At 67.9% G+C, this 50342-nt stretch carries 53 protein-coding genes and 1 pseudogene (1 of these 54 only partly in view); 31 read left to right on the top strand and 23 right to left on the bottom strand.

The genetic code is table 11. From position 1 onward, the window contains the following. Nucleotides 1–123: 123 nt before the first annotated feature. Together J0J01_RS11335 and J0J01_RS11330 are read right to left on the bottom strand one after the other, a co-directional pair. Nucleotides 124–252, bottom strand: a complete 129-nt coding sequence (locus J0J01_RS11335; protein WP_296380551.1) for a hypothetical protein — start codon at nt 250–252, stop codon at nt 124–126. 76 nt (nt 253–328) lie between these two features. Beyond that, the gene (locus J0J01_RS11330; RefSeq protein ID WP_296380550.1) at nt 329–808 is read right to left on the bottom strand and encodes a DUF2269 domain-containing protein; all 480 of its coding nucleotides are present in this window, start codon (nt 806–808) and stop codon (nt 329–331) included. Nucleotides 809–899: 91 nt separating this feature from the next. On the opposite strand from J0J01_RS11330, the gene purH reads away from it, so the two are divergent. Beyond that, the gene (purH, locus tag J0J01_RS11325; RefSeq protein ID WP_296380548.1) at nt 900–2513 is read left to right on the top strand and encodes a bifunctional phosphoribosylaminoimidazolecarboxamide formyltransferase/IMP cyclohydrolase; all 1614 of its coding nucleotides are present in this window, start codon (nt 900–902) and stop codon (nt 2511–2513) included. Between the two features lie 66 nt (nt 2514–2579). Here the strand turns inward: purH and J0J01_RS11320 are convergent, their stop codons facing one another. After that, nucleotides 2580–2969: a hypothetical protein gene (locus J0J01_RS11320; RefSeq protein ID WP_296380547.1), complete on the bottom strand. Its 390-nt coding sequence runs from the start codon at nt 2967–2969 to the stop codon at nt 2580–2582. Between the two features lie 164 nt (nt 2970–3133). On the opposite strand from J0J01_RS11320, the gene J0J01_RS11315 reads away from it, so the two are divergent. Beyond that, nucleotides 3134–3457 (top strand): cupin domain-containing protein, encoded by a 324-nt coding sequence (locus J0J01_RS11315; protein WP_296380545.1) that lies wholly within the window; start codon nt 3134–3136, stop codon nt 3455–3457. On the opposite strand, the gene J0J01_RS11310 is transcribed toward J0J01_RS11315, so the two are convergent. After that, nucleotides 3454–4248 carry an SDR family oxidoreductase gene (locus J0J01_RS11310; RefSeq protein ID WP_296380543.1) on the bottom strand — a complete coding sequence of 265 codons (795 nt, stop codon included), beginning with the start codon at nt 4246–4248 and terminating at the stop codon, nt 3454–3456. The genes J0J01_RS11315 and J0J01_RS11310 overlap by 4 nt on opposite strands. Beyond that, the gene (locus J0J01_RS11305) at nt 4245–5138 is read right to left on the bottom strand and encodes a DMT family transporter (protein ID WP_296380541.1); all 894 of its coding nucleotides are present in this window, start codon (nt 5136–5138) and stop codon (nt 4245–4247) included. The genes J0J01_RS11310 and J0J01_RS11305 overlap by 4 nt, the downstream gene beginning before the upstream one ends. 81 nt (nt 5139–5219) lie before the next feature. On the opposite strand from J0J01_RS11305, the gene J0J01_RS11300 reads away from it, so the two are divergent. Next, nucleotides 5220–6020 (top strand): helix-turn-helix domain-containing protein, encoded by an 801-nt coding sequence (locus tag J0J01_RS11300; protein WP_296380539.1) that lies wholly within the window; start codon nt 5220–5222, stop codon nt 6018–6020. 150 nt (nt 6021–6170) lie between these two features. Here J0J01_RS11300 and J0J01_RS11295 read toward each other — a convergent pair whose 3' ends face one another. The 6 genes from J0J01_RS11295 to J0J01_RS11270 are packed head-to-tail and all read right to left on the bottom strand — an operon-like array spanning nt 6171 to nt 12493. Continuing rightward, the gene (locus J0J01_RS11295) at nt 6171–7163 is read right to left on the bottom strand and encodes an LLM class flavin-dependent oxidoreductase (protein WP_296380537.1); all 993 of its coding nucleotides are present in this window, start codon (nt 7161–7163) and stop codon (nt 6171–6173) included. Continuing rightward, the gene (locus J0J01_RS11290) at nt 7160–8134 is read right to left on the bottom strand and encodes a tripartite tricarboxylate transporter substrate-binding protein (RefSeq protein WP_296380535.1); all 975 of its coding nucleotides are present in this window, start codon (nt 8132–8134) and stop codon (nt 7160–7162) included. The genes J0J01_RS11295 and J0J01_RS11290 overlap by 4 nt, the downstream gene beginning before the upstream one ends. A gap of 27 nt (nt 8135–8161) precedes the next feature. Continuing rightward, nucleotides 8162–9484, bottom strand: coding sequence for an aspartate aminotransferase family protein (locus J0J01_RS11285; RefSeq protein ID WP_296380533.1), 1323 nt, complete (start codon nt 9482–9484; stop codon nt 8162–8164). Further along, nucleotides 9481–10344 (bottom strand): MurR/RpiR family transcriptional regulator, encoded by an 864-nt coding sequence (locus tag J0J01_RS11280; protein ID WP_296380531.1) that lies wholly within the window; start codon nt 10342–10344, stop codon nt 9481–9483. Before J0J01_RS11280 ends, J0J01_RS11285 begins: the two co-directional genes overlap by 4 nt. A gap of 16 nt (nt 10345–10360) precedes the next feature. Beyond that, nucleotides 10361–11398 (bottom strand): amino acid ABC transporter substrate-binding protein, encoded by a 1038-nt coding sequence (locus J0J01_RS11275; RefSeq protein ID WP_296380528.1) that lies wholly within the window; start codon nt 11396–11398, stop codon nt 10361–10363. A gap of 60 nt (nt 11399–11458) precedes the next feature. Further along, a complete protein-coding gene (locus J0J01_RS11270) occupies nt 11459–12493 on the bottom strand; it encodes an amino acid ABC transporter substrate-binding protein (RefSeq protein ID WP_296380527.1) in 1035 nt (344 codons plus the stop codon). A 242-nt stretch (nt 12494–12735) separates the two neighbouring features. Here J0J01_RS11270 and J0J01_RS11265 point away from each other — a divergent pair, with 242 nt between their 5' ends. The 3 genes from J0J01_RS11265 to msrA all read left to right on the top strand — a co-directional run bounded on the left by J0J01_RS11265 (nt 12736) and on the right by msrA (nt 17919). After that, the gene (locus tag J0J01_RS11265) at nt 12736–13872 is read left to right on the top strand and encodes an efflux RND transporter periplasmic adaptor subunit (RefSeq protein WP_296380526.1); all 1137 of its coding nucleotides are present in this window, start codon (nt 12736–12738) and stop codon (nt 13870–13872) included. A gap of 25 nt (nt 13873–13897) precedes the next feature. Next, complete coding sequence (locus tag J0J01_RS11260; RefSeq protein WP_296380525.1) at nt 13898–17089, top strand: multidrug efflux RND transporter permease subunit; 3192 nt, start codon at nt 13898–13900, stop codon at nt 17087–17089. Nucleotides 17090–17277: 188 nt separating this feature from the next. Beyond that, nucleotides 17278–17919, top strand: coding sequence for a peptide-methionine (S)-S-oxide reductase MsrA (gene msrA / locus J0J01_RS11255; protein WP_296380560.1), 642 nt, complete (start codon nt 17278–17280; stop codon nt 17917–17919). Here msrA and J0J01_RS11250 read toward each other — a convergent pair. Beyond that, nucleotides 17877–18422 carry a DinB family protein gene (locus J0J01_RS11250; RefSeq protein ID WP_296380523.1) on the bottom strand — a complete coding sequence of 182 codons (546 nt, stop codon included), beginning with the start codon at nt 18420–18422 and terminating at the stop codon, nt 17877–17879. The two genes, msrA and J0J01_RS11250, sit on opposite strands and share 43 nt — an antisense overlap. Before the next feature lie 19 nt (nt 18423–18441). Beyond that, a complete protein-coding gene (locus tag J0J01_RS11245; RefSeq protein WP_296380522.1) occupies nt 18442–18573 on the bottom strand; it encodes a hypothetical protein in 132 nt (43 codons plus the stop codon). A 101-nt stretch (nt 18574–18674) separates the two neighbouring features. On the opposite strand from J0J01_RS11245, the gene J0J01_RS11240 reads away from it, so the two are divergent. From J0J01_RS11240 to J0J01_RS11205, 8 genes are all read left to right on the top strand, one after another. After that, nucleotides 18675–19580, top strand: coding sequence for a LysR family transcriptional regulator (locus J0J01_RS11240; RefSeq protein WP_296380520.1), 906 nt, complete (start codon nt 18675–18677; stop codon nt 19578–19580). Between the two features lie 123 nt (nt 19581–19703). After that, nucleotides 19704–20039 carry an H-NS histone family protein gene (locus J0J01_RS11235; RefSeq protein ID WP_296380518.1) on the top strand — a complete coding sequence of 112 codons (336 nt, stop codon included), beginning with the start codon at nt 19704–19706 and terminating at the stop codon, nt 20037–20039. Nucleotides 20040–20078: 39 nt separating this feature from the next. Further along, entirely contained in the window at nt 20079–20456 is a 378-nt protein-coding gene (locus tag J0J01_RS11230) for a hypothetical protein (RefSeq protein WP_296380516.1), read from the top strand. An 11-nt stretch (nt 20457–20467) separates the two neighbouring features. After that, a complete protein-coding gene (locus J0J01_RS11225; RefSeq protein ID WP_296380514.1) occupies nt 20468–20836 on the top strand; it encodes a nuclear transport factor 2 family protein in 369 nt (122 codons plus the stop codon). 1 nt (nt 20837) lies between these two features. Then, complete coding sequence (locus J0J01_RS11220) at nt 20838–21632, top strand: enoyl-CoA hydratase-related protein (protein WP_296380512.1); 795 nt, start codon at nt 20838–20840, stop codon at nt 21630–21632. A gap of 72 nt (nt 21633–21704) precedes the next feature. Beyond that, nucleotides 21705–23114 carry a hypothetical protein gene (locus tag J0J01_RS11215; protein WP_296380511.1) on the top strand — a complete coding sequence of 470 codons (1410 nt, stop codon included), beginning with the start codon at nt 21705–21707 and terminating at the stop codon, nt 23112–23114. Nucleotides 23115–23122: 8 nt separating this feature from the next. Beyond that, on the top strand, nt 23123–24070 hold the full coding sequence (locus J0J01_RS11210) for a glycosyltransferase (RefSeq protein ID WP_296380509.1): 948 nt from the start codon (nt 23123–23125) through the stop codon (nt 24068–24070). Then, complete coding sequence (locus J0J01_RS11205; protein ID WP_296380507.1) at nt 24070–25056, top strand: WxcM-like domain-containing protein; 987 nt, start codon at nt 24070–24072, stop codon at nt 25054–25056. Before J0J01_RS11210 ends, J0J01_RS11205 begins: the two co-directional genes overlap by 1 nt. Here J0J01_RS11205 and J0J01_RS11200 read toward each other — a convergent pair. Genes J0J01_RS11200 through hemE form a run of 7 tightly spaced genes read right to left on the bottom strand, consistent with a single transcriptional unit; the run spans nt 24995 to nt 31231 of the window. After that, nucleotides 24995–26476, bottom strand: a complete 1482-nt coding sequence (locus J0J01_RS11200) for a hypothetical protein (RefSeq protein WP_296380505.1) — start codon at nt 26474–26476, stop codon at nt 24995–24997. The genes J0J01_RS11205 and J0J01_RS11200 overlap by 62 nt on opposite strands. 8 nt (nt 26477–26484) lie before the next feature. Then, entirely contained in the window at nt 26485–27633 is a 1149-nt protein-coding gene (locus J0J01_RS11195) for a C45 family peptidase (protein ID WP_296380503.1), read from the bottom strand. An 8-nt stretch (nt 27634–27641) separates the two neighbouring features. Then, nucleotides 27642–28259, bottom strand: coding sequence for a thiamine pyrophosphate-dependent enzyme (locus J0J01_RS11190; RefSeq protein WP_296380502.1), 618 nt, complete (start codon nt 28257–28259; stop codon nt 27642–27644). Next, on the bottom strand, nt 28256–28783 hold the full coding sequence (locus J0J01_RS11185) for a thiamine pyrophosphate-binding protein (protein ID WP_296380501.1): 528 nt from the start codon (nt 28781–28783) through the stop codon (nt 28256–28258). The genes J0J01_RS11190 and J0J01_RS11185 overlap by 4 nt, the downstream gene beginning before the upstream one ends. An 11-nt stretch (nt 28784–28794) precedes the next feature. Then, complete coding sequence (gene hemJ, locus J0J01_RS11180; RefSeq protein ID WP_296380500.1) at nt 28795–29220, bottom strand: protoporphyrinogen oxidase HemJ; 426 nt, start codon at nt 29218–29220, stop codon at nt 28795–28797. Beyond that, a complete protein-coding gene (hemH, locus tag J0J01_RS11175; protein WP_296380498.1) occupies nt 29202–30161 on the bottom strand; it encodes a ferrochelatase in 960 nt (319 codons plus the stop codon). Before hemH ends, hemJ begins: the two co-directional genes overlap by 19 nt. 32 nt (nt 30162–30193) lie before the next feature. Continuing rightward, nucleotides 30194–31231 carry a uroporphyrinogen decarboxylase gene (gene hemE / locus J0J01_RS11170; protein WP_296380497.1) on the bottom strand — a complete coding sequence of 346 codons (1038 nt, stop codon included), beginning with the start codon at nt 31229–31231 and terminating at the stop codon, nt 30194–30196. 323 nt (nt 31232–31554) lie between these two features. On the opposite strand from hemE, the gene J0J01_RS11165 reads away from it, so the two are divergent. The 6 genes and pseudogenes from J0J01_RS11165 to J0J01_RS11145 all read left to right on the top strand — a co-directional run bounded on the left by J0J01_RS11165 (nt 31555) and on the right by J0J01_RS11145 (nt 35093). Then, on the top strand, nt 31555–32388 hold the full coding sequence (locus J0J01_RS11165) for a pyruvate, water dikinase regulatory protein (RefSeq protein WP_296380496.1): 834 nt from the start codon (nt 31555–31557) through the stop codon (nt 32386–32388). 36 nt (nt 32389–32424) lie between these two features. After that, nucleotides 32425–32841 carry a hypothetical protein gene (locus tag J0J01_RS11160; protein ID WP_296380495.1) on the top strand — a complete coding sequence of 139 codons (417 nt, stop codon included), beginning with the start codon at nt 32425–32427 and terminating at the stop codon, nt 32839–32841. A gap of 94 nt (nt 32842–32935) precedes the next feature. Beyond that, on the top strand, nt 32936–33901 hold the full coding sequence (locus J0J01_RS11155; protein ID WP_296380494.1) for a tripartite tricarboxylate transporter substrate binding protein: 966 nt from the start codon (nt 32936–32938) through the stop codon (nt 33899–33901). 30 nt (nt 33902–33931) lie between these two features. Beyond that, nucleotides 33932–34015, top strand: a pseudogene (locus J0J01_RS32700) (Fic family protein); the annotation flags it as partial. 6 nt (nt 34016–34021) lie between these two features. Next, nucleotides 34022–34519 (top strand): hypothetical protein, encoded by a 498-nt coding sequence (locus J0J01_RS11150; RefSeq protein WP_365736677.1) that lies wholly within the window; start codon nt 34022–34024, stop codon nt 34517–34519. Between the two features lie 73 nt (nt 34520–34592). Beyond that, the gene (locus J0J01_RS11145; RefSeq protein ID WP_296380493.1) at nt 34593–35093 is read left to right on the top strand and encodes an L-2-amino-thiazoline-4-carboxylic acid hydrolase; all 501 of its coding nucleotides are present in this window, start codon (nt 34593–34595) and stop codon (nt 35091–35093) included. 16 nt (nt 35094–35109) lie between these two features. Here J0J01_RS11145 and J0J01_RS11140 read toward each other — a convergent pair whose 3' ends face one another. Together J0J01_RS11140 and J0J01_RS11135 are read right to left on the bottom strand one after the other, a co-directional pair. Next, nucleotides 35110–35319, bottom strand: coding sequence for a hypothetical protein (locus J0J01_RS11140; protein ID WP_296380492.1), 210 nt, complete (start codon nt 35317–35319; stop codon nt 35110–35112). Between the two features lie 68 nt (nt 35320–35387). After that, on the bottom strand, nt 35388–38180 hold the full coding sequence (locus J0J01_RS11135) for a [protein-PII] uridylyltransferase (RefSeq protein ID WP_296380491.1): 2793 nt from the start codon (nt 38178–38180) through the stop codon (nt 35388–35390). A gap of 43 nt (nt 38181–38223) precedes the next feature. Here J0J01_RS11135 and J0J01_RS11130 point away from each other — a divergent pair, with 43 nt between their 5' ends. From J0J01_RS11130 to J0J01_RS11080, 11 genes are all read left to right on the top strand, one after another. Continuing rightward, a complete protein-coding gene (locus tag J0J01_RS11130; protein WP_296380490.1) occupies nt 38224–39135 on the top strand; it encodes a sugar ABC transporter substrate-binding protein in 912 nt (303 codons plus the stop codon). A gap of 85 nt (nt 39136–39220) precedes the next feature. Continuing rightward, a complete protein-coding gene (locus tag J0J01_RS11125) occupies nt 39221–39562 on the top strand; it encodes a helix-hairpin-helix domain-containing protein (protein ID WP_296380489.1) in 342 nt (113 codons plus the stop codon). A 2-nt stretch (nt 39563–39564) separates the two neighbouring features. Next, complete coding sequence (mnmE, locus tag J0J01_RS11120) at nt 39565–40947, top strand: tRNA uridine-5-carboxymethylaminomethyl(34) synthesis GTPase MnmE (protein ID WP_296380487.1); 1383 nt, start codon at nt 39565–39567, stop codon at nt 40945–40947. A 37-nt stretch (nt 40948–40984) separates the two neighbouring features. Next, nucleotides 40985–43708, top strand: a complete 2724-nt coding sequence (gene ligD, locus J0J01_RS11115; protein ID WP_296380486.1) for a DNA ligase D — start codon at nt 40985–40987, stop codon at nt 43706–43708. A gap of 129 nt (nt 43709–43837) precedes the next feature. Then, entirely contained in the window at nt 43838–44446 is a 609-nt protein-coding gene (locus tag J0J01_RS11110; protein WP_296380484.1) for a histidine phosphatase family protein, read from the top strand. A 48-nt stretch (nt 44447–44494) separates the two neighbouring features. After that, a complete protein-coding gene (locus tag J0J01_RS11105; protein ID WP_296380482.1) occupies nt 44495–44710 on the top strand; it encodes a hypothetical protein in 216 nt (71 codons plus the stop codon). A 5-nt stretch (nt 44711–44715) separates the two neighbouring features. Beyond that, complete coding sequence (locus J0J01_RS11100) at nt 44716–45129, top strand: PIN domain-containing protein (protein WP_296380480.1); 414 nt, start codon at nt 44716–44718, stop codon at nt 45127–45129. A 53-nt stretch (nt 45130–45182) separates the two neighbouring features. After that, nucleotides 45183–47096 (top strand): tRNA uridine-5-carboxymethylaminomethyl(34) synthesis enzyme MnmG, encoded by a 1914-nt coding sequence (gene mnmG, locus J0J01_RS11095; RefSeq protein WP_296380479.1) that lies wholly within the window; start codon nt 45183–45185, stop codon nt 47094–47096. Nucleotides 47097–47226: 130 nt separating this feature from the next. Then, a complete protein-coding gene (rsmG, locus tag J0J01_RS11090) occupies nt 47227–47886 on the top strand; it encodes a 16S rRNA (guanine(527)-N(7))-methyltransferase RsmG (RefSeq protein WP_296380477.1) in 660 nt (219 codons plus the stop codon). Continuing rightward, nucleotides 47828–48688 carry an AAA family ATPase gene (locus J0J01_RS11085; RefSeq protein WP_296380475.1) on the top strand — a complete coding sequence of 287 codons (861 nt, stop codon included), beginning with the start codon at nt 47828–47830 and terminating at the stop codon, nt 48686–48688. The genes rsmG and J0J01_RS11085 overlap by 59 nt, the downstream gene beginning before the upstream one ends. Then, the gene (locus J0J01_RS11080) at nt 48685–49599 is read left to right on the top strand and encodes a ParB/RepB/Spo0J family partition protein (protein WP_296380473.1); all 915 of its coding nucleotides are present in this window, start codon (nt 48685–48687) and stop codon (nt 49597–49599) included. Before J0J01_RS11085 ends, J0J01_RS11080 begins: the two co-directional genes overlap by 4 nt. A gap of 501 nt (nt 49600–50100) precedes the next feature. Here the strand turns inward: J0J01_RS11080 and J0J01_RS11075 are convergent. Then, nucleotides 50101–50342, bottom strand: partial view of a hypothetical protein gene (locus J0J01_RS11075; protein ID WP_296380471.1) — the final stretch only. It continues 274 nt past the right edge of the window; 242 of the gene's 516 nt are visible here — the last part of the coding sequence; its start codon lies off the right edge, out of view; the stop codon is at nt 50101–50103.

Below are 50342 nucleotides of genomic sequence, written 5' to 3'. Positions count from 1 at the left end.
GTCGCCGACAGCTCCAGCCGCGTCACCTCGATCTTGAGCCCCATGCTGTCCTCCGCCGCAATACGCCGACCGGAGACACAGAATCGAACATTGCAGCGAAGGGAAACTCAAATCTCGCAAGAGTCAGGATTTTCGTCGGCTGGTATTACCGTCCGCCAATTCGATCACCGTGGCAGTCATGCTCTTGCCCAGGAGACGGGAAACACGCCTCAGCTTACGCTCGGCCTCGGCACTCTTGATGCTGACGCCCATGGCCTTCTCCGCATTCTAGAATGCGTCCGCATAGTCTAGAAAGGCACCGCCTACAATGCGTGCCGTCGCGGCCTGATCACCAGAACTGCGGCTTGGCGGTCATCAGCAGGAAGACCAGGACCAGCGCGCCGAAGCCGGGCCAGGCGAGCACGAACCAGCGCCTCATGGCCAGATGGTACTCGTAGCGCAGCGGCGCGCCGGAGACGACGGATTCCTCCGCGAGGTCGCGCGCCCGCATCTGCAGCACGACCGCCGGCACCCAGCAGGCGAACGCCACGAGGTAGAGGACATAGCTCGCGACCAGCCACGGCGCGTTGACCGGCGTGCCCGTGACGATCGCCAGGCCGAGGCCGGTGGCCGGCTGGACGATGCCGGCCGGCAGGATGAAGCACCAATCCGCCCGGACGACACCGCGCGCGACGATGAGGATGGCGCGCGCCTTGCGGCTGCGATGGACCGACCAGAGCTGGTAGGCGGTGCCGAGGCCGGTGCCGAACAGGACGGTGCTGCTCAGCACGTGCAGCCATTTCAGCCAGACATAGGGTTCAAAACTCAAAATCGACGTTCCTCAAGCCTTACGCACCCCGCGTGAGTCTAGCAGGGTCTTGGCGATGGCGGTCCACGGGGCTGCGGGCTAAAACCCCGCCATGTCCGCCTCCCCCAAATACGTGCCCTCGCCCACGCCCGACCTCGCGAAGATCGAGCGGGCGCTGATCTCGGTATCCGACAAGGCTGGGCTGGTCGAGCTCGGCAAGGCGCTGGCGGCGCACGGCGTGGCGATCCTGTCGACCGGCGGCTCGGCCAAGACCCTGCGCGATGCCGGCGTCGAGGTGATCGAGGTCAGCGACCACACCGGCTTCCCCGAGATCATGGACGGACGGGTGAAGACGCTGCAGCCGGCGATCCACGGCGGCATCCTCGCCCGCCGCACCGACAAGGGCCACGCCAAGGCGATGAGCGACCACAAGATCGCAGCGATCGACCTCGTCGTGGTGAATCTCTACCCCTTCGAGGCGACGGTGGCGCGCGGCGCCGACTTCGCGACCTGCGTCGAGAACATCGACATCGGCGGCCCGGCGCTGATCCGCGCCTCGGCCAAGAACCACGACTTCGTCACGGTCGTCGTCGATCCCGCCGATTATAAAGCCGTGCTCGACGAAATAGGCGCGCACCAGGGCGCGACCACGCTGGCGCTGCGCCGCCGGCTCGCGGCCAAGGCCTATGCGCGCACCGCTTCCTACGATGCCGCGATCGCCAACTGGTTCGCCGCGCAGCAGGGCGAGACCTTCCCCGAGCGGCTGACGCTGTCGGCCGCGCGCGTGCAGACGCTGCGCTACGGCGAGAACCCGCATCAGAAGGCCGCTTTCTATGCCGACGGCAGCAAGCGCCCGGGCGTCGCGACCGCGCGCATCGTCCAGGGCAAGGAGCTTTCCTACAACAACATCGGCGACACCGAGGCGGCCTATGAATGCGTCGCCGAGTTCAAGGAGCCGGCGGTCGTCGTCATCAAGCACGCCAATCCCTGCGGCGTCGCGGTCGCGAAGGACCAGTTCACCGCCTATCGCAAGGCCTACGAGTGCGATCCGGTGTCGATCTTCGGCGGCATCGTCGCGGTCAACACCGCGCTCGAAGCGAAGACGGCCGAGGAGCTGGCCAAGCTGTTCCTCGAGGTCGTGATCGCGCCGGACGCGACGCCCGAGGCGCTGGAGATCTTCGCCAGAAGGAAGAACGTGCGCGTGCTGCTCGCCGGCACGCTGCCCGATCCGAACACGGCCGGCATGACCCTGCGCAGCGTCGCCGGCGGCTATCTCTTCCAGACGCGCGACAACGGCCATATCGCGCGCGCCGATCTCAAGGTGGTGACAAAACGTGCACCGACGCCGAAGGAGATCGACGACATGCTGTTTGCCTTCACGGTGTGCAAGCACGTGAAGAGCAACGCCATCGTCTACGCCAAGGACGGCGCCACGGTCGGCATCGGCGCGGGCCAGATGAACCGCCGCGATTCCTCGCGCATCGCCGCGATCCGTGCCGCCGAATCAGGCGAAGCGGCGGGCCTGAAGCAGAGCCCGGCGATCGGCAGCGTCGTGGCGTCGGATGCCTTCTTCCCGTTCGCCGACGGCCTGCTGGCCGCGGCCGAGGCCGGTGCCACCGCGGTCATCCAGCCCGGCGGCTCGATGCGCGACAAGGAAGTGATCGAGGCCGCCGACGCCCAGGGCCTCGCCATGGTCTTCACCGGGATGCGTCACTTCCGCCACTGAGATGCGGCTGACGAAGCGGGGCTCGCTTGGCGGGCCCCGCCCGTCACGGTCATTCAGCTCAGCCGGTCAGCCCACCAGCTCGGGCTCGCGCGCCGGTGCGGTCGGAGCCGCCTCGGCTTGCTCGGCGCCGTAGGTCATCACCACCGCGCTGAGCCCGATGTCCAGACGCTGCAGCAGCACCACGGTGCCGTTGGAGAAGCGCACGGCGTCCTTGTAGAGGCCGGTTTCGAGGCGGGTCATGGCGACCTCCTCCACCGCGCCGACGCCGTGCTCCTTCTGCGTGCCTTCGCCGATGCCCTCCAGGAGCAGCTTGGACTCGGCGGGGATGCATACGGCCGTGTCGCACACGGTGCCGCCGGCAAATCCCATGGAACCGCTCGCGAAACGCCCGAGGGTGAGCTTCTCGCCGACGGCGGCAGGTCGTGACTGATAGGCCTCGAGTGAATAATCACACATATCGATCTCCTACTTGGGTCTCGACTCTCACGTGATGGGCGAGGCACGGGACAGTCCGCGTCTGCCCTGCGGAATTGTAACGCAAAAGCCATACCGAATCCGGGTCAATGCTGTGGGTAGTAGGGTCACTATCCTTGACCTACTTCATGAGCGGAGGAGGACCTATGGACCGCACACCCGATCCCATCGCGCTCGCCGCGGCGCGGCAGTTGCCGTGGAGGCCGGGGCGCTCGGCCGAGGCGTTCGTCGACGGCGATCTCGAGATCCGTTTCACGCCCAGGCCGACCGACGGGCCGCAGACGCCGCACACGCGCGACGAGGTCTATGTCGTGGCAGCAGGCAGCGGCTTCTATCGCGTCGACGGCAAGCGCACGGCCGTGAGCGCGGGCGACATGTGCTTTGCCGCCGCGCAGGCGCCGCACGGCTTCGAGGACTTCACCGACGACTTCGCGATCTGGGTGATCTTCTACGGCCCGGTCAAAGTCTAGAGGCGCTCGACCTGCAGGGTGTAAAGCCTGCGGCGTGCGATTTCCGCCGCCTCTCCGAGCAGCCGGTCGAGGTCGTCCGCCGGATTGACGTAGCGCCCCGACAAGGCGTCGTAGCGGCCCGAGGCCAGCGCGCACAACAGCGCGGCCGGACGCTCGGGCGGCAGGTCGCGGCCTTCGGCGAAGATGTCGGCGAACCACGGCAGCCAGCGGCGACCCTCGGGCGAGTTCAGCGAATGCTCGCTCATCGCCGTGCGCACCGTGCCCGGCCCCATGGCGAAGACCGCGATGCCGCGGTCCCGTACCTCGTGAGCCAGGCATTCGGAAAAGCGGATCAGCGCGGTCTTGGCGGTCACGTAGGCCGAGAAGTAGGGGAACATGGTGGCGCCGCCGCCGCTGGCGACATTGACGATGCGGCCCTGGCGGCGCGCCAGCATCGACGGCAGCGCGCGATGGGCGCAGATCGCCGGCCCGAGCAGGTCGACCTCCAGGGTGCGCCACCAGCCGGCAACGCCGGCATCGGCGAACGGCCCGAGCGGGCCGACGATGCCGGCATTGTTGACCAGCAGGTCGATCGGTCCCAGCGCGGTTTCGATCGCCGAGAAGGCCGCGTCGACGGCGGCGGCGTCGGTGACATCGGCCACGAACGCCCGGATGCGGCCGCTGCCCGAGGCGACCGTCTCCTCGAGCTCGGCCTGCGAGCGCGCGACGACGGCAACGGTACGGTCGGCCGCCAGCGCCCTCGCGAAGGCCCGGCCGAGGCCGCGCCCGCCGCCGGTGACGACGGCGGTCACGTGGCGCGCGGCGCGGCCTTCGCGCCTTCGGCGGTGGCGATCCAGATGCCGGCGAACACCGCGACCAGGCCGAGCAGCAGATCGAGCGTCAGCGGCTCGCCGACCAGCTGCTGCGCCAGCAGCGCGGCGGCGATCGGGTTGACCGTCATGGTGTTGGCGACGCGCGTCGGCGAAGCGCGCTGCAAGGCCAGCACCCAGAGGATGAAGGCGAGCGCGCCGCCCGCGACCCCGAGATAGAGTCCGGCCAGCCACTGCGCCTGGCCGAAGCTTGCGAGCACCGCAACGCGGCCGGTGAGCAGGCCCGCGACCACCAGCGCCAGCGCGCCGCTGCCCATGCCGACGGCGAGGAAGCCCAGCGCGCTCGAACGCTGGATGAACGGCCGCGAGAGCACGTTGTAGAACGACATGCAGAGCACCGCGCCGACCATGATCAGCTCGCCGCGCCAGGCGCCTTGCGGCGCGCCGGCGAGCCCCGACGCCAGCGCGGCGCACACGCCGATCACCGCGATCAGCACGCCGGTGGTCTTGCGCCAGCTCAGACGCTCGATGCCGAGCAGGGCGGCGACGATCATGGTCTGCAGCGGCAGGGTCGAGAGCGCGAGGCTGGCGCGCGCCGCCGTCGTGTAGCCGATCGCGAGATTGTAGAAGATGAAGAACAGGCCGTAGAAGGCGAAGCCCAGCAGCGCCACGCCCGGCCAGTCGGCACGCGTCGGCCAGCGCACGCGCAGGGCGAGCGCCACCGGAGCCACGCAGACGAAGCCGATACCCCAGCGCAGGATCGCCAGGGTCAGCGGATCGGCGCTGCCGACCAGATAGCGCGTGACCGCCGCCGCGGTGCCGCCGAGCGAGCTCGACACGATGGCGATCAACACGCCGAACCACTCGCCCACGTCTCGCCTCCTGTCACCGCGCCGAACGCCGTGCAATGTTCGCGAGAGGCCGCAGGGCCGCAACTACCCGGCAGGTACAGGATGGCGCACGACAATGGATTCGCCTCGAAGCTTCGCGAATGGCGGCAGCGGCGCGGCTGGTCGCAGCTCGAGCTGGCGGGGCGGACCGAGATCTCGCAACGGCATCTCAGCTTCCTCGAGCTCGGCCGCGCCGCGCCCTCGCGCGACATGGTGGTGCGGTTGGCGACGGCGCTCGACATCCCGCTGCGCCAGCACAATGCGCTGCTGATCGCCGCTGGCTTCGCACCGGTGTGGCGCGAGACCGATATCGACGCGCCGGAATGGGGCGAGGTGCGCGCGGCGATCGATCTCATCCTGGCGCAGCAGGAGCCATACCCCGCGGTCGCCATCGACCGTCAGTGGAACCTGCGCAAGGCCAATGGCGGCGCGGTCAAGCTGGTCGAGTTCCTGGTCGGGCCGATCGCACCGGGCACCGCGATCAATCTCGCCGATGCGCTGGTCGGGCCCGACGTGCTGCGGCCGTATCTGCTCAACTGGGCCGAGGTCGTGCGTTACTTCCTGCGCAGCGTCGAGGCCGATGCCGCGGCCGACGGCTGGCCCGAGACGGCGGCGCTGCTCGAGCGGCTGCTGGCCTATGACGGCGTGCGCGCGGTGCGGACGGCAACCGCGGCCGATCCCGCGGCGGGCCCCGTGGTGCTGCCGATGCATTTCCGCAAAGGCGACGTCTCGCTGCGCCTGTTCACCACCATCGCCACGCTCGGCACGCCGCAGGACATCACGGCGCAGGAGCTGCGCATCGAAAGCTTCTTCCCGATGGATCGCGAGACCGCCGCGGTGATGCGCGGCTGGGCGTCGGGCTAGAGCACAGCCCTGAATCCGGCCCGCGGCCGGACACCTCCGATGCCGATTCCATAAGGGTTTTCTCAAGAATCCGGGATCCGGCACCACCCCCCAGGCCGGACGCGTCCGGACGCCCCGGACGCGGCGGACGAGAGACTGCAATCAGTTTCGTCAGATCAGGCGCGGCACGACCTTGTCGGCGAGCAGGCGGAAGCTGTCGCGGCTGAGCGGGGCGCACATCAGGTAATTGAGGCCGATCGTCTCCTGGAGCTCGGCGACCTTGTCGACCAGCATCTCGGGCGTGCCGTGCAGGATGACGCTGTCGACATAGTGCTGCGCCGGCTCCTTGCCGTCGTAGGTGCGCGGCGGCATGTTCTTGCGATGGCTGTGCTGCGGGCCGGCATAGGCATCGACCAGCCATTGCGCGCCGCGCCGCGCGATCGTCTCGGCCTCGCCGGCGCTGCCCGCCAGCGCCACCAGCCGCGCCATCGGGATGTCGCGGCCGTGATCGGAGAAGCCCGCCTCGGCCATCTTGTCGGCATAGCGCCGGCGCTTGGCACCCAGTTCCGTCATCGAGGCGTGCGGGTCCATCAGGATCGAGAAGCCGCGGCCGGCCGCCCAGTCGATCGCCGATTCCGAGGTCGCCGCCATCCAGGTCGGCAGCGGCTTCTGCAAGGGCTTGGGCAGCAGCTCGATATCGTCGAAGGCAAAATGCGTGCCGCGATAGCTGAAGCGTTCCTCGCTCCAGGCCTTGAGCACGATCTCGACGGCCTCGCGGAAGCGGTCGGCCGATTCCTCGACCGGCACGCCGAAGGCGTTGAACTCGGAGTGCGCGAAGCCACGACCGGCACCCCAGTTGACCCGGCCGCCCGACAGCACGTCGAGCAGCGCCACTTCCTCGGCGAGCCGCAGCGGATGGTAAAGCGCGGCCAGCGACACCGCGGTGCCGATGCGCAGCCGCCCGGTGCGCGCCGCCGCCAGCACGCCCAGCATGTGCACCGACGGGCAGACGCTGAAGGTGGTGAAATGGTGCTCGGCCAGCCAGACGGCGTCGAAGCCCACCTTGTCCATGATCTCGATGCGCTCGAGGGCGCGGGCATAGACCTCTTCCAGCGGGCCATGGCGGCCGGGCCAGCTGAAGAACTGCAGGACGCCGACTTTCATTCGCCCTTGATGCCCGCTGCCTTGACGATCGGCCACCATTTTTCGATCTCGGCCTTCTGGAACGCCGCCAGCGCCTGCGGGTTCTGTTGGCCGGGGGGCGGCACTTCCTGGCCCAGCGCAGCCAGTTTCTCGCGCGTCTTCGGATCGGCGAGGGAGGCTGCGGCCGCCGCATTCACCTTGGCGATCACATCGGCCGGCACCGCGCGCGGCGCCCACAGGCCGTGCCACACCGAGAGGAAGCCCGCAAGCCCCGCCTCGTCGACCGTCGGCACGTTGGGCGTCGAGGCGAGGCGCTGAGGCGACAGCACGGCGAAGGCCTTGATGGTGCCGGCCTGGATCTGCGGCACGACGTTGGAGGCCTGGTCGATCATCAGGTCGATCTGCCCCGCCATCAGGTCGCGCAGCGCCGGGCCGGTGCCGCGATAGGGCACGAAGGCGAAGCTGGTGCCGGTCTGCTTCTGGAAGAAGATGCCGGAGATGTGGCCGGGCGCGCCGACGCCGCCGGTGCCGGCCGAGGCCTTGTCGGCATTGGCCTTGAGCCAGGCGATCAGCGACTTGAGGTCATCGGCCGGCAGGGTCTTGCGCGCCACCAGGAGCAGCGGGCCGTTGGTCAGCAGCTGTATCGGCGCGAAGTCCTTCAGCAGGTCGTACTGCAGCGTGTAGGTGGCACCGTTCAGCACATAGTGCGACCACTGGCCGATGCCTAGCGTATAGCCGTCGGGCGTCGCGCGCGCGAGCTTGCCGACGCCGATCGTGCCGCCGGCGCCGGCGACATTGTCGATCACCACGGTCTGGCCGAGCCTGGCCGCCATCGGCTCGGCGAGCACGCGGGCGATGGCATCGGTCGGCCCGCCCGCCGAGGCGGGCACGATCATGCTGACGGGCCGGGTGGGCCAGGTCTCGGCGGAGGCGGCCGGCGCGAGGAACGCTACGCACGTGATGGCGCCCAGAAACAGGCGACGCGGGTTCATTGTCTCCTCCCGCGCGCAGTCTATGGCTCAGGCCAGAGCGTCGTCTACCGCGGCGCCCAGGCGATCGACGATCTCGTCGATCTGCCGCTCATCGACGATGAAGGGCGGCGCCAGCAGCACATGGTCGCCGTGCTGGCCGTCGATCGTGCCGCCCATGGGATAGACCATCAGGCCGCGCGCCATCGCCGCCTTCTTGACCTTCGCATGCAGCTTGCGCGCCGGATCGAACGGCGCCTTGGTCAGACGATCCTCGACCAGCTCGATCGCCTGGAACAGGCCGCGGCCGCGGATGTCGCCGACATGCGCGTGGTTGCCGAAGCGCTCGCCGAGGCGGCGGCGCAGATGCGCGCCCATCGCCTGGACGTTGGCCAACAGCTTGTCGCGCTTGATCGTCTGCTGCACGGCGAGGCCCGCGGCGCAGGCCAGCGGATGGCCGATATAGGTGTGGCCGTGCTGGAAGAAGCCGCTGCCCTCGGCGAAGGCTTTGAACAGGTGCTCGCCCAGCAGCACGGCGCCGATCGGCTCGTAGCCGCCGCCGAGGCCCTTGGCGACGGTCATCAGGTCGGGCGCGATGCCTTCCTGCTCGCAGGCATGGAGCGTGCCGGTGCGGCCCATGCCGCACATCACCTCGTCGAGGATCAGCAGCACGCCGTACTTGCCGCAGATCTCCCGGACGCGCTTGAAGTAGCCCTTCACCGGCGGCACCGCGCCGGCGGTCGCGCCGACCACCGTTTCGGCGACGAAGGCCATCACCGTGTCGCCACCCAGCTCGAGGATCTTGGCCTCGAGCGCGTCGGCGGCGCGTTGGCCGTAGGCCTCCTCCGATTCGCCCGGCTGCTGGAAGCGGTACGCGAAGCAGGGATCAATATGGTGGGTCTCGATCAATAACGGCGAGAAGGGCGCGCGGCGCCATTCGTTGCCGCCGGTGGCGAGCGCACCCAGCGTGTTGCCGTGATAGCTCTGGCGACGCGCGATGATGTGGCGGCGCTGCGTCTCGCCGCGCTCGGCGAAGTATTGCCGCGCCATCTTGAGCGCAGCCTCGATCGCCTCCGAGCCGCCGCTCACCAGGTAGACATGGCCGATCCCCGGGGGCGCGTCGGCAATCAGCGCGTCGGCCAGCCGCTCCGCCACCTCCGTGGTGAAGAACGAGGTGTGCGCATAGGCCAATTTGTCGAGCTGCTCGTGTAACGCCGCCGTGACCGCGGGATGGCCGTGCCCCAGGCACGACACTGCGGCACCGCCGGACGCGTCGAGATAGCGCTTGCCGGCGGTGTCGACGATCTCGATTCCGTGGCCGGAGGCGGCGACCGGTAAGCTGCCGCCGATGGTGCGATGAAGGATGTGGGTCATGGCAAATGGACTCCGAAGGCGGCGAGTTGGGCCTCGGCGCGGGCGAGCGCGTCGAGCGCCTTCTGGCCGGAGCGGCCGGCCACCAGCGCCGCCAGGATCTCGGCCACGGCCAGCAGCGGCGTCATGGTGTGGAAGAAGGACGGGCTCTCGGTCGCGACCGGGATGATCGCCGACGCGACCTGCGCCAACGGCGAGACTTCGGAATCGGTCAGCGCGACGACCGGCACGCCTTCGGTCGCGGCGTAGCGCGCGGCCTCGATCGTCGCCCGCGCATAGGGCTTCACGCTGGCCGCCAGCACGACGTCGCCGGCGCCGGCGTCGCGCAGCGCGTCGAGGCCGGTGCCGCCGGCATCGTCCAGCATCACCGTCTTGTCGCCCAAGAGCGACAGCATGTAGTGGAAATGCCAGGCGGCGCCGTGGCAGGCGCGCAGGCCGAGGCAATAGATGCGCCGCGCCTGGTGCAGGCGGCCGGCCGCATCGGCCAGCCGCTCGAGCGTCGCCGGCTCGGCGAGGCGGGCGATCTCGCGGCTGAGGCTGAGCGCCATGTCGGCGGCCAGCGCCCGCTCGCCGCGCAGCTTCTGCGCTTCGACCTGGACGCCCGCCTTGCCGGCGAAGCCCAGGGTGCCGGCGCGCACCGCACCGGCATAGAGCGCGCGCACCTCGTCATAGCCTTCGAGGCCGAGCCGTTTGGCCAGCCGCGTCATGGTGGCGGGCGGCACACCGGCGCGCCGCGCCTGCTCGCGCATCGACAACAATGCCACGTCGTCGGGCCGGTCGAGCACGTAGCGCGCCGCGGTCTGAAGCTGCGGCGACAGCGCCTCGAAGGCCTCGACGATCGGCTGGGTGAGGGGGCCGCTCATCTTCGGCCCCCTGAACTCAACGCAGCGGCAGCGGATACATCTGCCCGCCCTTGGTCCACAGCGCGTTGACGCCGCGCGCGAACTTCAGCGCCGAGCCCTGGCCGACATTGCGGTCGTAGATCTCGCCGTAATTGCCGACCTGCTTGATGACGTTGTAGGCCCAGTCCTCCGACAGCCCGAGCGCCTTGCCGTTGCCCGGATCGACGCCTAGGAAGATGCGCAGATAGGGATCGCCGAGCTCGCGCTTCAGCTGATCGATGTTCTTCGGGCTGATGCCGCGCTCCTCCGCCTCGAGCATCGCGTAGTGCGTCCAGCGCACGATATCGAGCCATTGCGAATCGCCCTCGCGGACATAGGGGCCGAGCGGCTCCTTGGAGATCACGCCCGGCAGCATCATGAACTCGACCACCCGGCCGCTGCGCACGATGGCGCCGGCCAGCGCCGCCGCGTCCGCCGTCACCGCCGAGCACTTGCTGGCGAAGAAGGCGTTGTACATCGCCTCGGTCGTGTCGTAGGCCGCCGGCACGACGGTGAGCCGCCGCGCCTTGAACCAGCCCGCCATGTTGAATTCGTGGGTCGTGCCCTTCTGCAGGCAGACCGTACTGCCGCTGAGGTTGGCGAGCTGCTCGACCTTGAGCTTCTTCGGCACCACGAAGGCCTGGCCGTCGATGTAGTTGATGACGGCGAAACGCACCTTCATGCCGGCCGAGCGCTGCAGGGTCACCGTCGAGTTGCGCGCCAGCACGTCGAAGTCGCCGGCGGCCAGCCGGTCGAAGCGGTCCTTGGCCGAGACCGGAACGAACTTCACCTTGGTCGCGTCGCCCAGCACCGCGGCGGCGATGCCGCGGCAGAGATCGACGTCGAGGCCTTCCCATTCCTTCACCGCATTGAACAGCGAGAAGCCCGGCAGCGCGCCGTCGACGCCGCACACCAGCTCGCCCCGCTTCTTCACCTGCTCCAGCGTCGACAATGTCGACATTGTCGACTGGGCCGACGCCGGCATCTGCAGCAGCACCACACCCAATGCCGCCAATACGCACCGCAACAATCGCATGGTCCCTCCCAAAGAGCCCATGCTCCGAGGGTAGGCCGAGGCGGCGGTGCATGACCAGCGCTAACGCAACGGCAGCGGGTACATCAATCCGCCTTTGGTCCAGAGAGCGTTGATTCCCCGCTGCAATTTGAGCGGCGAGGCCATGCCGACGTTGCGCTCGAAGCTCTCGCCGTAATTTCCGATCTGCTTGACGATGGCGTAGGCCCACTTCTCGTCGAGCCCGAGCGCCTTGCCGTTGCCGGCGGTGACGCCGAGCAGGCGCTTCACCAGCGGGTCGTTCGACTTGAGCTGCTCGTCGACGTTGGCCTGGGTGATCTCCTTCTCCTCGGCCTCGAGCAGGGCGAACAGCGACCAGCGCACCACCGCCAGCCACTGATCGTCGCCGCGGCGGGTGAACGGGCCGAGCGGCTCCTTGGAGATCAGCTCGGGCAGGGTCTCGTAGTCGGCCTGCTTGCCGCGGGTCGCCAGCGCCGAAGCCAGCGCCGAGGAATCCTGGGTCATGGCATCGCAGCGGCCGCCGAAGAACGCCTCGTACATCAGGTCCTGGCTCTCGAAGACCACCGGCTTGATGGTGAGGTTGCGGCTGCGGAAGTAGCCGGCCATGTTGAATTCGTGGGTCGTGCCCTGCGCGACGCAGATGGTGGCGCCGCCGAGCTCCGCGAGCTTCTTCACGCCGAGCTTCTTGGACACCATGAAGCCCTGGCCGTCGTAGAAGTTGACGCCGGCATACTGGATGCCGAGCGAGGCGTCGCGCTCCAGCGTGATCGTCGAGTTGCGCACCAGCATGTCGATCTCGCCCGACTGCAGCGCCAGGAAGCGCTGCTGCGCCGACAGCGGCACGAACTTGGTCTTGGTCGAATCGCCCAGCACGGCGGCGGCGACGGCGCCGCACATGTCGACGTCGAGGCCCTTCCACTTGCCCTGGCTGTCGGGCAGTGAGAAGCCGCCCAGGCCGACATTGACGCCACAGATCACCTGGCCGCGCTTCTTCACGACCTCCAGGGTCGATGGGGTTTGCGCCGCCACGGGTATCGCCAAGGGCAGCGCCAGGAACGCGAAAGCGGCGGCCCACAGGCCGCGTGCAATGGATTGCATGTCTCCTCCCGGAATTGGCAGGGATACGCTACCTCTTCGGGCTCCCTATCTGCAACAAATGAATCTCCCTAGGTTATATTTGATCCGACTGTTTCATATCCCGAGAAAAGCTCAGTCCTCCCTTGGTCTTAGATCGCCTTGGGGAATTGACACATTGCTGCGCTGCAACCACATCACCGCTTCGCGCCGCAGAAGTCGCAGAACCGGGCAGGGGGTCCATCGTGTACGCATGCCGCCGTTTGTTGTTGGCCGCCGGTCTGCTGTTGGCCGCCGATTCGCTTTTGGCTGCAAGCCCCGTGCTGGCGCAGGGCGGACCGCCGGCCCCGCCGGTGTCGGTGTCCGAGCCGATCGCCAAGCGAGTCGTGCAATGGGACGAGTATTCCGGCCGCTTCGAGGCGCGCGCCATCGTCGAGATTCGCGCGCGCGTCTCGGGGTTCGTCGAGAAGCTGCATTTCAAGGACGGCCAGTGGGTGAAGGAGGGTGACAGGCTCTTCACCATCGACAAGCGCCCCTACGAGATCGCCGTCGAATCGGCGACCGCCGATGTCGCGCGCAACAAGGCGACGGTCGATCTGGCCGAGCTGCAGGTACAGCGCGGCGCCGCCCTGGTCGCCTCGCGCAACATTCCCGAGGCCGAGAACGACACCCGCAAGTCGAACCTCGCAGTGGCCAAGGCACAGCTCAAGGCGGCCGAGGCCTCGCTGCACAACGCCCAGCTCAACCTCGAATGGACCGAGGTCACCGCGCCGCTCGCCGGCCGCATCTCGGACCGCAAGGTCGATCCCGGCAACCTGATCCAGGGCGGCCAGCAGGGCGCCACGCTGCTCGCCACCATCGTCAGCACCGATCCGGTCTATTTCCTGTTCGACGTCTCGGAAGCCGATCACCTGCGCTATCAGCGCCTTCAGTTGATGGGCGTCCGCACCCAGGCCAACAGCACGAGCATCCCGGTCCGCATCAAGCTCGCCGACGAGACCGAATGGAAGCGCCTCGGCGCGATCGACTTCGTCGACAACGTGCTGAGCCCGCGCTCCGGTACGATCCGGACCCGCGCGCTGGTCGACAACCGGGACCATCTGCTGACCCCCGGCGTGTTCGCCCGCGTCCAGCTCTATGGCGGCGAATACGATGCGCTGCTGATCCCCGATTCGGCGGTGGTCTCCGACCAGGCGCACAAGATCGTATTCGTGGTCAACAAGGACAACGTCGTCGAGGGCCGGCCGGTCACCCTTGGCCCGATCTATGAAGGCCTGCGCGTCGTGCGCGACGGCCTGAAGTCCGAGGACAGGGTCGTGCTCGACGGCCTCGCCAACCCGATGGTCCGGCCCAAGGCCAAGGTCAATCCGGAACCGGGCAAGATCACCGCCAACGCCGAATAAATCGTCCGCCCCGAGTCCCCCTCCGATGCGTTTTTCCCATTTCTTCATCGACCGGCCGATCTTCGCGTCGGTGCTGTCGCTGATCATCCTGATCGTCGGCGGCATCGCGCAGTTCCGCCTGCCCGTCTCGGAGTATCCCGAGATCGCGCCGCCGACCGTCACCATCCAGGCGACCTATCCCGGCGCCTCGGCCGAGGTGCTCGCCGCGACCGTCGCCACGCCGATCGAGCAGGAGGTGAACGGCGTCGACGACATGCTGTACATCTCCTCGCAGTCGACCGGCGACGGCCTGCTGACGGTGAGCGTCACCTTCCGTCCCGGCGTCGACATCGACCAGGCGCAGGTGCTGGTGCAGAACCGCGTCGCGGTGGCGCAGCCGCGCCTGCCCGAGGACGTGCAGCGGCTCGGCCTCGTCGTACGCAAGGCCTCGCCCGACCTGATGATGGTCGTGCACATGGTCTCGCCCGACGGCAGCCGCGACCAGCAGTACATCTCGAACTACGCCACGCTCTACGTGAAGGACGTGCTGACCCGCGTCGACGGCGTCGGCAACGTGATCGTGTTCGGCGCGCGCGACTATTCGATGCGCGTCTGGCTCGACCCGGCGCGGGTCGCGGGCCACAACCTCACCGCCACCGAGGTGCTGCTGGCGATGCGCGCGGCCAACCTGCAGGTGGCCGCCGGCGCGATCAACCAGGCGCCCGCCGTCTCGCCCGGCGGCTTCACGCTGACCGTCAATACGCTGGGCCGCCTCACCACGCCCGAGGAGTTCGGCAGCATCGTGCTGCGCGCCGAAGCGGACGGCTCGATCACGCGGCTGCGCGACGTCGCCCGGATCGAGCTGGGCGCGCAGGACTACACGCTCAACGCCTATCTCGACAACAAGACCGCGACCGCGCTCGGCATCTTCCAGCGGCCGGGCTCCAACGCGCTGGCGACGTCCGACGGCATCAAGCACGCGATGGAGGAGCTCAAGAGGAACTTCCCGCCCGGCCTCGACTACTCGGTCGTCTACAACCCGACGGAGTTCATCCAGGCCTCGGTCGACGCGGTGATCCACACGCTGTTCGAGGCGCTGCTCCTGGTCGTCATCGTGGTGATCCTGTTCCTGCAGACCTGGCGGGCCGCGCTGATCCCGCTGCTCGCCATCCCGGTGTCGCTGATCGGCTCGTTCGCGGTGATGTCGGCGGTCGGCATCTCGTTCAACACCCTGTCGCTGTTCGGCCTGGTGCTGGCGATCGGCATCGTCGTCGACGACGCGATCGTGGTGGTCGAGAACGTCGAGCGCTACCTGACCCAGGGCATGTCGCCCAAGGCCGCGGCGCACAAGACCATGGACGAGGTCGGCGGCGCGCTGATCGCGATCTCGCTGGTGTTGATCGCGGTGTTCCTGCCGACCGCCTTCATCACCGGCCTGCAGGGCTCGTTCTACAAGCAGTTCGCCATCACCATCGCCGCCTCGACGGCGATCTCGGCCTTCGTGTCGCTGACCCTGTCGCCGGCGCTGGCGGCGCTGCTGCTCAAGACCCATGCGCTGAGCCACGTCGAGGCGGCCAAGCCGACCCTGCGCGACCGGCTGATGTTTCCGGTCAACTGGTTCTTCAAGCGCTTCAACCACGGCTTCGAATGGCTGTCGGAGAACTACGGCAAGCTGACCGCGCGCACCGTGCGCATGGTGCCGCTGGCCCTGGTGATCTATGCCGGCCTGGTCTTCCTGACCTACAACCGGGTCGCCAGCACGCCGACCGGCCTGATCCCGCAGCTCGACCGCTCGTACTTCATCGCCGCGATGCAGCTACCGCCGGGCTCGACCCTGGAGCGCGCCGACCGGCTGGTCCGCCAGGCGTCGGATCTGATCACCGGCACGCCGGGCGTGCAGAACGCGGTCGCCTTCGTCGGCTTCGACGGCGCCACTTTCACCAACTCGCCCAACGCCGGCGTGATCTTCGTGCCGCTCAAGCCCTTCGCCGAGCGTGCCGACATCCCGAAGGAAAAAATCCTGGCCGACCTGCGCGCCAAGATGTTCCAGCTCCGCGAGGCCTTCGTGTTCGTGCTCGAGCCGCCCTCGGTGCCCGGCATCGGCACCGGCGGCGGCCTCAAGGGCTATGTCCAGGACCGCGCCGCCCGCGGCCTGCCGGCGCTCGAGAACGCGACCTGGGCGCTGGCCGGGGCGGCCGGCCATACTCCGGGCCTCACCCAGGCGTTCACGCTGTTCAGCACCAGGACGCCGCAGATCTGGGCGGAGATCGACCGCACCAAGGCCGAGCAGCTCGGCGTGCCGATCGCCAACGTCTTCCAGACGCTGTCGGTCTATATGGGCTCGGCCTACGTCAACGACTTCAACATCCTGGGCCGCACCTACCGCGTGACGGCGCAGGCCGACAACCCCTACCGCCTCACGGTGCGCGACGTCGCCAACCTCAAGACGCGCAGCGTCAGCGGCGAGATGGTGCCGATCGGCTCGGTCGCGACCTTCAGCGACACCACCGGCCCCTATCGCGTCGCGCGCTACAATCTCTATCCCGCGGCCGAGGTCCAGGTGGCGCTGGTGCACGGCTTTTCGTCCGGCCAGGGCATAGCGGCGATGGAGGATCTGGCGAAGAAGGTCCTGCCCTCGGGCTTCCAGCTCGAATGGACCGAGATCGCGCTGCAGGAGAAGCTCGCCGGCAACACCGCGGTGCTGGCCTTCGGCATGGCGGTGCTGTTCGTGTTCCTGCTGCTGGCCGCGCTCTACGAGAGCTGGCTGCTGCCGCTCGCGGTCATCCTGATCGTGCCGATGTGCATCCTGGCGGCGATGATCGGCGTCAATATCCGCGGCCTCGATCGCAACATCCTGGTCGAGATCGGCCTGGTGGTGCTGGTCGGCCTCGCCGCCAAGAACGCCATCCTGATCGTGGAGTTTGCCAAGCAGGCGCACGAGGGCGGCATGAACCGCTGGGACGCCGCGGTCTCGGCCGCGCGCACGCGGCTGCGGCCGATCCTGATGACCTCGCTCGCCTTCATCCTGGGCGTGGTGCCGCTGGTGTTCAGCACCGGCGCCGGCGCCGAGATGCGCCAGTCGCTGGGCACCGCGGTGTTCGCCGGCATGCTGGGCGTGACCGCGTTCGGCCTGATCTTCACGCCGGTGTTCTACGTGATCTCCACGGGCCTGGCCGAGCTGCGCTTCAAGTGGCGCAAGAAGGACATCGACACACCGACCTTCACACCGCAGGCGTAACGGCCGGAAGTCGTGGACGATCCCGCCGCCCGTCATCTGGTGGCGGCGCTGCCGGAACCCGAGGCCGCTGACGCTGGGTCATGGCGCGATAACGTGATGATTCGGCCGAAGGCTGCGCGCGGTATGGTGAGACCATGAGAATGCCCTGGTTTCCGGTCTCCGGCGTGGCGGCGCTGGCCGCCCTGGCAATGGTCGTGCTGCCGAGCTCGGCCGAGACGGCGCGGCCGCTGCCGCCGCCGGCCGCCGACGAAAAGGCCGACGATGCAACCCGCACCGCGGTGTTCGCCGGCGGCTGCTTCTGGGGCGTGCAGGGCGTGTTCCAGCACGTCGAGGGCGTGACCCGCGCGGTCTCCGGCTATGCCGGCGGCGAGGCCTCGACCGCGCACTATGAGAAAGTCGGCAGCGGCCGCACCGGCCATGCCGAATCGGTGAAGGTCACCTACGACCCGCGCAAGGTGAGCTTCGGCACGCTGCTGCAGATCTACTTCTCGGTGGCGCACGATCCGACCGAGCTCGATCGCCAGGGCCCCGATAGCGGGCCGCAATATCGTTCGACGATTTTCGTGGGCGACGACGAGCAGGCGCGGCTGGCGAAGGCCTATATCGACCAGCTCGATGCGGCGAAATCGTTCGGCAAGAAAATCGCCACCACGATCGAGCGCGGCAGGACGTTTTATCCGGCCGAGGATTATCACCAGGATTATCTCACCCTGCATCCGCGGCAGCCTTACATCGTGATCAACGACCTGCCGAAGGTCGAGAACCTGAAGCGGCTGTTTCCCGATCGCTATCGCGCCGAGCCGGTGCTGGTGTCCAGGACCGGGACCTGAGGGATCGGCCGCAACACGCGGTGCAGGTCGAGCACCGGCGGCGCGTGGCCGAGCTGCGACAGCAGCGTATGGACCTGCGCGCGATGATGGGTCTGGTGGTTGAAGAAATGCGGCAGGATCACCGGCCAGGGATCCTCGGTGTCGAAGCCGGCATTGTTGACGTAGCGCACGCTGCCGTTCGCGAAGCCCGGCGGCAGCGCCGCGAAGAAGCGCTCGATGCGCCGGTCCATTTGCCGGCGCGCCACCCGCAGCGCGTCGAAGCGCTCGAACAGGAGGGCGTCGAGGTCGGTCGAGGGATGCGTGCCGCCTTCGAAGCGCGCCATCCAGATCGTGTCGCCGACCAGCAGATGGTTCAGCGTGCCCTGCACGCTGCCGAAGAAGGCGCCGAGGTCACGACGATAGTCGTCGTCGCTCAGGCCCGCACAGGCATCGTACAGGGTCTCGTTGGCGAGGCGGTTGTAACGGGCGTATTGCGCCCAAAGGTCCGACGAGCGCTCCGACATGGGCGCAGTCTAGCCGCGCTCAGCGGGAAGCGACCGAAATCCATCGGGCGACGTCGCGGACCAGGCCGGCGACCGCCGCGCCGCGCATCCGATGGGCGCGCACGGCATAGGTCTGGACCTGCGGACGAGAGGGATAGGGGATCGTGAACATGGAGAACCTCCGGGCTTGGTCTGTAGCTTAATACCGACATTCCGTGGCGATAATCATTCGATATTGACCGATACCTTTGAATTTGGTTCATCAATCTTGCAATGATCGATCACGCCGGTGAAATGGCGGCCTTCGTCCGGGCGGTCGAGGCCAAGGGCTTCTCGGCCGCCGCGCCGGGCCTCGGCCTGACCCCGTCGGCGGTCAGCAAGCTGGTGACGCGCCTGGAAGGCCGGCTGGGTGTGCGGCTGCTCCACCGCACCACCCGCGCGCTCAGCCTGACGGCCGAGGGCGAGGCCTTCTACGGCGCCGCCCGCCGCATCGTCGGTGAGATCGAGGCGCTGGAAGCCGAGATGACCGACCAGCGCGGCACGCCGCACGGGCTGCTGCGGGTCACCACGTCGCTCGCCTTCGCGACGCATTTCCTGGCGCCGGTGGTGGCTGAGTTCCTGGAGCGCCATCCCGCGATCCAGCTCGAATTGATGCCGACCGATCGCGTGATCGACATGGTCGAGGAGGGCGTCGACATCGCGATCCGCATCGGGCGGCTGGCCGATTCGAGCTTCATGGCGCGCAAGATCGGCGACGATGTACGGCTGGTCTGCGCCGCGCCGAAATATCTTGCATCACATCCGATGCTACGGCGGCCGGAGGATCTCGCCCGGCATAACTGCATCGTCAGCCGCGATCGCGCCTATCTCAACCGCTGGCATTTCCGCATCGACGGCGAAGTGCGCGAGATCGAGGTCGGCGGACGGCTGGCGGTGAGCGAAGGCGAGGCGCAGATGCGGCTGGCATTGCAGGGCTTGGGAATCGTGCGCCTGACGCGGCTCACCGTCGCCGATGCGATCAAGCGCGGCGAGCTGGTGGCGCTTTTGCAGGATTATTCCGCCGAGGAGCCGGTGCCGATCCACGCGGTATATCCGCACCGAAAACATCTCGCGCCGAAAGTCACGGCTTTTGTCGATTTTATCCTGGAAAAGTTCACGCCGCCGCCGTGGGAAATCTGAGTCCAAAAACGTTTGATACGGCGATTATCTGCAGCGCGGGTTCATTAACCGTAGGCCGGTGGATTTACGGCGTACGAATTTAGGGTTAAATCGCTGCAGGCTAGAAATTCAAGGAATTCCCCAATGCCGCGTTCTCGATCCCTGACCGCCATCCAGGCGCAAATCCGCGCGCTCGAGAAACGCGCCAAGGCGCTCGAGGCGAAGGCCGACAGGAAAGTCACCGAGCTGGTCGCGCTGATCAAGCGGCATGGCCTGTCGCTCGCCGACTGGCGGCACGCCGTCTCCCTCAGCAAGGGCAGCAAGAAGAGCGGGCCGCGCAAGGGCAAGCGCGTGCCGGTGAAATACGCCGACGACAAGGGCAACAAGTGGACCGGCCGCGGCCGGCCGCCGCTGTGGCTGGTCGCCGCCGAGAAGGCCGGCAAGAAGCGCGACTCGTTTTTGGTAAAGAGCGCGAGGTGACTCGGGGCTATGCTCTCCCTCGAACCGGAGGGAGAGCGCATGGACCGGGACACCGATTTGTTCGTTCAGGCTTTTTGGGTGAAGTGCCGCGAGGTGATCCGGCCCGAGATCGACATCGCGATCGGCGCGCTGCGCGGCGCCGGCCATGACGCCCACGTCTCGACCCAGGAATTCTCCGCCGTCGCCGACGGCTTGCCGACCGACGGCGGGCCGTCGCTGACGCTGTCGATCCGGCCGGCCGGCGCACCCGACGATGCCGCCCACCCGGCGCTCGAGTTCCGCGGCGACGTCGCGCGCGGGGCGATCGACGTGATGGCGTCGCAGGGACGCAAGCAGAGCTACGAGATCGCCGATCTCGGCCCGGCCGAGGTCAGGGCCGAGCTCGACGACTGGCTGGCCCGGCTGGTCACCGCCTGAGGAGGAGTTCAATGCCCGACGCCATCGACGACCTGTTCCGCCGCTTCGGCAAGGCCTTCAACAAGGCCGATGTCGAGGAGATCGCCGCCTGCGTGACCGACGATTTCGAATGGCGCCTCAATTCGGGCGGCCAGCCGGCCGGCCGCGTGCTGAAGGGCAAGGAGGCGCTGCGCGCGCACTTCGCCGACAAGAGCCGCGCCCATCGCGAGGCGCGGTTTTCCGAGGCGCGCATCCATCGCGCCGGCGACAAACTGTTCGGCACCTTCCGCGTCACCGGCATCGACCATGCCGGCCAGCCGTTCGACCGCTACGGCATCGATCTCTACGAGCTGCGCGACGGCAAGATCGCGCTCAAGGACTCGTACATGAAGGCCGGCTGACGTGGCGAACGACACCGTTCTGTGGAGCGTCGACAAGCGCGGCGTCGCCACCGTCACCCTCAACCGGCCGCAGGTGAACAACGCCTATGACGGCGACCTGATCGCGGGCCTCCACGCGGCGATGGATGCGCTGGGCCGCGAGGCGTCGCTGCGCATCGTCGTGCTGAAAGGCAACGGCCGGCATTTCCAGGCCGGCGCGGATCTCGCCTGGATCAGCGGCGTCGCCACGCAAAGCCCGCGCGAGAACGAGGCGGTGAGCCGCCTGACCGCCGAGGCGATCCGGCGCCTCGACACCTGCCCGGTGCCGACGCTCGCGCTGATCCAGGGCGGCTGCTTCGGCGGCGGCACCGGCATCGCGGCGGCCTGCGATGTCGTGGTCGCGAGCGAAGACGCGATCTTCTCGATCAGCGAGACGCGCTGGGGCCTGATGGCCGGCATCATCCTGCCGCAGCTCTGCCAGGCCATGGGCCTGCGCCAGGTCCGGCGCTATGCGCTCACCGGCGAGCGCTTCGGCGCCCACGACGCGCGGCGGCTCGGCCTGGTCCACGAGGTCTGTCCGACCGGCGGGCTCGAGGAGGCCGGCAACCGGATCGTCGAAGCGGCGCTGATGAACGCGCCCGCGGCGACCACCGCGACCAAGCTGCGGTCGCTCGCGGCGGCGCGCGCCTTTGTCGATGACGGCGAATTGCGCGACCTGATCGACGAGCACGCCCGCACCCGCCAGCAGGACGAGGCGCGCGAGGGGCTGGCGAGCTTCAGGGAGAAGCGGAAGCCGGCCTGGTATCCCAGCGGTTAGCCGTCGCGGCGGGATACCAAAGCGACGCTTGCGTAGATGACTGTCCGGACAACACTGATACATTCACCGGCAGTGGAAGCAAGAATCGATCGTATCGACGCCGCGCTTCTGGCGGCTCTGGCCTTGGCGGCGATCCTCGGCACCTGGACTAGCGCCCTGATGGTGAATGACGGCGCTGTCTTCCTGATGGCGGGCTGGTTCGACAACAGCTGGGATCTCTATTTCAGTCAAAACGCCGACCGTTGGCTGGCGACCTACGCCACCTACGGCCCGGCCTGGGTGGCGCGTCACCTGCTCGGGGTATCCGCGCGAGCCTACATAGTCGTGGCGCACATTTCATACTTCGCCGCGCCGTTCGTGCTGTGGCTGGTGCTGCGTCGGGTCGAGACGCAGCGCCTGTTCTCCCAGCTCTACCTCGCCATCGTGCTGCCGCTCCTCTACTTCCCGACCGAGCTGATCTTCGGCCTCGGTCTGTGGGCCATCTGGCTGGCGCTACTGTGCGACCCGACGCGTAGCGACCGCCAGGCGGCGATCGTCACCGTCGTGTTCGCCGTGCTGCTCACCTTCGTCCATCCGTCGATTGGGCTGATGAGCCTCGTCTACCTAGTCGTCGGCGCGCTGCTCGGGTCGCTCGGCCGCCCGGTGCCGCGGCGCACCTTGATCGGCGCGAGCGCGTTGGCTGTGGTGCTGCTCGCCAGCTATTTCATCATGGGCTATCTGCTAAAGGCGACGAACCCGACGGTGATCGCGGCCTTCGCCATCAATCGCTACGCCTACATCGACCCGAGCTGGATGCTGGCGACGATGGCGCTGTTTCCCGCCCTCGCGGCACAATGGCTGCTGCTGATTGCGCCCGGCACCCAAGCCGCCCGCCTGCGCTGGCGCATCGCCCCGCTCGCCGTCACAATCGTCGCCGCGCTGGGCGTCGTGTCGGCCACCCTCGGCACCGGCCTGCTGACATCGACCTATGCCCGCCACACCGCAGCCTACATCCTGGCGCTGGCCACGGTGCTGGCGCTGGTCGCGCCGAAAGACTGGTTAGCGCCGGCGCGGCGGGCCCTCTTGGGCTACGCCGTGGTCGCCGCTACCGCGATCGCGTCCTACAACGCCGATTTGGTCTTCTTCGGCCGGCTCGTCGACCGCTACACCGCGCCAGGCCTGATCGACATCGACGATCCCGCCAAAGGCTGGCCGCCCAGCACCAACGAGAACGCCGGCCCGCGCACTTACCTGAAATGGTTCGCTGGCGCCGACTACACCCGCGACGTCGTGGTGCCGATCTACGACTGGCATCGGCTGGCGCTCGCCTTCTACAGCTACTTCCGCTCCGACAGGCGGACTGTGCTGTACCACCGCCTCGACCGGTCCGGCGACTGGATCCCATTCCCCTGCCTGGTGGTGGCGCGAACCCTCGCCGAGAGCGACGATCCACAGGATCGGCAGTTTCTGGCCTTCCTTGGCCAGAAGTACTGCATACCCTAGCGATGCCGATGGCCGAGACCCGCTATTCGCTGATTATCCCCGTCTACCGCAACGAGGAGACGCTCGACGCCCTGCTGGCCGCACTGCGCCCGCTGGCGGTCGAGCTCGACCACAAGCTCGAGGTGGTGTTCGTGGTCGACGGCTCGCCCGACCGCAGCCACCTGATCCTGCAGGAGCGGCTGCCGACCGCCGGCTTCCCGGCGCAGCTTATCTCTTTGTCGCGCAACTTCGGCTCCTTCGCCGCCATCCGCATGGGGCTCGAGGCCGGGCACGGGCCGTTCTACGCCGTGCTGGCGGCCGACCTGCAGGAGCCACCGGAGCTGATCGTCTCCTTCTTCCGCACCCTCGAAGCGGAACCGGTCGACATCACCATCGGCGGCCGCGAGAGCCGCGACGATCCGTTCATGACGGCGCTGTCGGCCAACCTGTTCTGGAGCCTCTACCGCCGCTTCGTGCAGCCCGAGGTGCCGGTCGGCGGCGTTGACGTGTTCGGCTGCAATCAGCGGGTGCGCGATGCGCTGCTGCGGCTGCGCGAATCCAACAGCACCCTGATCGGCCTGCTGTTCTGGCTGGGCTTCCGCCGCAAGACCATTCCATACGCCCGCCGGCCGCGCTCCGCCGGCCGCAGCGCCTGGACCTTCCGGCGCAAGCTCCGCTACCTGATGGATAGCTGCTTCGCGCTGACCGACCTGCCGGTGACCCTGATCATGACCATTGGCCTGGTCGGCTCGATCGGCTCGGTGCTGCTCAGCGCCGTGGTCTTCATCGCCTGGCTCGTCGGCGCGATCGCCGTGCCGGGCTACACCCCGGTGATCCTGGTGCTGCTAACCTCGTTCACCTCGACCATGCTGGCGCTCGGCGTCATGGGCGGCTACGTCTGGCGCACCTTCGAGAACACTAAGGGCCGCCCACTCTACCTGCCGATGACCCATGACACCTACGGACAGGACGGCTGATGGCCAAACCCTTCGTCCATCCGCAAGGTCTGTGCGAGAGCAGAAAGGTCGGTCCGCGCACCCGCATCTGGGCCTTCGCCCACGTGTTGCCCGGCGCGCGCATCGGCACCGACTGCAATATCTGCGACGGCGTGTTCGTCGAGAACGACGTCGTGCTAGGCGACCGCGTCACCGTCAAGTCGGGCGTGCAGCTCTGGGACGGCGTGCGGCTCGACGACGACGTGTTCGTCGGGCCCAACGCCACCTTCGCCAACGACAAGTTCCCACGCAGCCGCGCCCATCCCGAGCGCTTCCCCGAGACCGTGGTCGAAGCCGGCGCCTCGCTGGGCGCCAACTGCACCATCCTACCCGGGCTGAGGATCGGCCGGCACGCCATGATCGGCGCGGGCAGCGTCGTCACCAGCGACGTGCCGCCGTTCGCGATCGTCACCGGCAACCCCGCGCGCATCACCGCCTATGCCGGCGCCGAGGGCCGCGCCATGCCGCGGCCGCGCGCCGTCGAGCCACCGGCGGTGGGCGAGACATCGGTCGTGATCCCCGGCGTCACGCTGCACAGCCTGCGCGCTGCCGACGACCTGCGCGGCACGCTGTCGGCCGCCGAGGTCGGACCCGACATCCCGTTCGCGGTCAAGCGCTTCTACGCGGTCTACGACGTGCCGAGCAAGAGCGTGCGCGGCGAGCGCGCCCACCGGAAGTGCGAGCAGTTCCTAGTCTGCATCAAGGGATCAGTATCGCTGGTGATCGACGACGGCCGCAAGCGCGCCGAGCTGATCCTCGACCGCGCCACGGTTGGCGTACATGTGCGCCCGATGATCTGGACGGTGCTGTACCGGCACACCGACGATGCGTTGACGCTGACCTTCGCCAGCGATCACTACGATGCAGCGGACTACATCCGCGACTACGACGCGTTCCTGCGACTGGCTAAGGCGCCAGGATCCAGCAGGCGACGTTCTCGTACAGCGACCAGTCGCCGGAAGACCTGACCAGCACCGGCTGGCAGCGGCCCTCGGGGAAAAACCGCGGTAACGGCCCTTTGTGGCGGACGAAGAAGTAGCGATAGGCCGAGGCGCCGTCGCGCTCCCAGTTGAATCCGCCTGCCGGGTTCTGGGCCCAATCCTCCGTGCTGAAGCGCGCCGGTACCTTGCCGGACCGGTAGCGTACGATCTGCGGCAGGAAGCGCGCGAAGTTGAGATCGACGAGGCCGCCGCGCTCGGTCTGGTACCAGGACGGCCAGTGACTGTAGGCGAACTCGCTGCCAGCCGCTGCGCTGCGTGCATCGAAGACGACGGCGAGGGCGCGGTCTGCGGGTGACGCCGCCGCGAGGACCTCCTCGAAGGGCGCGCTCTCGGCTGCGAAGGCGCGCAGCCGATCGACATGCACTGCGAGAAAGACCCAGCACACCAGCGGCAGCACCAGTGGGCTCCAGCGGCTCGTGGCGGCGTCCCGCGGCACGAAGATCAGCGCATAGAACGGTAGGATGAACAGCGCAAAGCGGAGATAGAGCAGGCTCGTGCCTTGGGCGCGCGACGGTACGGCGATCCAGACCAGCACGGCGACCAGCAGGGGCACCAGCGCCTCGATCCGGTTGAGACGTGCCCCGAGCAGAAGGGGCGCCGCGAGCTGGAGCGCGAACAGGACGGCGAACAGCCCATTGCGCGTATCGTCGGTCGACCAGCCCGCCCACAGATACGGCAGGCTGAGCCGCAGGTCATCGAAGCCCCAGGAGAAGCTCCAGGGACCGGTCACCGGCACTTCCGCGCCGCGCACGCGCGCAAGGTGGTAGGCGACGCCGAGCACGCCCATGGCGACATACGGCAGGGCGGCAAGGGCGAGCCGTGGCAGGCTGCGCACGTTCAGGAGCAGGAACAGGCCGCCGATCGCGTTGGCGAACAGAAAGGCCAGCCCATGCGCGAAGAACAGCACGATATTCGTGAGCAGCAGAATCACGCCGGTCGCGAGCGTCGGCGCGCGCGCATGGCACAGCGCCGTCAGGATGAACAGCACGGCGATCGGTGCGGCGACCAGGAAGGGGTAGAGGCCCGTGGCGTAGACCACACCGAAGAAGGACGGGACGAACAGCCAGTCGAGCCGCTCGTCACCCCCGAGCGTTCGGCGCAGCGCCACGCACGCGGCCACGAAGCCGAGATAGGCGAGCGCCAGCAGGAGCTTCAACGCCTGCAGCACCGGCATCGCGTAGGACAGCAGCAGCGCAGGGCCGCCGGCGAAGTAGGGCGTAAACCAGTCGATATAGAGCAACGGCTGCCATTTCGAGCCGCCGCGCAGCAGGTCTCGCAGCAGCGCAACCTGACCGGCGTGCTGTGGCAGATCGGCCATCGGCGGCCGCGGGACGAGCCAGAAGGTGGCGGCCGCGAAAAGGACAGTCGCCCAGAAGACGACGCGCATCACGGAGTTTATTCAGCCGCCTGCTTCTGCGCGATGCTGTCGGGCGTCAGCGTGTAGGCGGTGAAGCGCCTGTTGAGCGCCGGCATCGGGCAGGCCTCGAGATGGCCTTCGCCCGGTCGCATCAGGATCATCGCCGAGGTCGCGACCAGGTTGCCGCGGTTGTTGGGCCGCGGCGGCCGGCAGACCGACCAGGGCGAGCCGTAGTCGTCGAAGAAGGCCTGGCGGAAATCCTCCAGCGTGAGCTTGCCGTGGCCGCCATCCCGCTTGCGCGTCAGATGCTCGCGCACCCGCTTGTCGCGATAGATCGAGCAGGGCGTCTCCTGGATGCCGGTGTCCTTGACCCGGGCGCGCGCCGCATCGGCAATCCAGTGATTGGCATGGACATACACGCCTTTATCGGGCGCGATCCAGAAGGTCTCGTCGGGCGCACATTCGAAGCCGAAGGCCTCGCCGCCGCAATGACTCACCGCCATGTGGTTGGAGCCGAGCTTGGGCGTCGAGAAGATGGTGCGCACCGCCTCCGCGAGATAGGCGCTCTCCAGCACCTTGCGCCGGATGAAGGGCAGGGGCACGCCCGCGCCGCGCCGATAGTCGCGGTCGCATTCCAGCGCGTTCGCCGTGAGCCCGATGCCGGCCGAGTTCAGGCCCGAGCGCGCCAGGCCGCCGGCCTCGGTGAAGGTCAAAATATCCGGGCCGTCCTCGCGGCGGATGCGCAGCACCACGGCGGTCTCGGCGCATTCGGCGCGCCAGTCCCAGTTCTGGCCGTGCAGCAGCACGCCGTCGGCGCTCGCCTCGGGCAGCGCCAGCGCGGCGGTGCAGCCGTCGGGAACGTCCTTCTGGACCTGCTGCTTGCGCGCCGCCGCCACCATCTCGGTGCGGGCGTTCATCAGCATGATGCCGGCGAAGGCAGTCCCTGCGCCCTCGGCGATGCCGCGCATCTCCTCGACGTAGGTCGGGTCGAACGTGTCGACCGTCGGCACCATCGCCTCGGCGCGCTGCTCGAGCTGCTTCCAGTCGACGCCGTTCTTGAGCAGCGATTCCGAATACATCGCGATGCCGCGCTTGATGCGGTCGGGCGCGGCCCGGCCGTGCTGGCGGCCGCGCTCGCGCGGGCTACCGGAAAGCTCGATCAACGGAAACGGCGCGTAGTCCATCATGCGCTCCCTCATGCGCTCCCGAGCAGGGCCTGGCGAAACCGGTCCTTCAGATGCGCGCCGTCCTGCGGCGGCATCACGAAGTCGAGCTTCTCGACCATCACCTTCACGAGACGGAACACCGGACCCTTTTTGGTCCTGAGATCCTTGACGAGCTGCGCGACCTCGGCCTGCTCGCGCACCACGCTCGAGTCGGCGAGGCCGCAGCCCTTGGCGATCATCGCGAGATCGGCGCCGGCGCCGGAATCGGTCGGGCCGTTGTTGCGCGGGCTGGTGTGGCTCGCCTGGTTGCCGGTCTCGCCGAACTTCTCGTTGTCGAGCACGCAGATCGCGAGATTGTCGGGCTGCTGCGCCGCGACCGTGGCGAGGGAGCCGAGACTCATCATCAGGTCGGCGTCGCCGGTGACCACCAGCACCCGCTTGGCGGGCTGCGCGAGGGCGAGACCCAGCCCCATGCCGACCGGCGCGCCCATCGCGCCCCACAGCGGCATGTTGAGCGGCCGGTCGCCGGCGTCGGTGATGTCCCAGTTCGACGAGCCCAGGCCGCCGATCACCAGGAGATTGTCGTCGGCGCCCTTCAGGATCTCCTTGACCAGGGGGCGCCGGTGCAGGGTCGCGCTCGAGCTCATGACTTGGCTTTCTTCTTTCCGAAATCCTTGATGCCGATCAGCTTCTGGCGCAGCAGCACGGCGGCCGCCTGGCCGCCGTTGAACGCCGTGCGCGCCGCGGCATCGACCGTCGCCTTCACCTCGCGGGCCTCGTCGACCGGGTAGAGCATCACGCCCATCGCCTCGAGCACCGCGGGCGTGGCGCGTCCCATCGGGTACTGCCAGGAATTGAACTCGCCGTACTCGCCGCGCATGGTGATCAGCGTCAGGAAGGGAAAGCGCAGCGTCTTGGTGAGGCCCATCATGTTGACGGTGTTGCCGACACCCGAGCTCTGCATCAGCATCGCCGAGCGCTGGCCGCCGAGCCACGCACCGGCGGCGACGGCGACGCCTTCCTCTTCGGTCGTCAGCGCCAGGGTGCGGATCGCGTTCGACCGCTGGCAGGCTTCGATCAGCCGGGAATGCCCGGCATCCGGCACGTGATAGACCTGCTTGATGTCGTGGTCCTGGAAGACCTCGAAAATGTCGTCACGCCAATCGCTCATAACGCTCCCGCTCAAAACGGCTTCAGGACGGCCAGGAACACGATAGCAATCATCAGCAGGGTCGGCACTTCGTTCCACCAGCGATAATAGCGCGCCGGCCGCGTATTCCGGTCCGCGGCAAAGTCCTTGCGCCAGCGGGCGTAGAGGTGATGGACCAGGGTCAGCCCGACCACGAGCGAGAATTTCATCTGCCACCAGCCGGCATGCCACCAGTCGCCCCGCCAGGCGAGAGCGAGGCCGAACACCCAGACCGCGACCATCGCCGGGGTCATGATGCCGCGCAGCAGGCGGCGCTCCATGACCTTGAAGGTCTCGCTCTGCGGCGAGCCGGCCGGCGCATCGGCGTGATAGACGTAGAGGCGCGGCAGGTAGAGCAGACCCGCCATCCACGCGATCGCCGCGACGATGTGCAGGGCTTTCAGGACGTCGTAGACCATAATGCCGCCCGGACCAGATTCGCCAGCCCGTGAATGAACTGAGGATGCGTGCCCACGGTCGGCACGCGCACGTATTTGGGCACGCCAGCTTTTTCAGCCAGACGCCGGTATTCGATGTCGAGCTCGACCAGGGTCTCGGAATGCTCCGACACGAAGCTCAGGGGGTAAAGCACTACGTTTCTGCCATCTAAAGCGGCACGATTAATTTCTGATTCGGTCGACGGCCCAATCCATTTCAGCGGGCCGACCCTGCTCTGGTAGCAGACAGACCAGTCGACGCCGTCCAGATGCTCGGCGATCGCCGCGGCGGTTTCCTCGACCTGGCGTTGATAGGGATCGCCGCGCTTGATCACCTTCTCCGGCAGGCCGTGGGCGGAGAACAGCACGCGCTTTGGGCCGTCGCCCGCTTCGGCAAGGCCCTGCTTCACCAGCTCGATCGAGGCGCGGATGAAGCCGGGCTCGGTCGGATAGCTTTCGATCTCGACGGTCGGCGCGGTGAAGCTCGCGGCCTTCTTCCAGGCGTCGAAGGACGAGGCCGTCGTGGTCGTCGAGAATTGCGGATAGAGCGGCAGCAGCACGATGCGGTCGGGTGCGAAGCGCTTGACCGACTGCACCACCCGCTCGGTCATCGGATGCCAGTAGCGCATGCAGACATAGCCGCGCCATTCGTGCTCGCCGCCCAGCGTCTCCTCGAGCGCGCCCTCCAGGGCTCTGGCCTGCGCTTCGGTCTGGCCCAGGATCGGCGAGCTGCCGCCGATCTGCCGGTAGATCCCGAGCGCCTTGGGCGTGCGCCGGGACGCGATGAAGCGCGCCAGCGGCAGACGCAGCCACGCCGGCAGGCCGATGATCGCCGGATCGCTGAACAGGTTGCGCAGGAACGGCTGCACGGCCTCCAGCGAATCGGGGCCGCCGAGATTGAACAGGACGATCGCGATTTTCATCTCATGCCTCCTCCTCCGTCACACGGGGGAGGTCATGACGGCTTCCACGTCCGCACGGTCTCGACCAGCTCGGCGACGTGCTCGGGCGGAGTCTGCGGCACCACGCCGTGGCCGAGGTTGAAGATGAACGAGCCGTGGCCGAGCTTGTCGAGGATGCGGGTCGCCTCGCGCTTCATCGCCGGGCCGCCGGCGACCAGCATGATCGGATCCAGGTTGCCCTGGAGGCAGAGGCTGGGCTGCAGCTCCTTCGCCGCCCAGTGCGCGCCGATGCCGGTGTCGATCGACAGGGCCGAGAACGCCTCCGGCCGGCGATACATCAGCGCCGCCGGCCCGACGGCGCGCGGGAAGGCGATGATCGGCACCTTGGGATGACGTGCCCTGAGTCCATGGGCGATGCGGATCATCGGCTCGAGCGACCAGCCGAACAGTTGCTCCTCCGGCAGCACGCCGGCCCAGCTATCGAAGAGCTGCACCGCATCGGCGCCGGCATCGACCTGGTAGGCGAGATGGTCGACCACCGCCTCGACCAGCAGATCGATCAGCAGCCCGAAAGAATCGGGATGGCGATAGGCCCAGCCCTTCACCTTGGCGAAGTCCCGGCTGCTGCCGCCCTCGATCATGTAGCAGGCCAGCGTGAACGGCGCGCCGGCGAAGCCCAGCAGCGCCACCTCGGCCGGCAGCGCGCGGCGGGCGAAGGAGATCGCGGCATAGACCGGCGCCAGGTGCGCGGCGAGCCGGGCCCGCGAGAGCTGACCGAACTGCGCCGGATCGGTCAGCGGCTCGAGCTTCGGGCCCTCGCCTTCCTCGAACCAGACCTTCTGGCCCAGCGCGTCCGGCACCACCAGGATGTCGGAGAAGATGATCCCCGCATCGAGCCCGAAACGTCGGATCGGCTGCAGCGTGACCTCGACGGCCTTTTCCGGCGTGTAGCAGAATTCGAGAAAGGAGCGCGTGGTGGCCCGCACGGCCCGGTACTCCGGCAGGTAGCGCCCGGCCTGGCGCATCAGCCAGATCGGCGGCGTCGCAAACCGCGTCCCTGCCAGGGTCTGCAGGAACTTTCCTCCCGTCATCGTCTTTCCCTCATGCCTCCCTTCTACTCTATTCATATTAGGTAGTAGCAGTAGTAGAGGGCGCGGATAGCGGGGATGGGCCTGATTAGACTCCCGTCCCCAGCCGGCTGTGGATCGGCAAAGCCCGTCGAATCGGCCTCTCTGCGACGGATTCCCGATTCGCAGGCAATCCGTCCCGAACCATCCAGAGCGAACGAAGCTCGGGACGGGAAAAGCGAGTCGAGCCTCGAATCGGCCGCCTCGGGAAGGCGGCCCGGGTTGCCCCCGCTTTGCCCGTGCCAATCCCGGATTTCTCCCGGGGGGCCTGTGGGGTAAGTTGGTTCGTGGCCAACCGCAATTTCCACGTCCATCTGGTCTCCGACTCGACCGGCGAGACCGTGTCCAGCGTCGCGCGCGCCTGTCTCGTGCAGTACGAGGGCATCTTCGTGCAGGAACATGTCTGGTCGCTGGTGCGCACCAAGGGCCAGATGGAAAAGGTGATGCAGGAGGTCGAGCGCAACCGCGGCCCCGTGCTCTACACCCTGGTCGATCCCGAGCTGCGCGATGTCGTACGCGACCATTGCCGCCAGCTCCAGCTTCCCTGCGTCGGCGTGCTCGACCAGGCGATGAGCGTGCTGGCGGTGCACTTCCATTCCAAGAGCGAGCAGTGGCCGGGTCGCCAGCACCAGCTCGACGAAGGCTATTTCGACCGCATCGACGCCATGCACTACACGCTGGCGCACGACGACGGCCAGTCGACGCACGATCTCGAGGATGCCGACGTCATCCTGGTCGGCCCCTCGCGCACGTCGAAGACGCCGACCTGCGTCTATCTCGCCAACCGAGGCGTGCGCGCGGCCAACGTGCCGCTGGTGCCGGCGGTGTCGCCGCCGGCCGAGCTCGAGAACGCGCAGCGGCCGCTGATCGTCGGCCTGATCACCGATCCCGAGCGGCTGGTGCAGATCCGGGTCAATCGCCTGCGCCTGCTGCAGCGCGACACCGAGACCGAATACACCGACATGGAGCGCGTGCAGCGCGAGATCCACGACGCGCGCCGGCTCTATGCCCGCAAGAAATGGGCGACCATCGACGTCACCCGCCGCTCGATCGAGGAGACAGCGGTGGCGATCCTCGCCATGCTGTCGCAGCGCCGCGAGCAGAGGCTGGCGGCGAGCTGAGGCGATCAACCCTGGAGAAGAATAGGGGAGGCGGTCATGCGTGGGCGTTTCCTGGGTTTGGCTCTGGTCTTCATCGTAGTGGCGGCACCCCTTGCGGTATGGGCTGCCAACGGCATCGACGTGCGTCGCGGCGACGATACGACGGTGTTCGGAAGCTGCGTGCCGAGCCTGGTGGTCGAGAACAGGTCGGCCGAGACGATCGACTTCCTTCAAATCGACCTGACCGTGGTGCTGACCGACGGCCAGCAGCGCACGGTGCCCTTGCAGTCGGCCTATCGCGAGGGCGTGCTCTATCCGATCGCGCCGGGCGGCAAGGCCATCCTCAAGCAGCCGCTCGACCTGTCGCGGTCGCTGGGCGTGGCTTGCGGCGAGGTCAAGAGCCGCAGCGTGGCGCGCACGATCTGCGAAGCGGGCGGCAAGACCTGCGCTTCGTCAGTGACCGTCCAGCCCTAAGCCCAAGCGCCCAAGACGATACCGGCCTCCCCGCGATAAGCGGACTTGCAGAGGGCACGCAATATTGGTGTGCTTCTTGCGAGGGGGGAGACGCATGATCATCAGACGACGCATACTTCTCACCGCGGCCGGCAGTGTTCTTACGGCACCGGCGATCGCGCAGAGCTATCCGAGCAAGAATATCCAGATGGTGGTGCCCTATCCGCCGGGCGGCGGCACGGACGGGCTGGGACGCCTCACCGCCGACGTGCTGTCGGAGAAGCTCGGCCAGCAGATCATCATTCGCAACATCGGCGGCGCCTCGAGCGTCACCGGCTCCGACACGGTGCGGCGCGCCGATGCCGACGGCTACACGCTCCTGTTCAATGCCAGCCTGTTCGTGCTCGGCAAGAACGTGGTGGCGTCGTGCCCTTACGATCCGCAGACCGACTTCCGGCCGATCGCCCAGGCGGGCGAGGCGCCGCTGGTGCTGCTGGTCAACCTCAACGTGCCGGGCACCGACTACAAGACGACGATGGAGGCGATCGGCAAGGAGCCGAAGAAGTACTTCTTCGCGCTCAGCTCGGGCGGCTCGGCGGGCCATGTCGCGACCTTGGAGTTCCTGCGGCGCACCAGGCTGCCGCTCGACACGGTGCTTTACAAGGGCACGGCGCCGGCCAATGCCGACCTGCTGGGCGGCAGTGTGCAGCTCTTCATGGATCCCTGGACGGCGCTGCTGCCGCTCGCGCGGTCGGGCAAGGCGCGGGCGATGTTCGTGACCTCGAAGGAGCGCACGGGGCTGGCGCCCGACATCCCGACCACCAACGAGGTCGGGCTGGACGGCTTCAACATCTCCTCTTGGTACGGCGTGTGGGCGCCCAAGGGCACGCCCGACGCGGTGGTCGACCGCCTGGCCGTGGCGATGGCCGAGGTCAGCAAGGACAAGGGGTTCATCGCCAAGACCGGCTCGCTGGGCGTCGTGCCGACGGCAAGAGGGCCGGCGGAGTTCGCGGCCTTCATCAAGCAGGAGGTCGAGACCAACACCAAGCTGCTGCAGGACGCGGGGTACAAGCCGGAGTGAGGGCGGCAAGCACTAGCGCCCGATCCCGTCATTGCGGCCGCCGCGCTCGCGTTCGGGTTTGCCTACGTTCATCCGTTCGAGGACGGGAATGGGCGGCTTCACCGCTATCTGATCCGCCATGTGCTGGCGGAGCGTGGTTTCAATCGGCCAGGAATCGTTTTTCCGGTGTCGGCCGCCATTCTCGACCGTATCGGCGACTATCGCGCCACGCTCGAAAGCTACTCGTCCCGGCTGCTGCCCCTGATCCAATGGGAGCCGACTGCCTCTCATAACGTGCGCGTCTTGAACGAAACGGTGGACTTCTACCGTTTCTCCGACGCAACGCCGCACGCACAATTCCTCTACGAATGCGTCGAGCGGACGGTGGAGGTCGATCTACCGACGGAGACGGGTTTCCTGAGATCGTACGACGATTTTCGACGGGGCATCTCCCAGATCGTCGACATGCCGGAGCGGACGGTCAGCCTGTTGTTCCAATTCCTCCGCCAGAACGACGGCATCCTTTCAAAGAGAGCCAGAGAGCTGGAATTCAGGAAGCTGACGGCGCCAGAGGTCGAGCGAGTCCAGGCCCTCTATGCCGATCATTTCGGCGACGGCCGCGCCCCCAATTCCCACTAGGGCTTCCCTCTTGAAGCGGGAGTTGCGAAAAAGAGTGCGTGCCGGGAGACAGCCACCCTGAGCGGAGGTGAAGATGGCCAACGTGCTCGATCCCTACATGGTGGATTCCGAGGTCTCGTTCCTCGACAAGGCGAAGATCCAGGCGCAGGTGCTGGTGCCGGTGATGCGCGCGCTACGCGAGGCGCTCGGCAAGGACAAGGCCGACGTGCTGGTGAAGCAGGCGCTGAGCGGCTGGTCGCGGCAGCTCTTCGCCGAGATCGGCCAGGACATCGAGGGCGGCGGCCGCCGCCGCTGGGCCAAGATGCAGGGCGCGCTGAACGAGATCTCCAAGGCCGGCGTCGATTCGACCGAGCCGGTAAGGGATACCGACAAGCTCGAGTTCGACGTCACGCGCTGCCGCTACGCCGAGTTCTTCAAGGAGCTCAACGAGCCCGAGCTGGGGGCGCTGCTGATGTGCTCGACCGACTTCGACATCGCCGCGACCAGCGAGGGCACGGTCACGCTGACCCGAGAGCAGACCATCATGCAGGGCGGCGCTAGCTGCACCTTCCGCTACAAGTTCGCGCCGCGCTGATTTCCGCTAGTGGTCGCTACCCGCCGTCGATACCCGCGTGATGGCTCGGCAGCGCCGGAGGACCGGCGTGGTCGATTCCGCCGGCCCATTGCTGGGCGACAATCGAGTCGTTGATCGCCTCCTCGGGCGGCAGCGGCGGCTTGTCGGGCCACAGCATGTACAGCACCAGGCCGGCGATCGCGCCGGTGCCGACCAGCGCCAGGATGGCGAACTCGGCGCTGGTCATCCGGGATCAGATCGCTCGCAAAAACGCGGAGACTGCTCCGCGCCACTCGGGATGACGGCCACGGGCCGTCACTCCGCCGCCTTCATCGCCGGCTCGAAGCGGGCGTCGAAGGCGCGGATCGATTTCTCGACCTCGGCGGCGACCTGCTTGAGCTTGTCGGCGTTGACCACCTTCAGGCCGAACAGGTCCTTGACGTAGAACACGTCGACCGCGCGCTCGCCGTAGGTGGTGATGTGCGCCGACTGGATCTGCAGGTTGAGCCGCGTCAGCGCGCGCGTCACGACATGCAGGAAGCCCGGCCGGTCGCGGCCGTTGACCTCGATCACGGTGAAGGTGTCGGACGCGCCGTTGTCGATCAGCACCCTGGGCTGCACGGTGAAGACGCGGTCGCGCTTGGGCCACGAGCTCTTCTGCGCTTCGAGCTCGCGGTTGATGTCGAGCCGGTTGGAGAGCGAGATCTCGACCCGCGCCGCCAGCCGCGCCAGGCGCTGCGGCCCGTCGAACGGCTTGCCCTCGAGGTCCTGGATCCAGAAGGTGTCGAGCGCCATGCCGTTGGCCAGCGTGAAGATCTTGGCGTCGACGATGTTGGCGCCGCTGATCGCCATCGCGCCGGCGAGCCGGGCGAACAGGCCGTGGGTGTCGAGCGTGTAGATCGTGATCTCGGTCACCGAGCGGTCGGGCTGGATGCGGTGCTCGATCGCGAGCGGCTGCCTGTCGCGCTCGGCCCGGCGCACCAGCTCGGCGTGGCGCGCCAGCGTGTCGATCGGGAAGCTCAGCCAGTACGGCGCATAGCCGCGCGCAAAATGCTCCTCCTTCTCGGCGTCGGTCCAGCCGGACAGATGCTGCGCCACCTCGGCCTGCACCGCCTTCATGCGCTCGACCCGGCCGCCCGAGAGCGTGCCGCCCGACATCACCCGCTCGGCCGCGTTGTAGAGCTGGCGCAGGAGCGCCGCCTTCCAGCCGTTCCACACGGCGGGGCCGACGGCGCGGATGTCGCACACCGTCAGGACCAGCAAGAGGCGCAGGCGCTCGGGCGATTGCACCAGGGCGGCGAAGGTGTCGATGGTCTTGGGATCCATCAGGTCGCGCTGGAACGCCGTGCCCGACATGGCGAGGTGGTAGCGGACCAGCCACGCCACGGTCTCGGTCTCGGAGTCGCTCAAGCCCAGCCGGGGCCCGAGCGCCATCGCGACGTCGGCGCCGAGCATCGAATGATCGCCGCCGCGGCCCTTGGCGATGTCGTGCAGCAGCACCGCGAGATAGAGGACGGGCCGCGACAGGATTTTGTGGACCACCTCGGCCGACAGCGGATGGTCTTCCTTGAGCGTGCCGTTCTCGATGCGCGCCAGGAAGCCGATGGCGCGGATCGTGTGCTCGTCGACCGTATAGGTGTGATACATGTCGTGCTGCGTCTGCGCGACGACCCGGCCGAAGTCGGGCACGAAGCGGCCGAACACGCCGGCCTCGTTGAGACGCCGCAGGGTCGTCTCGGGATCGTGGCGCGAGGTCAGCATCGCCATGAACAGGCGATTGGCCTCGGCATCGTTGCGCAGCCGGTCGACCAGCCGGATGTTCTGGGTGATCAGCCGCAGGCTCGCCGGATGGATGTCGAGCCCGTTCTCCTGCGCGACATGGAACAGCCGCAGGATCGCGACCGGGTCCTTCTCGAACTGGTCGTTCGACGCCGCTGCCAGGCGCTCGCCGTCGAGCCGGAAGCCGTCGAGCTGGCGCGGCCGCAAGGTCTGCCACAGCGCGGCGAGCCGGGGCTTGCGCCGGCGGCTGTCCTCGAGCGCGGCGACGAAGATGCGCGTCAGGTCGCCGACCGTCTTGGCGTGAAGGTAGTAGTGCTTCATGAAGCGCTCGACGCCGCGGCTGCCCGGCCGGTCCTGGTAGCCGAGGCGCGTCGCGATCTCGCGCTGGAGATCGAACGACAGACGATCGTCGGCACGGCCGCTCAGGTAATGGATGTGGCAGCGCACGGTGGTGAGGAAGCGCTCGGCGCGCGAGAAGTGGCGGGCCTCGTCCCTGGTCAGCACGCCCTTGGCGACCAGCTCCGCGGGCTCGTTCACGCGATAGAGATACTTGGCGATCCAGTAGAGCGTGTGCAGGTCGCGCAGCCCGCCCTTGCCCTCCTTGACGTTGGGCTCGACGACGTAGCGCGAATCGCCCATGCGGGTGTGGCGCTGGTCGCGCTCGCCGAGCTTGGCCTCGACGAAGTCGCGGCCGTCGCCGGCGGAGATCTTCGCCGTGTAGCCCTTCATCAGCTCGTCGAACAGCTCACGGTCGCCCCAGATGTAGCGCGACTCGAGCAGCGCGGTGCGGATGGTGTGGTCGCGCTCGGCGTAGCGCAGGCTCTCCTCGACCGTGCGGGTGGCGTGGCCGACCTTCAGGCCGAGGTCCCACAGCAGGTAGAGCATGAACTCGACGATCTGCTCACCGCGCGGCGTCTGCTTGTAGGGACGCAGGAACAGCAGATCGATGTCGCTGAGCGGCGCCATCTCGCCGCGGCCGAAGCCGCCGGTCGCGACCACGCTCAGGCGCTCGGCGGCGCTGGGATTGGCGGCCGGATAGGCCTTCGCCTCGGCGAAGTCGAAGATCACCCGGATCAACTGGTCCATCAGGAACGAGGTGGCCATCAGCACCGCCGGGCCGTCGTTCTTGAGCGGTCCCGGCTCCTCGAAGCGGCGGCGGATCTCGGTGCGGCCGGTGGCCAGCGCCTCGCGCAGCAGCGCCAGCACCTGGGGCCGCGGCAGATCGGCGCCCGGCGACACGTCCTCGACCAGGTGGGCAAGGGCGTCCTCGAGCGCGCGGCGGCGGACGATCGCGCGGCGGTCCGGGATGCGGTCGTAGGGAGTGGCCATTGCAACGGATACTAGCCGGCCGGGCCGGGCTAAAACAGGGACCATGGCCCCGCCGACAATCGCCGTTTTCACCAAGAATCGGCTCAATCCCGCCTATGACGCCGCCCGTGCCGCCGCCGACCGGGTGGCCGCCGAAGCCGGCGCCCGGACCCTGCACTACGTGCCGCAGACCCCCGACGATGTCGGCGAGCAGAAGGCGCTGGTCGCCGAGGCCCTGGCTGCCGGGGTGACCGGCGTGGTGTTCAACCCGACCGACGATAAAGCCATGCGCGAGGATCTCGACCGCCTCGCCGCCGCCGGCCTCCCGGTCGCGATCTTCATCAACCGCATGGACGGGCCGCAGCTCACGTTCGTCGGCGCCGACGACACCGCGATCGGCCATGCCGTGGCCAAGGCCCTGATCGCGGAGCTCATGAGCAACGGGGGCGGCCGAGGCCGGATCGTCGCCCTGGACGGCACGCCGTCGGCCCGCACCGCCCGCGACCGCGCCCAGGGCCTGCGTCGCGCCGTGGCCGAGCATCCCGGCATCGAGCTGGTCGACGCCCGGATCGGCTACCTGCAGCGTGCGCCGGCCAGGGCCGCGATGGACGAGTTGCTGGCCAAGCACGAGCGGATCGACGGCGTCTGGACCGCCAACGACATGATGGCTTTCGGTGCCGTCGACGCCCTGGCCGCCGCCGGACGCAAGGCCGCGGTCGTCGGCATCAACGGCCTGCCGGAGGCGGTCGCCAACATCGAAAGCGGCGCGATGCTGGCCTCGGCCGACTTCAGCGCCCTCAACATCGCCGCCATCGCCACCCGCGCCGTGCTGCGCCGTCTCGCCGGCCAGCCGGTGCCCAAGGAGATCCTGGTCCCGGCCGCGCTGATCGACCGCGCCACCATCGGCCGATGGAAAGTCCCGATGATCGATCGCCCCTGTCCGACGTGGGAAGAGATCGTTCCCTTGTCGTCCTGAGCGAAGCGAAGGACCTCATGCCGGTTGCGAGCGGCGATGAGGTCCTTCGCTACGCTCAGGACGACAGAATGTGCGATAATCGACCATGCGTTTCGTTCTGGTGATTTCGGCATTGGCGCTAGTGCTCGGCGGCTCTTTCGCCTCGGCGCAGAACCGTCCGGCCACCTCTGCCGCCAACCCGATCGACCTCAACAGCGCCAGCCGCGACGTGCTGATGTCGCTCGACGGCATCGGCGAGGTGAAGGCCGACGCCATCATCCGCTCGCGGCCGTTCCGGGCGAAGACCGAGCTGGTCGAGCGGCGGATCATCCCCGAGGCGCTGTACGACAGGATCGCCGACAAGGTGTTCGCCCGCGCGCCGCCGCCGGCGCCCGCACCGGCCAAGCCCGCGGCGCCCGCTCCGGCCGGACCAACCAAGCGCGGCTAGCCATGGACGACGTCGCGACGATCTACGCGCTGGGCACGCCGGCGCCGACGGCGGCGCGGCCCGGCGCGCTGTCGGTGGTCCGGCTCAGCGGCCCGCGCGCCACCGATGCGCTGATCTTCCTGACCGAGCGCAAGGCGTTCGTGCGCGGCCACTCGGCGCGCGATCCGGCGCTGCCCGATCCGCGGCGCATGGTGGTGCGCAGCGTGTTCGACCCTCTGTCGGGCGAGGTCATCGACCGCGGCCTGGCGGTGTGGTTCGAGGCGCCCAACAGCGAGACCGGCGAGACGATGGCCGAGCTGCACCTGCATGGCGGCCGCGCCGTGGTCAACGGCGTGCTCGAGGCGATTCAGAATCTCGGCTTCTGCCGCATGGCCGAGCCCGGCGAGTTCACCCGCCGCGCCTTCGAGCATCACAAGCTCGACCTCACCCAGGCCGAGGCGATCGCCGATCTCGTGGCGTCGGAGACTGCCGAGCAGCGCAAGCTCGCGATCGAGCAGATGAGCGGCGCCCTGCACCGCCTCTACGAGGACTGGCGGACGCTCGGCCTCAATGGGCTCGCCCATCTCGAGGCGGCGATCGATTTTCCCGACGAGGACCTGCCCCAGGGCGTCGCCGACGAGGTGCGCGCCGGCATCGCCAAGCTCAGGGCCGAGATCGCGGCCCATCTCGGCGACCGCCGCGGCGAGCGGCTGCGCGAGGGGCTCGCCATCGCCATCATCGGCCCGCCCAACGCCGGCAAGTCGTCGCTGCTCAACCTGATCGCCCGGCGCGAGGCGGCTATTGTATCGGAGTTTGCTGGCACTACCCGCGATGTGATCGAGGTCCATCTCGATCTCGGTGGCTGGCCGGTGGTGCTGGCCGACACCGCGGGCTTGCGCTCCTCGGGCGACGCCATCGAGCAGGAGGGCGTGCGCCGCGCCCTGGCGCGCGCCGAGGCCGCCGACCTGCGCTTACTGGTGCTCGATGCCGAGACCGAATGGCAGGCGACCATGCAGGTGCTGACCGGCCCGAGCGCCCACTGGAACCCGGCGCTCGACATCGTGGTGGTCAACAAAGTCGACCTGAAGCTGGTCGATGCCGTCGGCGTGATGCCGCTGTCGGCCGTCTCGGGCGCCGGCCTGCCGGACGTGCTGGAGCGCATCACCCGCTCGGTCGCTCACCTGATGGAGCAGGGCGCCGGCGCGCCGCCGCTCACCCGCGCCCGCCATCGCGAGGCGCTGGTCGAGGCCGAGCAGGCGCTGGGCCGCGCCCTCGCAGCACCCGAGGTTGCCCTGGCGGCCGAGGATCTGCGCTTGGCCCTGCGGGCGATCGGCCGCATCACCGGTACCGTACGGATCGACGAATTGCTCGACGTCATCTTCCGCGACTTCTGTATCGGGAAGTAGAGTGCAACCGGGCCATTTCCCGGCCCGTTACGGAACGATGCGCCGCGACAGCCTTGCGACCTACCGTGCCAAGCGCGATTTCCGCCAGACCGCCGAGCCCTCGGGCAAGGAAGCCGTCCCGGCCGCGGAGCAGCTCCGCTTCGTCGTCCAGCGGCATGACGCGACGCGCCTGCACTACGACTTCCGGCTCGAGCTCGATGGCGTGTTCCTGTCATGGGCGGTCACCAAGGGGCCGTCGCTCGATCCGACGGTGAAGCGTCTCGCGGTCCAGACCGAGGATCATCCGCTCGACTACGGCGACTTCGAAGGCACGATTCCCGAGGACCAGTATGGCGGCGGCACGGTGCAGCTCTGGGACCGCGGCTACTGGATCCCCGAAGGCGATCCGCACGAAGGCCTCAAGAAAGGCGATCTCAAGTTCACCCTGGTCGGCCACCGGCTCGAGGGGAGCTGGGTGCTGGTCCGCATGAAATGGGGCCGCGAGAAGGGAGACAGCAAGCGCACCAACTGGCTCCTGATCAAGCATCGCGATGATGCCGCGCACGAAGGCGACAACGACAAGCTGCTCGAAGACAACGACACCTCGGTCGCGTCCGGCCGCACCCTGAAGGAGATCGCGATCGGCGCCGGCAAGGCGCCGACGCCATTTATGACGGCGAAGAAGCGCACCGCCGGCGCGGTCTGGCAGAGCAACAAGAAGGGCGGCGGCAAGACCGCCGTGGCGCCCGAGTCGACGGCCAAGCCCAAGAAGGTGCGGTCGATCCCCGCCTTTGTCGAGCCGCAGCTCGCCAAGCTGGTCGAGCAGCCGACGTCGGAGCCGGGCTGGGTGCACGAGGTCAAGTTCGACGGTTATCGTTTGCAGCTGCGCGTCGTTGACGGCAAGGCCACACTCAAGACCCGCAAGGGCCTCGACTGGACGGCCAGGTTCCAGGCGATCGCCGACGTCGCAACGGACCTGCCCGACTGTATGATCGACGGCGAAGCCTGCGCGCTGGACAAGGACGGCGTGCCGAACTTCTCCGCCCTGCAGGTCGCGCTGTCGGAAGGCCGATCGCAAGACATGGTGTTCTTCGCCTTCGACGCGATGTTCGCCGAGGGCGAGGATCTGCGCGACCTGCCGCTGATCGAGCGCAAGGAGCGGTTGCAGGCGCTGCTGTCGGGCCTGAAGGACAGGAAGCGGCTGATCCGCTACGTCGAGCATCTCGAGACGGCAGGCGATGCCGTCCTCGCCTCGGCCCGCAAGATGGGGCTCGAAGGCATCATCTCCAAGCGCGCCGATGCGCCCTACCGATCGACCCGCGCCAACACCTGGCTCAAGGCCAAGTGCCGCGCCGGCCAGGAAGTGATCATCGGCGGCTGGACGCAGGAAGGTGCCAAGCTGCGCTCGCTGATCGTGGGCGTTCATCGCGGCCAAGGGAAAAAGACCGAGCTCGTTCCCGTCGGCCGCGTCGGCACCGGCTTCAGCGGTGCGGTGACGCGCCGGGTGCTGCCCGAGCTCAAGAAGGTCGAGAGCAAGACCAGCGCCTTCGCCGCCGACACCAGCCCGCGCAAGGAAGCCAACATGCATTGGGCGCGGCCCGAGCTCGTTGCCGAGATCGAGTTCGCCGGCTGGACCGGCGACGGCAACGTGCGCCAGGCCGCCTTCAAGGGCCTGCGCATCGACAAGCCGGCCAAGGAGATCGAGGCCGAGAAACCGGCCAAGCCGGAGAAGACGGTCTCCGTCGTCCCGACCGGAGCCCGATCAGCGCGGGGTAATCCCCGCGCTTTGGCGGAGCGGAGGGACCTTCCCATGGCAACCCGAAGAAAAGATCCCTCGACTTCGCTCGGGATGACGAAGACATCCGGCTCCGCCCCCTCCGGTCCATCCGCGGTGATGGGCGTCACCATCTCCCATCCCGACAAGCCGCTGTGGCCCGACGAGAAGCCGCCGCTCACCAAGATCGAGCTGGCGCGCTACTACGAGGCGGTCGGCGACTGGATGCTGCCGCACATCCAGGGCCGCCCATGCTCGCTGGTGCGCACGCCCGACGGCATCGGCGGCCAGCAGTTCTTCCAGCGCCACGTCATGCCCGGCAGCTCCGAGCTGATCACCGAGGCGAAGGTGAGCGGCGAGAAGAAGCCCTATGTCCAGCTCGACCGGGTCGAGGCGCTGGCCGCGGCGGCGCAGATCGGCGCCACCGAGCTGCATCCCTGGAACGGCCAGCCCGGCGAGCCGGAATTGCCCGGCCGGCTGGTGTTCGACCTCGATCCGGCGCCGGATGTCGGCTTCAACGAGGTGGTCAAGGGCGCGCTGGCGCTGCGCAAGCGGCTGGAGAAGCTGGGGCTCGCGACCTTCTGCAAGACCACCGGCGGCAAGGGCCTGCATGTCGTGACGCCGCTCACCGCGGACGAGAAGAGCCCCGGTTGGGACGCGGCCAAGATGTTCGCCAAGGAGATCTGCCGGCGGCTGGCCGACGCCGAGCCCGACCGCTTCCTGCTGAGCATGGCGAAGAAGGAGCGCACCGGCCGCATCTTCCTCGACTATCTGCGCAACGATCGCACCTCGACGGCCGTTGCGCCGCTGTCGCCGCGCGCCCGCGACGGCGCCACCGTGTCGATGCCGCTGGAGTGGAGCCAGGTGAAGGCGGGGCTCGATCCCAAGCGCTTCACCGTGCGGACGGCGCCGGCGTTGCTGAGCAAGTCGAAGGCGTGGCGCGGCTACGACAAGGCGGCGGTGCCGCTGCGCAAGGCGATCCAGGCGCTGATCGATGCCAAGGAATAGACCCATGGCGAAAGGCAAGGCGCATCGGCCGGCCTGGGAAGGCCATCTGCGGCTCTCGCTCGTGACCTGCCCGGTGGCGTTCTACACCGCGACGGCCCGCAAGCGCGCTGCCTGATAGGATGGCGGCGGATGACCCGCCTCCTCCTCACCCGACACGGCCATGTCGACGGCATCAAGCCTGCCGGCTTCCGCGGCCGCGCCGAGCTGGCGCTGACGTCGACCGGCCTCGCCCAGGCCGAGGCGCTGGCCCAGCGCATTGCCCGGCAATGGAAGCCGGTGGCGATTTACACGAGTGGTCTGCAGCGCTGCGTCGTCACCGGGGCCAGGATTGCCGGCGCGACCGGGGCGCCGGCCTCGGCGATGGACGGGCTGATGGACCTCGACTACGGCGGCTGGCAGATGCGCACCCATGACGAGGTGCGGGCCGAGGCGCCCGACGCCTTCAAGCTCTGGCACGTCGCCCCGCACCTGATGCGCTTCCCGCAGGGCGAATCGTTGCAGGACCTGCTGGCCCGCACCGCAGACGGCCTGCGGACGGTGCTCGCCCGCCATCCCGCCGATCCGGTGGTCATGGTCGGCCACGACAGCGTTAACCGCGCCCTGCTGCTGCAACTCCTCGACCAGCCGCTGGCTGCCTACTGGAAGCTAGCCCAGGACCCCTGCTGCCTGAACGAGGTCCTGATCGAGGGCGACAAGGTCCAGATCCTGCGGGTCAACGACACAAGCCACCTTTCGTGAGCGTCGCTACTGTGGTACCGTGATTCTGTGAGAAACATCACAGTAACCGTGGACGATGAAGTTTATCGGCGGGCCCGGGTGAAGGCAGCCGAGCAGGACACGTCTGTCTCCGCGCTTGTGCGCCAGTTCCTGGTCGATTTGGCGGCCGGGGCCGATGAGTTCGAACGCCTCGAGCGTCTCGAGCAGGCTGTGCGGGAGCAGATCACTGATTTCAGCGCGTCGGACAGGTTGAGTCGGGACGAACTCTACGATCGACGGCGATAGCGGGCGTGCCGAGATTCGTTGACACGAACATCCTGCTGTATTCGATCAGCCGAGATCCAGCCGAACGCGAAAAGTGCGAGAAGGCGCTCGAATTGCTGAAAGAGCGCGATTTGGCATTGTCGGCTCAAGTGCTGCAGGAGTTTTACTGGCAGTCGACACGCACGGCTAGGTCGCCCCGGATACGCCACGAGGCTGCAGTCGCCTTGATCAAGGCATGGGGCCGCTTCCCAGTACAGGCGATCTCGGTCGATCTGGTGAGCACAGCTCTGGAGATTCGCGGACGATATGGCCTGTCTTACTGGGATGCTGCGATCATCGCTGCGGCGCAGGCACTTGGCTGCAATGAACTGCTGTCGGAAGACATGAGCCACGGGCAGCAGATCGGTTCGGTTCGGATCGTCAATCCTTTCCGCACCTGATCCGGCCTGCTGAGGACTTGACCGCGCCGCGGCAATCCACGACTTAGCCGCGCATGTCGGGTTCGAATGATGTGCCCTACGATGTGATCGTGGTGGGCGGCGGCCATGCCGGCTGCGAGGCGGCGGCGGCCTCGGCGCGGCTGGGCGCGCGCACGCTCCTGCTGACGCATCGGCTCGACACGATCGGCGAGATGTCCTGCAACCCCGCGATCGGCGGGTTGGGCAAGGGCCATCTGGTGCGCGAGATCGATGCCCTCGACGGCGTCATGGGCCGGGCCATCGACCGCGCCGGCATCCAGTTTCGCATGCTGAACCAGAGCAAAGGTCCGGCGGTGCGCGGCCCCCGCGCCCAGGCCGACCGCAAGCTCTATCGCCAGGCCATGCAGGCGCTGCTCGCCGAGCAGGCGAACCTCGAGATTCGCGCCGAGACCGTTGCGGATATTCTTGTCGATACACGCGGGACGTGTGTCGGTGTCGTCACCGAAGCGGGACGCGAGATTGCGGCGGGGCGCGTGGTGCTGACCACCGGCACCTTCCTCCGAGGCCTGATTCATATCGGTGAGATCACGATGCCCGCGGGACGGGCGCGCGGCCAGCACGAGGGCATGCCGGCCGATCTCGCGGCCGATGCGGTCGAGCCGCCATCGACGGCACTCGCGCAGAAGTTGCAGATGGCCGGCTTCCGCCTGGGTCGCCTGAAGACCGGCACGCCGGCGCGGCTCGACGGCCGCACGATCGACTATGGCGCGCTCGAGCGGCAGGACGGCGACCAGCCCCCGCAGCCCTTCTCGTACCTGACCGGTGCGATCGCCACGCCCCAGATCGCCTGCCACATCACGGAGACGACGGCCGCGACCCACGCGATCATCCGCGCCAATCTCCATCGCGCGCCGATGTACTCCGGCCAGATCGAGAGCGTCGGCCCGCGCTATTGCCCGTCGATCGAGGACAAGGTCGTGCGCTTCGCCCAGCGCGAGCGCCACCAGATCTTCCTGGAGCCCGAGGGCCTCGACGATCCGACGGTCTATCCCAACGGGATCTCAACCTCGCTGCCGCGCGAGGTCCAGCTCGCCATGCTGCGGACCATTCCTGGCCTGGAGCGGGCGGTCATGCTGCGGCCGGGCTATGCCATCGAGTACGACCACATCGATCCGTGCGAGCTCCATCCGACCCTGGAGACGCGGCGGATGCTCGGCCTGTACATGGCCGGCCAGATCAACGGCACCACCGGCTACGAGGAAGCCGCGGCCCAGGGGCTGATTGCTGGCCTGAACGCCGCGCTCGCCGCCGCCGGGTCGCCGGCCTTCTCGGTCGACCGGGCCGATGGCTATCTCGGTGTCCTGATCGACGATCTGGTGACCCTGGGCGTAACCGAGCCCTACCGCATGTTCACCTCGCGGGCCGAGTACCGGCTGTGGCTGCGGGCCGACAATGCGGACCAGCGCCTGACGCCCAAAGGGCTGGCGATCGGCTGCGTCGGGCCCGAGCGCGCCGGGGTGTTTCACGTGAAACACCGGGCGCTGGCCGAGGGCCAGGCCAAGCTCGAAAGCCTGAAGGCCAGCCCGTCGGCCCTGGCCAGGCAGGGGATCGCCATCAACCAGGATGGCGTCGTCCGGTCGGCCAAGGACCTACTGGCCTATCCGGAGATCGGCTGGGACCGGCTGTGCGGCCTGTGGCCGGAACTCGGCGCCATTCCGGCGGCGATTGCCGAGCAGATGGCGATCGACGGCCGCTACGAGGGCTACCTGGCCCGCCAGCGGCAGGACATTGCCGCCTACCGCCGGGACGAGGCCCTGGCCCTGCCGGACGATCTCGATTACGGCGCCGTCGGCAGCCTGAGCAACGAGATCCGCCAGAAGCTCCAGGCCCATCGGCCGGCCACCCTGGGCCAAGCGGCGCGGATTTCCGGCGTCACCCCGGCAGCCTTGATCGCCCTGCTGCGCTACGTCCGCCGCCAGGCGGCTTAGCCGACCGCCTCACCCTGAGAAGCGGCCGCAAGGCCGCGTCTCGAAGGGTGGCAACGAACGTGGTACGGGTTGCCATCCTTCGAGACGCGGGCCTGCGGCCCGCTCCTCAGGATGGAGGTGGGGGCAAGACGTGAGCCATATTCATGCCGGCCGGGAGCTGTTCCTGGAGGAAATGCAGGAACTCCGGGTCGACGTTTCACGTGAAACACGCGACCAGCTCGAGGCGATGGTCCATACCCTGGGCCGCTGGCAGAAGGCCATCAACCTGGTCGGCAAGGCCACTCTGGAGGACATCTGGGTCCGCCATATCCTCGATTCGGCCCAGCTTATTCCCCTGATCCCGAAAAGCGCCCAGACCCTGACCGACCTGGGCAGCGGCGGCGGCTTTCCCGGGCTGGTCCTGGCGGCCCTGCGGCCGGACCTCGACGTGACCCTGATCGAATCGGATGCCCGCAAGGGCGCGTTCCTGGCCGAGGCCGGACGCCGGATATCCTTGAAGAAGCTGCCGAAAGTGGTGATCTCCCGGATCGAGGCGGCGCCGCCGGCCCAAGCCGATGTCGTGACCGCCCGGGCGCTGGCGCCGCTCGGCCAGTTGCTCGTTTGGGCTGCGCCGCATCGCGCCGATACCGCTATTTGCCTTTTCCACAAAGGGAAAGGGTGGCAGGCTGAGGTCACTAGCGCCAAAAAGGACTGGGACTTCGAAGCCCAGCCGTTCTCCAGCGTGACCGACCGTGAATCCGTCCTCCTCCGGATCAGCCAGTTCAGCGCCAAGAGTCTTCGCGATCGCTAACCAAAAGGGCGGCGTCGGGAAGACCACGACCGCTATCAATCTCGCGACCGCCCTGGCGGCCGTCGGCGAGAAGGTTTTGTTAATAGACTTGGATCCTCAGGGGAATGCCTCGACCGGTCTGGGCGTCCCCCGCAACGATCGTACGCCCGGCGCCTACGAATTCCTGGTCGGCCTCACCGCGCTCGACCAGGCGATCCGCGAAACCCAGATCCCGGGCCTGTCGATCATGCCGGCCAACGTCCAGCTCGCCGGCGCCGAGATCGAATTGATCGATCTGGAGCGGCGCGAGCATCGGCTGACCGACGCGCTCCATGCCGAGGGCAACAACGCGCGGGAACGCTGGGACACCATCCTGGTCGACTGCCCGCCCTCGCTCGGCCTGGTCACGTTGAACGCCCTGGTCGCGGTCGATGCCGTGCTGGTGCCTCTGCAGGCCGAGTTCCTGGCGCTCGAAGGCATCGGCGCGCTGCGCAACACGGTCGATCGGGTCAGGAAGGCGCTCAACCCTCAGTTGCACATCACCGGCGTGGTCCTCACCATGGTCGATCGCCGCATGACTTTGAGCCAGCAGGTCGAAGCCGATGTGCGCGGGCATTTCGGCGAGCTGGTGTTCGGCACCACCATCCCGCGCAACGTGCGCATCGCCGAGGCGCCCAGCCACGGCCTGCCGGTGATCATCTACGACAATGCCTGCGCCGGCGCCCAGGCCTACATCCTGCTCGCCAGCGAATTCATCCGACGCCGTCGAACCGCAGCCGATGCGGCGCTTCAACCTCCCGTGCCCCTTCCGGAACCGTCATGAGCCAGCCCCTCAAGCCGCGCGGCCTCGGCCGCGGTCTCAGCGCTCTGCTCGGCGACGAAGACGTTGCCGCCACCGTCGCCCCGCCGATCGCCGCCATGCCGCCGCGGCCGGCCAACCGCGCGCCGACGACCTTGCCGACGGCGCATCTGCACGCCGGAAAATACCAGCCGCGCACCACCTTCGAGCACATCGACGCGCTGGTCGAATCGGTCAAGCAGTACGGACTTTTGCAACCCATACTTGTGCGGCCGATCCCTGGTGTGCCGGACGGCTACGAGATCGTCGCCGGCGAGCGGCGCTGGCGGGCGGCGCAGAAGGCGCAATTGCACGAGGTGCCGGTCGTCATCCGCACCCTCGACGACCTCGATGCCCTGCAGCTCGCGCTGGTCGAGAACCTGCAGCGTTCGGATCTGTCGGCGGTCGACGAGGCGCAGGGCTATCGCCGGCTGATGACCGACTTCAACCAGACCCAGGACGAGATCGCCCACACCATGGGCAAGAGCCGGCCGCATATCGCCAACACGCTGCGGCTGCTGGATCTGCCCGAGGGGATCCGCGAGATGATCCGCCGCGACGAGATCTCGGCCGGCCACGGCCGCCAGCTCCTGACCTTCCCCGATCCCGAGGCTGTCGCGGCGCGGGTGGTGGCCGAGAAGCTCTCGGTCCGCGACCTCGAGAAGCTCGCCGCCGGCGAGCGGCTGAAGAAGGCGTCCGGCGGCGGCAACAAGAGGTCGCCGGCGCCGAGCGCCTCCAAGAGCGCCGACACCAAGGCGCTCGAGAAGCGCATCGAGGAGGCGCTGGGCCTCAAGGCCTCGCTCCACGAGGGCAGCGGCGAGAAGACCGTGCTGACCCTGCAGATCGACAACTACGACCAGCTCGACACCGTGGTGGAGCGCCTGACGCGGCGTTAGGCGTCCCTCTTTGGAGGCGAACGCCGTTCGCGGCGTGACATGGTGTATCGGTTCTGTTGACCGCGAGTCGTCGTAGGAGTCTAATCAAGCAAACAAAAAAGAGCCCCTCGCCACGAGGACGAGGGGCCTACGCTAGTACTACGCTGCTTTCCCGCCGCGCTAACGGCAGGGCCAAGAACGAGTATGGGCTCTCACCCACTCGTCCTTGCCGAACCTTACCCTGTGGTAGGCCCGCACGTGTACGGGCCCGCCCCAGGGAAAGGCTCCTTGCCGGTCATCGAACATGGAATGCTCCAGACCAAGGGCGGGATTCAGGGTCGTGTCCCATTTGGTGGTGTATCTGGCAGTAGCAAGGCCGCGAGCGAGCGCGCTCTACGCTCCGCCTCAGAAGAGCGCGGGCAAGTTGGAGTATCCGGAGGTCCGATTCGCTGACCGGAACTTCTGAATGCGGTTCAATAAACTTCGGGCAACCACCTCTCTAGGGTCGTCTGTGTGGGGTGCTCAAAACGGAATGTCGTCATCCAGCTCAGCCTTACTGCGCGTCGCCGGTCGGCGGGGACCAGGCGGCGGACTAAAGTCATCGTCAGATGGCGGCGCTTTAGGGCGCTCACGCTCTCTCCATTCTCGCTGATTGTAGTCATCCGCTAGGTATTCCCATGCCCAGCTGTTTGACGAACGGCTGAAGCGAAATCGGAACTCGGTTTCCTCTGGATCGTCCTTCACGAGGTAGGCGCAAAGGGAGG

Origin of the sequence: Reyranella sp. (assembly GCF_017305915.1) — a bacterium.
Classification (GTDB): domain Bacteria; phylum Pseudomonadota; class Alphaproteobacteria; order Reyranellales; family Reyranellaceae; genus Reyranella.
This window is presented reverse-complemented; position numbering and strand designations above follow the sequence as displayed.

Coding starts and splice junctions, on each gene's coding strand:
- J0J01_RS11335 (WP_296380551.1), bottom strand. CDS start 252: ATGGGCGTCAGCATCAAGAGTGCCGAGGCCGAGCGTAAGCTGAGGCGT.
- purH (WP_296380548.1), top strand. CDS start 900: ATGTCCGCCTCCCCCAAATACGTGCCCTCGCCCACGCCCGACCTCGCG.
- J0J01_RS11320 (WP_296380547.1), bottom strand. CDS start 2,969: ATGTGTGATTATTCACTCGAGGCCTATCAGTCACGACCTGCCGCCGTC.
- J0J01_RS11315 (WP_296380545.1), top strand. CDS start 3,134: ATGGACCGCACACCCGATCCCATCGCGCTCGCCGCGGCGCGGCAGTTG.
- J0J01_RS11300 (WP_296380539.1), top strand. CDS start 5,220: ATGGCGCACGACAATGGATTCGCCTCGAAGCTTCGCGAATGGCGGCAG.
- J0J01_RS11295 (WP_296380537.1), bottom strand. CDS start 7,163: ATGAAAGTCGGCGTCCTGCAGTTCTTCAGCTGGCCCGGCCGCCATGGC.
- J0J01_RS11290 (WP_296380535.1), bottom strand. CDS start 8,134: ATGAACCCGCGTCGCCTGTTTCTGGGCGCCATCACGTGCGTAGCGTTC.
- J0J01_RS11285 (WP_296380533.1), bottom strand. CDS start 9,484: ATGACCCACATCCTTCATCGCACCATCGGCGGCAGCTTACCGGTCGCC.
- J0J01_RS11280 (WP_296380531.1), bottom strand. CDS start 10,344: ATGAGCGGCCCCCTCACCCAGCCGATCGTCGAGGCCTTCGAGGCGCTG.
- J0J01_RS11275 (WP_296380528.1), bottom strand. CDS start 11,398: ATGCGATTGTTGCGGTGCGTATTGGCGGCATTGGGTGTGGTGCTGCTG.
- J0J01_RS11270 (WP_296380527.1), bottom strand. CDS start 12,493: ATGCAATCCATTGCACGCGGCCTGTGGGCCGCCGCTTTCGCGTTCCTG.
- J0J01_RS11260 (WP_296380525.1), top strand. CDS start 13,898: ATGCGTTTTTCCCATTTCTTCATCGACCGGCCGATCTTCGCGTCGGTG.
- msrA (WP_296380560.1), top strand. CDS start 17,278: ATGGTCGTGCTGCCGAGCTCGGCCGAGACGGCGCGGCCGCTGCCGCCG.
- J0J01_RS11250 (WP_296380523.1), bottom strand. CDS start 18,422: ATGTCGGAGCGCTCGTCGGACCTTTGGGCGCAATACGCCCGTTACAAC.
- J0J01_RS11245 (WP_296380522.1), bottom strand. CDS start 18,573: ATGTTCACGATCCCCTATCCCTCTCGTCCGCAGGTCCAGACCTATGCC.
- J0J01_RS11240 (WP_296380520.1), top strand. CDS start 18,675: ATGATCGATCACGCCGGTGAAATGGCGGCCTTCGTCCGGGCGGTCGAG.
- J0J01_RS11235 (WP_296380518.1), top strand. CDS start 19,704: ATGCCGCGTTCTCGATCCCTGACCGCCATCCAGGCGCAAATCCGCGCG.
- J0J01_RS11230 (WP_296380516.1), top strand. CDS start 20,079: ATGGACCGGGACACCGATTTGTTCGTTCAGGCTTTTTGGGTGAAGTGC.
- J0J01_RS11225 (WP_296380514.1), top strand. CDS start 20,468: ATGCCCGACGCCATCGACGACCTGTTCCGCCGCTTCGGCAAGGCCTTC.
- J0J01_RS11210 (WP_296380509.1), top strand. CDS start 23,123: ATGGCCGAGACCCGCTATTCGCTGATTATCCCCGTCTACCGCAACGAG.
- J0J01_RS11205 (WP_296380507.1), top strand. CDS start 24,070: ATGGCCAAACCCTTCGTCCATCCGCAAGGTCTGTGCGAGAGCAGAAAG.
- J0J01_RS11200 (WP_296380505.1), bottom strand. CDS start 26,476: ATGCGCGTCGTCTTCTGGGCGACTGTCCTTTTCGCGGCCGCCACCTTC.
- J0J01_RS11195 (WP_296380503.1), bottom strand. CDS start 27,633: ATGATGGACTACGCGCCGTTTCCGTTGATCGAGCTTTCCGGTAGCCCG.
- J0J01_RS11190 (WP_296380502.1), bottom strand. CDS start 28,259: ATGAGCTCGAGCGCGACCCTGCACCGGCGCCCCCTGGTCAAGGAGATC.
- J0J01_RS11185 (WP_296380501.1), bottom strand. CDS start 28,783: ATGAGCGATTGGCGTGACGACATTTTCGAGGTCTTCCAGGACCACGAC.
- hemJ (WP_296380500.1), bottom strand. CDS start 29,220: ATGGTCTACGACGTCCTGAAAGCCCTGCACATCGTCGCGGCGATCGCG.
- hemH (WP_296380498.1), bottom strand. CDS start 30,161: ATGAAAATCGCGATCGTCCTGTTCAATCTCGGCGGCCCCGATTCGCTG.
- hemE (WP_296380497.1), bottom strand. CDS start 31,231: ATGACGGGAGGAAAGTTCCTGCAGACCCTGGCAGGGACGCGGTTTGCG.
- J0J01_RS11160 (WP_296380495.1), top strand. CDS start 32,425: ATGCGTGGGCGTTTCCTGGGTTTGGCTCTGGTCTTCATCGTAGTGGCG.
- J0J01_RS11155 (WP_296380494.1), top strand. CDS start 32,936: ATGATCATCAGACGACGCATACTTCTCACCGCGGCCGGCAGTGTTCTT.
- J0J01_RS11145 (WP_296380493.1), top strand. CDS start 34,593: ATGGCCAACGTGCTCGATCCCTACATGGTGGATTCCGAGGTCTCGTTC.
- J0J01_RS11140 (WP_296380492.1), bottom strand. CDS start 35,319: ATGACCAGCGCCGAGTTCGCCATCCTGGCGCTGGTCGGCACCGGCGCG.
- J0J01_RS11135 (WP_296380491.1), bottom strand. CDS start 38,180: ATGGCCACTCCCTACGACCGCATCCCGGACCGCCGCGCGATCGTCCGC.
- J0J01_RS11130 (WP_296380490.1), top strand. CDS start 38,224: ATGGCCCCGCCGACAATCGCCGTTTTCACCAAGAATCGGCTCAATCCC.
- J0J01_RS11125 (WP_296380489.1), top strand. CDS start 39,221: ATGCGTTTCGTTCTGGTGATTTCGGCATTGGCGCTAGTGCTCGGCGGC.
- mnmE (WP_296380487.1), top strand. CDS start 39,565: ATGGACGACGTCGCGACGATCTACGCGCTGGGCACGCCGGCGCCGACG.
- ligD (WP_296380486.1), top strand. CDS start 40,985: ATGCGCCGCGACAGCCTTGCGACCTACCGTGCCAAGCGCGATTTCCGC.
- J0J01_RS11110 (WP_296380484.1), top strand. CDS start 43,838: ATGACCCGCCTCCTCCTCACCCGACACGGCCATGTCGACGGCATCAAG.
- mnmG (WP_296380479.1), top strand. CDS start 45,183: ATGTCGGGTTCGAATGATGTGCCCTACGATGTGATCGTGGTGGGCGGC.
- J0J01_RS11080 (WP_296380473.1), top strand. CDS start 48,685: ATGAGCCAGCCCCTCAAGCCGCGCGGCCTCGGCCGCGGTCTCAGCGCT.